The sequence below is a fragment of the Duganella sp. BJB476 genome, from assembly GCF_003416895.1.
GTDB lineage: Bacteria > Pseudomonadota > Gammaproteobacteria > Burkholderiales > Burkholderiaceae_D > Rugamonas.
The window spans coordinates 1778215-1835466 of the sequence record NZ_QVIO01000001.1; the positions used below are offsets into that span (position 1 = coordinate 1778215).

Annotated in this window: 52 protein-coding genes (2 of these 52 cut by a window edge); 27 read left to right on the forward strand and 25 right to left on the reverse strand. The window is 65.2% G+C overall.

The annotated features are described in order from the left end of the window. Positions 1-58, reverse strand: the 5' portion of a protein-coding gene (locus tag D0T21_RS07825; RefSeq protein ID WP_116990769.1) for a bifunctional diguanylate cyclase/phosphodiesterase. The gene continues 1706 nt to the left of window position 1, outside the view; 58 of the gene's 1764 nt are visible here — the first part of the coding sequence; it begins with the start codon at positions 56-58; the stop codon falls past the left edge of the window. A gap of 138 nt (positions 59-196) precedes the next feature. On the opposite strand from D0T21_RS07825, the gene D0T21_RS07830 reads away from it, so the two are divergent. Together D0T21_RS07830 and D0T21_RS07835 are read left to right on the forward strand one after the other, a co-directional pair. Further along, positions 197-916 (forward strand): Crp/Fnr family transcriptional regulator, encoded by a 720-nt coding sequence (locus D0T21_RS07830; RefSeq protein WP_116990770.1) that lies wholly within the window; start codon positions 197-199, stop codon positions 914-916. Continuing rightward, positions 913-1578 (forward strand): Crp/Fnr family transcriptional regulator, encoded by a 666-nt coding sequence (locus D0T21_RS07835; protein ID WP_116990771.1) that lies wholly within the window; start codon positions 913-915, stop codon positions 1576-1578. The genes D0T21_RS07830 and D0T21_RS07835 overlap by 4 nt, the downstream gene beginning before the upstream one ends. A gap of 7 nt (positions 1579-1585) precedes the next feature. On the opposite strand, the gene D0T21_RS07840 is transcribed toward D0T21_RS07835, so the two are convergent. Then, positions 1586-1798, reverse strand: coding sequence for a 2-hydroxymuconate tautomerase family protein (locus tag D0T21_RS07840; protein WP_116990772.1), 213 nt, complete (start codon positions 1796-1798; stop codon positions 1586-1588). Between the two features lie 132 nt (positions 1799-1930). Here D0T21_RS07840 and D0T21_RS07845 point away from each other — a divergent pair, with 132 nt between their 5' ends. Beyond that, on the forward strand, positions 1931-2845 hold the full coding sequence (locus D0T21_RS07845) for a LysR family transcriptional regulator (protein ID WP_116990773.1): 915 nt from the start codon (positions 1931-1933) through the stop codon (positions 2843-2845). Here D0T21_RS07845 and D0T21_RS07850 read toward each other — a convergent pair. After that, the gene (locus D0T21_RS07850; RefSeq protein WP_116990774.1) at positions 2842-3699 is read right to left on the reverse strand and encodes a LysR family transcriptional regulator; all 858 of its coding nucleotides are present in this window, start codon (positions 3697-3699) and stop codon (positions 2842-2844) included. The genes D0T21_RS07845 and D0T21_RS07850 overlap by 4 nt on opposite strands. A 78-nt stretch (positions 3700-3777) precedes the next feature. Between D0T21_RS07850 and D0T21_RS07855 the strand changes: the two genes are divergently transcribed. The 5 genes from D0T21_RS07855 to D0T21_RS07875 all read left to right on the forward strand — a co-directional run bounded on the left by D0T21_RS07855 (position 3778) and on the right by D0T21_RS07875 (position 11581). After that, the gene (locus D0T21_RS07855; RefSeq protein WP_116990775.1) at positions 3778-5190 is read left to right on the forward strand and encodes an MFS transporter; all 1413 of its coding nucleotides are present in this window, start codon (positions 3778-3780) and stop codon (positions 5188-5190) included. Positions 5191-5235: 45 nt separating this feature from the next. Then, on the forward strand, positions 5236-5571 hold the full coding sequence (locus D0T21_RS07860) for a PilZ domain-containing protein (protein WP_116990776.1): 336 nt from the start codon (positions 5236-5238) through the stop codon (positions 5569-5571). A 124-nt stretch (positions 5572-5695) separates the two neighbouring features. Next, positions 5696-8902, forward strand: coding sequence for an efflux RND transporter permease subunit (locus D0T21_RS07865; protein ID WP_116990777.1), 3207 nt, complete (start codon positions 5696-5698; stop codon positions 8900-8902). A gap of 1 nt (position 8903) precedes the next feature. Continuing rightward, on the forward strand, positions 8904-10151 hold the full coding sequence (locus tag D0T21_RS07870; protein WP_116990778.1) for an efflux RND transporter periplasmic adaptor subunit: 1248 nt from the start codon (positions 8904-8906) through the stop codon (positions 10149-10151). Then, positions 10148-11581, forward strand: a complete 1434-nt coding sequence (locus D0T21_RS07875) for an efflux transporter outer membrane subunit (protein ID WP_116990779.1) — start codon at positions 10148-10150, stop codon at positions 11579-11581. The genes D0T21_RS07870 and D0T21_RS07875 overlap by 4 nt, the downstream gene beginning before the upstream one ends. A 7-nt stretch (positions 11582-11588) precedes the next feature. Here the strand turns inward: D0T21_RS07875 and D0T21_RS07880 are convergent, their stop codons facing one another. The 8 genes from D0T21_RS07880 to D0T21_RS07900 all read right to left on the reverse strand — a co-directional run bounded on the left by D0T21_RS07880 (position 11589) and on the right by D0T21_RS07900 (position 16823). Continuing rightward, complete coding sequence (locus tag D0T21_RS07880) at positions 11589-13001, reverse strand: PA domain-containing protein (protein WP_116990780.1); 1413 nt, start codon at positions 12999-13001, stop codon at positions 11589-11591. Next, the gene (locus tag D0T21_RS07885; protein ID WP_158567980.1) at positions 12998-14056 is read right to left on the reverse strand and encodes a choice-of-anchor J family PEP-CTERM protein; all 1059 of its coding nucleotides are present in this window, start codon (positions 14054-14056) and stop codon (positions 12998-13000) included. The genes D0T21_RS07880 and D0T21_RS07885 overlap by 4 nt, the downstream gene beginning before the upstream one ends. Positions 14057-14120: 64 nt before the next feature. Continuing rightward, entirely contained in the window at positions 14121-14381 is a 261-nt protein-coding gene (locus D0T21_RS07890; RefSeq protein WP_116990782.1) for a hypothetical protein, read from the reverse strand. Positions 14382-14394: 13 nt separating this feature from the next. Next, positions 14395-14586, reverse strand: a complete 192-nt coding sequence (locus D0T21_RS31580; protein WP_147328047.1) for a hypothetical protein — start codon at positions 14584-14586, stop codon at positions 14395-14397. Positions 14587-14672: 86 nt separating this feature from the next. Next, complete coding sequence (locus tag D0T21_RS31585) at positions 14673-15476, reverse strand: hypothetical protein (RefSeq protein ID WP_147328048.1); 804 nt, start codon at positions 15474-15476, stop codon at positions 14673-14675. Position 15477: 1 nt separating this feature from the next. Next, positions 15478-15732, reverse strand: coding sequence for a hypothetical protein (locus D0T21_RS31590; protein WP_147328049.1), 255 nt, complete (start codon positions 15730-15732; stop codon positions 15478-15480). A 395-nt stretch (positions 15733-16127) separates the two neighbouring features. Next, the gene (locus D0T21_RS07895) at positions 16128-16373 is read right to left on the reverse strand and encodes a transposase domain-containing protein (protein WP_116990783.1); all 246 of its coding nucleotides are present in this window, start codon (positions 16371-16373) and stop codon (positions 16128-16130) included. A gap of 60 nt (positions 16374-16433) precedes the next feature. Beyond that, the gene (locus D0T21_RS07900; RefSeq protein ID WP_116990784.1) at positions 16434-16823 is read right to left on the reverse strand and encodes an OsmC family protein; all 390 of its coding nucleotides are present in this window, start codon (positions 16821-16823) and stop codon (positions 16434-16436) included. 153 nt (positions 16824-16976) lie between these two features. On the opposite strand from D0T21_RS07900, the gene D0T21_RS07905 reads away from it, so the two are divergent. Beyond that, positions 16977-19223, forward strand: coding sequence for a TonB-dependent receptor domain-containing protein (locus D0T21_RS07905; protein WP_116990785.1), 2247 nt, complete (start codon positions 16977-16979; stop codon positions 19221-19223). Positions 19224-19320: 97 nt separating this feature from the next. On the opposite strand, the gene D0T21_RS07910 is transcribed toward D0T21_RS07905, so the two are convergent. Next, positions 19321-20475, reverse strand: a complete 1155-nt coding sequence (locus D0T21_RS07910; RefSeq protein ID WP_116990786.1) for a branched-chain amino acid ABC transporter substrate-binding protein — start codon at positions 20473-20475, stop codon at positions 19321-19323. A 134-nt stretch (positions 20476-20609) separates the two neighbouring features. On the opposite strand from D0T21_RS07910, the gene D0T21_RS07915 reads away from it, so the two are divergent. Both D0T21_RS07915 and D0T21_RS07920 read left to right on the forward strand, forming a co-directional pair. Then, positions 20610-21761 carry a pyridoxal phosphate-dependent aminotransferase gene (locus D0T21_RS07915; protein ID WP_116990787.1) on the forward strand — a complete coding sequence of 384 codons (1152 nt, stop codon included), beginning with the start codon at positions 20610-20612 and terminating at the stop codon, positions 21759-21761. 9 nt (positions 21762-21770) lie between these two features. Beyond that, positions 21771-23993, forward strand: a complete 2223-nt coding sequence (locus D0T21_RS07920; RefSeq protein WP_116990788.1) for an ATP-binding protein — start codon at positions 21771-21773, stop codon at positions 23991-23993. Here D0T21_RS07920 and D0T21_RS07925 read toward each other — a convergent pair. The 3 genes from D0T21_RS07925 to D0T21_RS07935 form a co-directional block, all read right to left on the reverse strand. After that, entirely contained in the window at positions 23977-24717 is a 741-nt protein-coding gene (locus tag D0T21_RS07925) for an ABC transporter substrate-binding protein (protein ID WP_116990789.1), read from the reverse strand. The genes D0T21_RS07920 and D0T21_RS07925 overlap by 17 nt on opposite strands. Positions 24718-24818: 101 nt before the next feature. Then, on the reverse strand, positions 24819-25907 hold the full coding sequence (locus tag D0T21_RS07930; protein WP_147328050.1) for a metallophosphoesterase: 1089 nt from the start codon (positions 25905-25907) through the stop codon (positions 24819-24821). A 10-nt stretch (positions 25908-25917) separates the two neighbouring features. Beyond that, on the reverse strand, positions 25918-28134 hold the full coding sequence (locus D0T21_RS07935) for a TonB-dependent receptor (protein ID WP_116990791.1): 2217 nt from the start codon (positions 28132-28134) through the stop codon (positions 25918-25920). A gap of 262 nt (positions 28135-28396) precedes the next feature. Here D0T21_RS07935 and D0T21_RS07940 point away from each other — a divergent pair, with 262 nt between their 5' ends. The 7 genes from D0T21_RS07940 (at position 28397) to D0T21_RS07970 (ending at position 37035) form a co-directional block, all read left to right on the forward strand. Then, complete coding sequence (locus D0T21_RS07940) at positions 28397-29512, forward strand: efflux RND transporter periplasmic adaptor subunit (protein ID WP_158567981.1); 1116 nt, start codon at positions 28397-28399, stop codon at positions 29510-29512. Continuing rightward, entirely contained in the window at positions 29509-32583 is a 3075-nt protein-coding gene (locus D0T21_RS07945) for an efflux RND transporter permease subunit (protein WP_116990793.1), read from the forward strand. Before D0T21_RS07940 ends, D0T21_RS07945 begins: the two co-directional genes overlap by 4 nt. An 89-nt stretch (positions 32584-32672) precedes the next feature. After that, positions 32673-33887, forward strand: coding sequence for a cytochrome-c peroxidase (locus tag D0T21_RS07950; protein WP_116990794.1), 1215 nt, complete (start codon positions 32673-32675; stop codon positions 33885-33887). 16 nt (positions 33888-33903) lie between these two features. Next, a complete protein-coding gene (locus D0T21_RS07955; protein ID WP_116990795.1) occupies positions 33904-35220 on the forward strand; it encodes a hypothetical protein in 1317 nt (438 codons plus the stop codon). Between the two features lies 1 nt (position 35221). After that, complete coding sequence (locus tag D0T21_RS07960; protein WP_116990796.1) at positions 35222-35758, forward strand: FMN-binding protein; 537 nt, start codon at positions 35222-35224, stop codon at positions 35756-35758. Beyond that, positions 35755-36567 carry an FAD:protein FMN transferase gene (locus D0T21_RS07965; RefSeq protein WP_116994320.1) on the forward strand — a complete coding sequence of 271 codons (813 nt, stop codon included), beginning with the start codon at positions 35755-35757 and terminating at the stop codon, positions 36565-36567. The genes D0T21_RS07960 and D0T21_RS07965 overlap by 4 nt, the downstream gene beginning before the upstream one ends. Positions 36568-36570: 3 nt before the next feature. Then, entirely contained in the window at positions 36571-37035 is a 465-nt protein-coding gene (locus D0T21_RS07970; RefSeq protein ID WP_116990798.1) for a DUF4405 domain-containing protein, read from the forward strand. Between the two features lie 8 nt (positions 37036-37043). Here the strand turns inward: D0T21_RS07970 and D0T21_RS07975 are convergent, their stop codons facing one another. From D0T21_RS07975 to D0T21_RS07995, 5 genes are all read right to left on the reverse strand, one after another. After that, on the reverse strand, positions 37044-37448 hold the full coding sequence (locus D0T21_RS07975) for a bacteriohemerythrin (protein WP_116990799.1): 405 nt from the start codon (positions 37446-37448) through the stop codon (positions 37044-37046). An 87-nt stretch (positions 37449-37535) separates the two neighbouring features. Then, on the reverse strand, positions 37536-39755 hold the full coding sequence (locus D0T21_RS07980; RefSeq protein WP_116990800.1) for a bifunctional diguanylate cyclase/phosphodiesterase: 2220 nt from the start codon (positions 39753-39755) through the stop codon (positions 37536-37538). Between the two features lie 99 nt (positions 39756-39854). Next, positions 39855-40412: a tetratricopeptide repeat protein gene (locus D0T21_RS07985; RefSeq protein ID WP_116990801.1), complete on the reverse strand. Its 558-nt coding sequence runs from the start codon at positions 40410-40412 to the stop codon at positions 39855-39857. 57 nt (positions 40413-40469) lie between these two features. Beyond that, complete coding sequence (locus tag D0T21_RS07990; protein ID WP_116990802.1) at positions 40470-40856, reverse strand: VOC family protein; 387 nt, start codon at positions 40854-40856, stop codon at positions 40470-40472. Positions 40857-40994: 138 nt separating this feature from the next. Further along, on the reverse strand, positions 40995-41849 hold the full coding sequence (locus D0T21_RS07995; RefSeq protein ID WP_116990803.1) for an aldo/keto reductase family oxidoreductase: 855 nt from the start codon (positions 41847-41849) through the stop codon (positions 40995-40997). Positions 41850-41955: 106 nt separating this feature from the next. Between D0T21_RS07995 and D0T21_RS08000 the strand changes: the two genes are divergently transcribed. The 9 genes from D0T21_RS08000 (at position 41956) to D0T21_RS08040 (ending at position 52947) form a co-directional block, all read left to right on the forward strand. Beyond that, the gene (locus D0T21_RS08000; RefSeq protein ID WP_116990804.1) at positions 41956-42855 is read left to right on the forward strand and encodes a LysR family transcriptional regulator; all 900 of its coding nucleotides are present in this window, start codon (positions 41956-41958) and stop codon (positions 42853-42855) included. A gap of 479 nt (positions 42856-43334) precedes the next feature. After that, positions 43335-44468, forward strand: coding sequence for a CaiB/BaiF CoA-transferase family protein (locus tag D0T21_RS08005; RefSeq protein ID WP_116990805.1), 1134 nt, complete (start codon positions 43335-43337; stop codon positions 44466-44468). A 114-nt stretch (positions 44469-44582) separates the two neighbouring features. Next, on the forward strand, positions 44583-45740 hold the full coding sequence (locus tag D0T21_RS08010; protein WP_116990806.1) for an acyl-CoA dehydrogenase family protein: 1158 nt from the start codon (positions 44583-44585) through the stop codon (positions 45738-45740). A 32-nt stretch (positions 45741-45772) separates the two neighbouring features. Continuing rightward, positions 45773-46450, forward strand: coding sequence for a glutathione S-transferase family protein (locus D0T21_RS08015; RefSeq protein WP_116990807.1), 678 nt, complete (start codon positions 45773-45775; stop codon positions 46448-46450). Between the two features lie 28 nt (positions 46451-46478). After that, positions 46479-47261: an enoyl-CoA hydratase/isomerase family protein gene (locus D0T21_RS08020; RefSeq protein ID WP_116990808.1), complete on the forward strand. Its 783-nt coding sequence runs from the start codon at positions 46479-46481 to the stop codon at positions 47259-47261. Between the two features lie 16 nt (positions 47262-47277). Then, positions 47278-48519, forward strand: coding sequence for a thiolase family protein (locus D0T21_RS08025; RefSeq protein WP_116990809.1), 1242 nt, complete (start codon positions 47278-47280; stop codon positions 48517-48519). A gap of 20 nt (positions 48520-48539) precedes the next feature. Further along, positions 48540-49316, forward strand: coding sequence for an SDR family NAD(P)-dependent oxidoreductase (locus D0T21_RS08030; protein WP_116990810.1), 777 nt, complete (start codon positions 48540-48542; stop codon positions 49314-49316). Positions 49317-49349: 33 nt separating this feature from the next. Beyond that, positions 49350-50927 (forward strand): class I adenylate-forming enzyme family protein, encoded by a 1578-nt coding sequence (locus D0T21_RS08035; protein WP_116990811.1) that lies wholly within the window; start codon positions 49350-49352, stop codon positions 50925-50927. A 22-nt stretch (positions 50928-50949) separates the two neighbouring features. Continuing rightward, positions 50950-52947, forward strand: a complete 1998-nt coding sequence (locus tag D0T21_RS08040) for an alkyl/aryl-sulfatase (protein ID WP_116990812.1) — start codon at positions 50950-50952, stop codon at positions 52945-52947. A gap of 12 nt (positions 52948-52959) precedes the next feature. Here the strand turns inward: D0T21_RS08040 and D0T21_RS08045 are convergent, their stop codons facing one another. The 5 genes from D0T21_RS08045 to D0T21_RS08060 form a co-directional block, all read right to left on the reverse strand. Further along, complete coding sequence (locus tag D0T21_RS08045; RefSeq protein ID WP_116990813.1) at positions 52960-54000, reverse strand: AraC family transcriptional regulator; 1041 nt, start codon at positions 53998-54000, stop codon at positions 52960-52962. Between the two features lie 79 nt (positions 54001-54079). Beyond that, positions 54080-54217 carry a hypothetical protein gene (locus tag D0T21_RS32025; RefSeq protein WP_158567982.1) on the reverse strand — a complete coding sequence of 46 codons (138 nt, stop codon included), beginning with the start codon at positions 54215-54217 and terminating at the stop codon, positions 54080-54082. Then, positions 54207-54416 carry a recombinase family protein gene (locus D0T21_RS08050; protein WP_116990814.1) on the reverse strand — a complete coding sequence of 70 codons (210 nt, stop codon included), beginning with the start codon at positions 54414-54416 and terminating at the stop codon, positions 54207-54209. The genes D0T21_RS32025 and D0T21_RS08050 overlap by 11 nt, the downstream gene beginning before the upstream one ends. Before the next feature lie 14 nt (positions 54417-54430). Then, complete coding sequence (locus tag D0T21_RS08055) at positions 54431-56809, reverse strand: RND family transporter (protein ID WP_229211378.1); 2379 nt, start codon at positions 56807-56809, stop codon at positions 54431-54433. Between the two features lie 73 nt (positions 56810-56882). Further along, positions 56883-57252: the 3' end of a YCF48-related protein gene (locus tag D0T21_RS08060; RefSeq protein WP_116990815.1), read on the reverse strand. Its footprint extends 692 nt past the window's final position; the window shows 370 of its 1062 coding nt (coding positions 693-1062); its start codon lies off the right edge, out of view; its stop codon occupies positions 56883-56885.

A 57252-nucleotide genomic window follows, 5' to 3' on the forward strand; every position in this document is an offset into this window, starting at 1 on the left:
CACAGGGATTGTGGACGGCAACATGGGTCGGTGCACACGCGCTCAAGGATGGTGACATGAAGAACCTTAGTTACAGACAATGAAGTAAGCGAAGGTTACTGATCCTCATCAAGAAAATAATTGATCTGGATCAAAGAAATTGCAGTTGCAGGTCACTACCATGAACTAATCATCCAAAAAAGAAGAGCAGGAAATCATGATAGCCTCCATTGAACGCAACAATTGCGCCGAGTGCGAGCATCGCATGACGTGCGTCGGCGCTGCCGCCGGCAACCGGGACGCCAGCCAGCGCATACGCATCGCCCGCCACGCCGCCCTGTACCAGGCCGGCGATGCCGTCAGCGATCACATTTTCAACATCCGTTCCGGCAGCTTCAAGGTCTTGCGCGCCGCCTCCCAGCAGCCGGCGCACATCATCGGCTTCGCGCTGGCGCCCGATTTCCTCGGCCTCGATGCGCTGGATCGCGAGCGGCACGCCAACACCGTCATCGCATTGGAAGACAGCGAGGTATGCAGCATCAACTGGAACCGCCACGCCTTCGAGGGTTGGCGGCGGCCGGTGATGCGCGCCAGCCTGCACGCCCTGCTCAGCCGCGAGATCCGCCGCGAACAGCGCGCCGCCCTCATGCTGCGCAATACCCAGGCCGAACAACGCATGGCCGACCTGCTGCTGTCGCTGTCGCAGCGCCGCGCCGAATACGGCCATGTGGCGGAGCAGTTCCGGCTGCCGATGTCGCGCTGCGATATCGCCAGCTACCTGGGCGTGACCGCCGAATGCGTCAGCCGCCTGCTGCTGCTGTTCCGGCAGCGTGCCCTGTTCGAACTGCGGCGCAGGGACATCAAGCTGCTGGACCTGTCGGCGCTGCGCCGCATGGCGATCGGCAGCGCTCCGGAACCGGCAATGGTGGCGTCATGACCGGATTCGAACTGGCCCAATGCCAGCTTGGCAGCCAGGTACAACTGGCGCGCGGCGAGCACCTGTTCCACATGGGCGGCGAGGCCGGCGGCGAACTGTATTTTGTCCGCAGCGGCCACTTGAAGATATACCAGCGCTGCGGCGACGGCCTGCAGCGCATCATCGACTTCACGCGTCCGGGAGACTGGCTGGGTATCGATACGATAGGCGAAGAATTCCGGCACGCGTCCGCCCAGGCATTGACCGACTGCCTGGTGGACGTGGTGCAGTACCGGCAGCTGGCCGAGTTGATGGACGAGGAACCGTACAGCTGCGACCTGTTCAGCGCGATGCTGAGCCGCGAGATCGACCGCCAGCAACTGGCCGCCGCCATCCTGCGCAGCGCCGGCGCCTGCCAGCGCATCGTGATGTTCCTGCTGCAGCGCGCCGGGCCGGCGCCGCAAGCGCCGATGCTGGAGACCCACTCGCCGCTGCCGATGTCGCGCCAGGACATCAGCGACTACCTGGGCCTGACCCCGGCCACCGTCAGCCGCACCCTCAGCTCCCTCAAGCGCAACGGCTGGATATCGCTGGGTCAGCGCGGCTTCGTGGTGCAGTCCCGCCCCGCGCTGGAACGGTTGGCGGCCGGGGCGCCTCTGGCCATCGCGCCCCACGCCGCCTGACCCGGCGTCACACCGCCGACTTGGGCCGACGCCTGCGGGTGGTGATGCTCTCGCGGTTCAGGCCCCAGTTGTCGGTCTCCACTTCGTCGATGATGACGAAGGTGGTCGCCGGGTCCTTGTCCAGCACGCGGACCAGCAGGTCGGTGACGCCTTCGATCAGCTCCAGCTTCTGGGCCGCCGTTACGCCTTCCTTGGTCACGCGGATGTTCACATATGGCATGGTGATGCTCCTTTGGTTTTCTGGTTGCGGCGTTCAACGACGCCATGCGGATCACTGTACTGACGACACGTCCGTTGATAAATGAGGCGCAATGCAAGATAATTGATACACAATGTAATCAATGAGGCGGACATGAAGCGCAATTTCGACGACATCCTGCTAGGCAGCATAGAGCTGTTCTGCTTTGCGGCGGAACTGGGCAGCTTTACCGCGGCCGCCACTGCGGCCAGCGTAACGCCGGCCGCCGTCAGCCGCTCCATCGCCAGGCTGGAGGAGCGGCTGGGCGTGCGCCTGTTCGTGCGCACCACGCGCCAGATCCGATTGACGGACGGCGGCCGCACCTATTTCGAACAATGCCGGCAGGCGCTGTCGCTGCTGACGGACGCCGAGCGCCAGGTCACGGGCGGCCAGGCCAAGCCGGCCGGCGCGCTGCGCATCAGCGCACCGACGCCGTATGCGCATTACCGTCTGCTGCCTTTGCTGGGGGAGTTCCGCCGGAAGTATCCGGAAGTGACGCTGGATATCCACGTCAGCAACCGCAATATCGACTTCGCCGACGAAGGCTACGACCTGGCGATACGCGGCCGCGCGCCGGCCGACTCCAACCTCATCGCGCGCAAGCTGGAAGATGCGGAGCTGGTGCTGGTCGCCTCGCCCGCCTACCTGAAACGCCACGGCAAGCCGCGCAAGCTGGAAGACCTGCACCAGCACGAATGCATACAGTTCGAGCTCCCCAGCACCGGCAAGCGCATTCCGTGGCAGTTCATGCAGGACGGCGTGGCGGTCGACATGCCGACCAGCGGCGGCTTATGCTGCTCGGAGGACGTGCTGGGCATCGTCACGCTGGCGCGCGCGGGCGCGGGGCTGGTGCAGACCTACCGCTACATCATCGAGCAAGACCTGGCGCGCGGCGACCTGGTCGAACTGCTGCCGCAGCATGGCGGCACGTCGCGACCCTTTATCCTGCTGTATCCGCACGCGCGCCACCTGTCGCTGCGGGTGCGCACCTTTGTCGACTTCCTGGTGGCCAAGCTTCCGGGGCACTAGGCCAGGCTGTCCGCGAAGGCGCTGCGGGCGGGATGATGCAACACGTCCTTGCGCCAGACCAGCAGGGTTTCGACCTGAGCGACGTGCGGCGGCAGCGTGTGCTGGCGTATGGTCTTGGCCAGCTTGCGCTGGCTCAGCACCTCTTTCGGCATCAGCGCCACGCCCATGCCGGCGGCCACGCAGCCGATGATCGCCTCGAACGTGCCGAATTCAGACACCCGCGCCGGCGCCACCCCACCCTCGGCAAACCAGGCTTCCAGCCGGCGGCGGTAGCTGCAGCCGGTGCGGAACACCAGCAGGTTGCGCCGCGCCAGCTCCTGCGGCGACGTCACCGGCGGATGGCCGTGGCAGGTGATCAGCACCAGCTCTTCTTCAAACACCGGCAGCTGCTCAAGCTCCGCGTGCTGCACCGGGCCGGCGACCAGGGCCACGTCCAGCCTGTGCTTGAGGACTCCGTCCAGCAGCTGATCGGTGGGCGCGGTGTCCAGTATCAGGTCGACATGCGGATACTTGCGGCTGAAAGCAGCCAGCACTTGCGGCAGGCGCGCCGCCGCCGTGGTCTCCATCGAACCGATGCGCAGCTGGCCGGACGGTTTCTGATCCGGCTGCATGGCGGCCTGCGCCTCCTCCGCCAATTGCAGCAGGCGATCGGCATAGGCCAGCAGGCGCGAGCCTTCGACGGTGATCTGCAGCTTGCGGCCGGAGCGATGGAACAGCGACACGCCCAGCGACTCCTCCAACTGCGTCAACCGCGCCGACACGTTGGACTGGACGCGGTTCAGCCGCGAGGCGGCCAGCGTGACGCTGCCCTCTTCGGCGACCGCTTTAAAGATGCGCAAGGCGGAGAGTTCCATGGTCGATTCTTAAAATGAGATAGGTGACTTCATTATTATTCATTTTTTGAAATAGTCAAACCATCCTATAGTGCAGTCATGAAAACCGACCGCGCCCCCTCCCTGGCCATCCTGCTTGCATGCAGCTTCGCCTTTATCATCGTCCAGCTGGACGTCACCATCGTCAACGTCGCCCTGCCGCAGATAGGCCGTGAGCTGGGCGCGGACGTGACCGACCTGCAGTGGGTGGTGGATGCCTACACGCTGGGTTTCGCCGTGTTCCTGCTGTCGGCCGGCGCGCTGGGCGACAAGTTCGGCTCGCGCCGCACCTTCCTGACCGGCTTCGCACTGTTCACGGCGGCCTCGCTGGCCTGCGCGATGGCGCCCAGCGCCACCGCCCTCAATATCGCCCGCGCGCTGCAAGGCGCCGGCGCCGCGCTGCTGGTGCCCAGTTCATTGGCCATCCTCAACGCCACCTACGCCGACGACAAAGCCATGCTGGCCAAGGCCATCGCCTGGTGGACCGCCTCCGGCGGCATGTCGATCGCGGCCGGGCCGGTGCTGGGCGGCCTGCTGCTGTCGGTGGCGGGCTGGCGCAGCATCTTCTGGGTCAATATCCCGATCTGTGTCATCGGTTTCTGGCTGACCTGCCGCGTGGTGCCTGCGCTGGCCGGCCGCGATCCGCACCGCTCGCTGGACCTGGCGGGTCAGCTGCTGGCCATCGTCGCGCTGACCGGCTTGATCGGCGCCGTCATCGAAGTCGAGTCCCTGGGCTGGTCGCACTGGATGGTGCGCGGCGGGCTGGCTGCGGCAGTCGTGGCGGGCGCGCTGTTCATCCGGGTCGAGTCGCGCAGCAAGTCGCCGATGCTGCCCCTGGCGCTGTTCCGCGGCGCGCCCTTTTCCGGTGCGGTGCTGTTCGGCGTATTGATGAATTTTTCCTACTACGGCGTGATCTTTGTGCTCAGCTTTTACCTGCAAAAAGTGCGAGGCTTCGGCGTGCTGCATGCGGGACTGGTGTTCCTGCCGCTGACGGCCACCTTCATCCTGTCCAACATCGTCAGCGGCTGGATGGCGCCGCGCACCGGGCTGCGCACGCCGATGATACTGGGCGCCGCGATTGGCGCCAGCGGTTACGCGCTGCTGGGCTGGTGGGGCATCTCGAACGACGCCACCTTCCTGCACATGCTGCCCGGACTGGCGCTGATCCCGGCCGGCATGGGCCTGGCCGTGCCGGCGATGACCACGTCCATCCTGTCCGGCGTGGAGCGGCGCCAGGCCGGCACCGCCTCGGCGGTGCTGAACACAGCGCGCCAGGTGGGCGGCGCGGTGGGCGTGGCGATCTTCGGCGCACTGGTGGCCGGCGGCGTCAACGCCCATATCCTGGGCGGCATCCAGCTGGCGATGGGGGTGTCGAGCGGCCTGCTGCTGTTGGCCGGGCTGCTGGCTTTTACGTGCATCCGTCCCGGCGCCTCGACCGATGTTCACCGCGCGCTACAGGTTCAGCCTCGGTAGGCGCACAAATCTGTCATACTGGCGTTTTTTCGCTGGCATGAATAGATGGACCCGAGACGAGAACATGTGCGCCGCTTGCTACAGGTGGACGCCCACATCAGCGACATGGATGGTCGAAACAACACCGTTACGCAAATCATCGACATTTCCCGCATGGGCGTAGCCTTCCTCAGCGACCATCCGCTGCCGACAGACACGAACTACGTGCTGACGTTCTGCTTTCCTGGCAGTTCCATACAAAACAAAGTCACGCTGACGGTGCTGCACAGCGCCCTGATCGGAAGCCACGGCCGCTATCGCAACGGCGCGCGCTTCCTGGCCATCCCCGACCAGGCGGCCGAACTGATATTCGATTATCTCACCAGCGCGCCCGAGGCTTGATGCGCTGAATGTATCGCACTGTATGGGTAAGTATCAGTTAATTTCCCGGGCCGCCTTTTAAGTCAGCTCACACGCTCGCCGTGCTATGATTTTCCGCTTGTGTCACCACGCGGAAAAGCTCAGGATGTGGATCGTTCAAATCGCCTTGCGGCGCCCTTACACCTTCATCGTAATGGCGCTGTTGATACTGTTGTCCACGCCGCTGGTGCTGACCAAGATGGCGACCGACATTTTCCCGGAAATTAATATCCCGGTCGTCAGCGTCATCTGGCAGTACGGCGGCCTGTCGGCGCAGGAGATGGGCCAGCGCGTCGCCAACTCGACGGAGCGCAGCCTGACCACCACGGTCAACGACATCGAGCATATCGAGTCGCAGTCGCTGGCCGGGTCGTCGGTCATCAAGATCTTCTTCCAGCCGGAAGCCAATATCCAGACCGCGATCGCGCAGGTGGTGGCGATCTCGCAGGCGCAGCTGCGCCAGCTGCCGCCGGGGATGCAGCCGCCGCTGATCATCAAGTACTCCGCCTCCAGCATCCCAGTCATCCAGCTGGGTCTCTCCAGCCCTTCGATGACCGAGCAGGCGATGTTCGACACCGCCGTCAACTTCCTGCGGCCGCAGCTGGTCACCATCCCCGGCGCGGCCGTGCCCTACCCTTATGGCGGCAAATCGCGCCTGGTGTCGGTGGACCTGGACACCAAGGCGCTGCAAGCCAAGGGACTGACGCCGACCGACGTGGTGGCCGCCGTCAACGCGCAGAACCTGATCCTGCCGTCCGGCACCGCCAAGATAGGCAGCACCGAATTCAACGTCAGCATGAACGGTTCGCCCGACACCATCGCGGGCCTGAACCAGCTGCCGGTGCTGAGCAAGAACGGCAGCATCACCTACCTGTCCGAAGTGGCGCGGGTACGCGACGGCTTTTCACCGCAGACCAACATCGTGCGCCAGAACGGCGAGCGCGGCGTGCTGCTGTCGGTGCTGAAGAACGGCGGCTCGTCGACGCTGGACATCGTCAACACCCTCAAGGGACTGCTGCCGAAGGCGATGCAGTCGCTGCCGGCGGAATTGAAGATCACACCACTGTTCGACCAGTCCTTGTTCGTCAAGGCCGCGATCAGTGGCGTGGTGCGCGAGGCCATCATCGCCGCCGCGCTGACCGCCGCCATGATCCTGCTGTTCCTCGGGAACTGGCGCAGCACCTGCATCATCGCCGTGTCGATCCCGCTGTCCATCCTGTCGTCCATCCTGGTGCTGTACATGCTGGGCGAGACCATCAACATCATGACGCTGGGCGGCCTGGCGCTGGCGGTCGGCATCCTGGTGGACGACGCCACCGTCACCATCGAGAACATCGAGCGCCACCTGCACCAGGGCTCGGACCTGCACAAGGCGATCATGGAAGGCGCCGGCGAAATCGCCGTGCCGGCGCTGGTGTCCACGCTATGCATCTGCATCGTGTTCGTGCCGATGTTCTTCCTGACCGGCGTGGCGCGCTACCTGTTCGTGCCGCTGGCCGAGGCGGTGGTGTTCGCGATGATCGCGTCCTACATCCTTTCGCGCACGCTGGTGCCGACCATGGTCATGCTGATGATGGACCATGCGCCGTCGCCAGCCGAAGCGAAACCGAACCTGCTGCAGCGGGTCTACCTGCGCTTCGACGCCGCGTTCGAGCGCTTCCGCGGCGGCTACATCATCATCCTCTCCTCGCTGCTGACGCATCGCAAGCGCTTCGGCGGCGCCTTCCTGCTGTTCTGCGTGCTGTCGCTCGGACTGGTGTTCGCCATCGGCCGCGACTTCTTCCCGAGCGTGGATTCGGGCCAGATCCGCCTGCACATGCGCATGCCGACCGGCACCCGCATCGAGGAAACCGCGCGCGTCACCGACGAAGTGGAGAAAGTCATCCGCGAGGTGATCCCGAAGGACGAGCTGCAAACCATCCTCGACAACCTCGGTACGCCGTACAGCAGCATCAATCTCTCGTACAGCAATGCCGGCACCATCGGCACGCTGGATGCGGAGATATTGATGTCGCTGCACGACGATCATCGCCCGTCGAAAATCTACATCGACAAGCTGCGGCGCGAGCTGCCCAGCCGCTTCCCCGGCGTGGAGTTCTTCTTCCAGCCGGCCGATATCGTCACGCAGATCCTCAACTTCGGCCAACCGGCGGCGGTCGACATCCAGATCGCCGGCAAGGACTTGGCCAACAACTACCAGGTCGCCGCGCAGCTGATGAAGCAGATCAAGCAGGTGCACGGCGCGGTCGATGTCCACATCCAGCAGCGCATGGACTTGCCGACGCTGGGCCTGAACATGGACCGCGGCCAGATGAAGCAACTGGGCCTGAATCCGATCGACGTGGCGCAGAACCTGCTGGTAACGCTGTCCGGCAGCTCGGTGACGCAGCCGGCGTTCTGGCTCAATCCAAGCAACGGCGTGGTGTACAGCGTGGCAGTGCAAACCCCGCAGTACCGCATCGACGACCTCGATGCGCTGCTGCGCACGCCGGTACGCGGCGCCGGCACGCCTGGCGCGGCGGGCGACGGCACCGGCGCCACCCAGCAGTTGAGCAGCCTGGTGACGGTGTCGCCGTCGACCCAGCCGGCCATCGTCTCGCACTACAACCTGACGCCGGTGATCGATATCTTCGTCAGCGTCGAAGGCCGCGACCTGGGCGCCACCTCGGCGGACATCCAGAAGCTGGTGGACCAGATGAGCGCCAAACTGCCACGCGGCAGCAAGATCGACCTGCGCGGCCAGGTCGAGACCATGCACTCGTCCTTCATCGGCCTGGGCGTCGGACTGCTGATGGCGATCGTGCTGGTGTACCTGCTGATCGTGGTGAACTTCCAGTCCTGGGTCGACCCGTTCATCATCATCACCGCGCTGCCGGCGGCGCTAGCGGGCATCGCCTGGATGCTGTTCCTGACCGGGACCACGCTCAGCGTGCCGGCGCTGACCGGAGCCATCATGACCATGGGCGTGGCCACCGCGAACTCGATCCTGATGGTGTCGTTCGCGCGCCAGCGCCTCAACGACGGCCTGCCGCCGCTGTCGGCCGCGCTGGAAGCCGGCGCCACGCGCATCCGGCCGGTGCTGATGACGGCGCTGGCCATGATCATCGGCATGGTGCCGATGGCGATCGGCATGGGCGAAGGCGCGGAACAGAACGCGCCGCTGGGCCGCGCCGTCATCGGCGGCCTGCTGTTCGCCACCGTCTCCACTTTGCTGTTTGTACCTATCGTCTTTGCGGGCGTCCACCGCTACCTGGAGCACCGCGCCGCGCGCCGGCTTCCGTCCACGCCTGCCGTCGCAGAAGGGAATACCTGACATGTCCGAAGACCGTCACGCCAAGCTTGGCATCCATCACACCCCGGAGGATGGCGCGCACCACCATCCGCATCGCGGGCCTATCCTCAGGCGCGCCAAGCTGGCCGGCCTGATTACCATCGTGTTGCTGCTGGCGGGCGGCGCCGCCACGCTGGTGCAGCGCGCCGTGCATGCCAACGCGCTCGCGACAGCCACCGCCGAATTGAACCAGCAGTATGTGCTCGTCACCAGCGCCAAGGCGGCGCCAGGCGGCGAGCCGCTGTCGCTACCCGGCACGCTGCAGGGCATCATCGAATCACCCATCTACGCGCGCAGCAGCGGCTATGTGCTGCGCTGGACCAGGGACATCGGCGCCCGCGTGAACAAGGGCGACGTGCTGGCGGAGATCGACACGCCGGAAGTGGACCAGCAACTGTCGCAAGCCGTGGCGGCGCGCCAGCAGGCGGCGGCCAGCCTGGAACTGGCGAAAAGCTCGGCCGAACGCTGGGAAGCCTTGCGCAAGAAGGACGCCGTCACGCAGCAGGAGCTCAATGAGCGCAACAGCGCCTTCACCCAGGCGCAGGCCAACCTGGCGGCGGCCGACGCCAATGTGCGCCGCTTGCAGAAGACCGAAGAGTTCAAGCGCGTCGTCGCGCCATTTTCCGGCGTGATCACCAGCCGCACCGTGGACGTCGGCGACTTGATCAACGGCGGCAACGGCGGCGCGGACCGGGCGCTGTTCCGGCTGGCGCAGGTGGATCCGCTGCGTGTGTACGTGTATGTCCCGCAGACTTACGCCCAGCGCATCAAGATCGGCGACCACGTCACCGTGACGCAGGCCGAGCTGACGGGCCAGACGTTCAGCGGAACGGTGGTGCGCACGGCGGGCGCCATCGACGCGGCCACGCGCACCATGCAGATCGAGATCAACCTGCCGAACAAGGACAATGCGCTGCTGGCCGGCTCCTATGTGCAGGTGGCCTTGCCGCTCAGCGGCAGCTCCAATGCGCTGCTGGTGCCGTCCAACGTGCTGCTGTTCCGGCCGGAGGGGCCGCGTGTGGCGGTGGTCGGCGGCGACGGCAAGGTCAAGCTGCAAGCCATCACGCTGGGGCACGACCTGGGCAACAAAATGGAAGTGCTGAGCGGGCTGACGACGGCCGAGCGGTTGGTGGTCAATCCGGCGGATTCGCTGGCTGATGGCGACGTGGTGTCGGTCAAGCAGGCCAAGGCCGATGCCGGCGCCGGCGCGGCCGGGAAAGCGTCGCAATGAGCATGCGCCGCACACCCGGAGCGCTCGGCATGATGGCCGCCGCGCTGCTATTGGCCGGCTGCGCCAGTGCGCCGGTCTACGAAAAACCGGCCATCGACCTGCCGGCGATGTGGCAATCGTCCGGCCCCTTCCGCGCCGGCGTTCCTGACGACGCCGGGTTGAAGGGCAACTGGTGGGAAGTATTCGGCGACGCGCAGCTGAACCAACTGGCGCAGCAGACACTGGCGCATAACCAAAGCCTGGCCGGCGCCGCGGCACGACTGGAGCAGGCGCGTTCTCAGGTGACGGTCAGCTCGGCGGGACTGTTCCCCCAGGCCGGCCTGCAAGCCGGCGCGGCGCGCCAGAAGACGTCGGCCAACCGTCCGCTGGCCGCGTACAACGCCACCAATCAGTCGGTGGTGCAGAATAATTACCAGCTGGGCTTTGCGGTCAACTACGAGGCCGATTTGTTCGGCCGCGTGCGCAGCGGCGTGCAAAGCGCGCGCGCTTCCGCCGAGCAGGCCGCTGCCGACTTCGAGAACGTGCGCCTGGTGCTGTGCTCCGAACTGGCCGCCGACTATTTCAACCTGCGCGAGCTGGATGCCGAAATCGATGTGCTCAACCAAGGCATCGTGTTGCAGCAGAAGGCCTACGATTTCATCCAGGCCCGGCATGAACTGGGCGCCGCCACCGGCCTCGATCTGGCGCAACAACAGTCGCTGCTGGACGCCAGCAAGACCCAGCTGGAACTGCTACAAAGCCAGCGCGCGCAATACGAGCACGCCATCGCCACGCTGACCGGCACGCCAGCGCCCTCCTTCAGGCTGCCGGCGGCCGTGGTGGCGTTGACGCCGCCGTCGCTGCCGGTCGGCCTGCCGTCGGATGTGCTGCAACGGCGGCCGGACGTGGCAGCCTCCGAGCGCGCGGTGGCCGCCGCCAACGCCAACATCGGCGTCGCCCGCGCCGCCTGGTTCCCGTCGGTGATGCTGCAATCGAGCGGCGGCTGGGACAGCAACCAGATGAGCAAGCTGCTGGACGCGCCTAGCCTGCTGTGGTCGCTCGGCGCGGCCGTCACGCAAAGCCTGTTCGACGCCGGCAAGAACGACGCCACCGTGGCCATCGCGCAAGCAGGCTACACGGGCGCGGTCGCCAACTACCGGCAGAGCGTGCTGGTGGCGATGCAGGAGGTGGAGGACGGCATGTCCGGCCTGGCCGCGCTGGGCCGCGCCCATGCACTGTCCGACGCCAGCGTGCGCAGCTCGCAGCGCGTGCTGGAGCTGGCCAACGACCGCTACACCGGCGGCGTCGAAACCTATTTCGATGTCATCACCGCCCAGCAGACGCTGCTCAACAACCAGCGCCTGGCCGTGCAGATACGCGGCAAGCAGATGGTCAGCTCGGTCTACCTGGTCAAGGCGCTGGGCGGCGGCTGGAAGGCACCGCCGCCCTGAGGCGCCGCTACCAGCCCAAGTCCCGTAGCAGCGGGAAGGTCAGGTCGCGCGGCGGCGCAACGTCATGCGTCAGGTCGCCGTTGATGGCCGGCTCCATCAGCAGGTTCGGGAACGCGCTGGTGTCATAGTGCGATACCGACGATCCCGGCTGGTTGGGATTGGGCGCGTACATCAACACACGGCCGGCCGCGTCGGCGCCGGCGCGTAGCGCCAGGTTCACGCCGAGGTTGGCAAAGACGCCCGAGTGCTTGCGCGAGCGCGTCGCCAGCGCCGCCTTGAGCCGGGCGCCGTCGTCCAGCGTGACGCGCACCGCCGGGATCACGATGCTCGGATCGGTGCCGCCCAGGCCGGGCGGCGGCGCGCCGGCCACGTTGTCGACGATGATGACGCCGATGGCGCCGGCGTCCTGCGCATTCTTGACCTTGATCACGAATGTGCAGCTGCCGCGGTCGATGACTGCGATCTTGCCGCCGACCGCGAGCGCATTGGCTGGCGATAAGGAATCGCAAGCCAGGCCGCGGTCGGGCGCGGTGTCGACCACCGGCATCACCTCGCCCGTCACGCCGGGGTTGGCCAGCGGCGGCCCGAAGCTGGCGGTGCCAACCTGGACGATACCGGCGATGCCAGCCGGCGTCAGCACCGTCAGCGCCGGCACGCCCTGTTGCAGCACCGTCTGCGCGGCCTGGTTGACGATGGCGCCATTCCACACCAGCTTGCCGGACTTGAGGGCCGACGCCACGCGCTCGGCGTTGCTCATGTCCTTCCACAGCTTGCCGGTGCTGGTGTCCAGCAGGAAGTGGTCCCAGATGCTGGGACGGCCGTCCAACTGTGCACCGGTGGCACTATCGGTATAGGTCTGGAAGCCGAGGCCGTGGCCGAACTCGTGTTCCAGCACCGTCACCAGATCGATTTGAGCGCCATGGCTGTCGTTCAGGCCAAGATAGAACGGCGTGCCGGTCAGGCAACCCGGCTGCCCCAAGTTGACGTTGAAGCGAGCGCGGATGTCCGGCGCGGCGGGATCGACGTCGGCGCCGAACAGTTTGTTCGCTTCGGCCTTGCTGAACCAGGCGTTCGCGCGCGGCGCGCCGGCGAAGTCCCGGAACACTTCGAGCGCCCCGGCGGAACCGAGCACCGCACCGCCGTCGTCGCACGGCAGCGCTTCCCATGTCGCCAGGATGCGGATGGGCACCGTGCTGGTCAACGTGGCGCCCCAGGTGTTGGCCGCCGCCTGGAAAGCATTGAGCCGTTGCACGCCCAGCGTGGTGCCGCTGTTGCCGCCGACCGGCAACACCGGCGTGGGATCGTTAAAGCCGACGCCGGCGGGGTCGCCATTGACGATGGTGATGGTTGCGGCGGCCCAGCTTGCCGACGAGACCAGCAGCGCCACCGCTGCAATGAAGGTGGGCAGGACACGCTTCATTTTTGTTCTCCTTGGGCGGCCGATTCTTTGCGCGTGGTCGCATATTGAATGGTTGACTCGTCGAGCACCATGCCAACGCCGCCACGCGGCAAGTAGATGGGCTTGTGCGGCGTGGCGCGCGATTTCGTGGCGATGCGGCCGGTGCTGATCGCGGCCTCCAGTTCGGCGACCTGCGCCGGGGTCGGGCTGGTCAGCTGGCCGGTCACGGGGTCTTTGTAGGCCTTGAACCCCGCATCCTGGGCCGCTGTTTGCGGCGGAACGGGCTGGGCAACGACAGTCACGTGCGGGAACGTCATCAGGCCGTTGTCCGGTGCGGTCTGGGCCGCCGCGACGGTGGCCACGGACAGGCTGGACAACGCCAACCACCGTCGCGGCCGGCGCAGGCGCAGCACGCCGCTCATCGCGCAGAAACCGAGCAGCGTCAACGCGATCGTGCCTGGTTCGGGAATGGCAGTCGCGTTCACGACCACCGTATCGATGCCGACAAAGTCGCCATTGAGGCTGGTGTCGTTGACCACGTAACGGAAGGCAAATCGCCCGCTGGCCGGCGACGTCAGGCCGCCGACGCTCAAGGAGTGCCCGACCCAGCCTGTGTCCGCTGAAGAACTAAATGTACCGAGCAGAGCGAAGTCGCCGGTGGATGTCGGGCTTGCGCCGACGTTGGCGCTGGCGCCGGCCGTGCTGAGATAGACTTCCACGGTATCCAGAAAGCCCTCGCCCAGCAGCCTCAGGTCGAAGTTGAGCGACTCGCCGTTGGACAAGGCCAGCTCCGGCGTCAGCAGCCAGTTGCTGACCGCGCCGCCGAAGGCCGCGTTATTGAGATTGGCCGCGATATAGGAATCGGCCGGACCGGCGGCGGCTGGGAACACCGCGGGCAGCCCCTGGAACCACGCCGTGCTGCCGGGCGGCGAACTGTTGTTCACCATCACCCAACCATTGGCGGGCAGCGCCGCGATGTTGTTGAAGCCTTCGCTCAACAACGGCGCGGCGGAGGTGGAGGCAGTAAAACCGGCGGCGACTGCAAGCAGCCCCGCCCAGCGTTTAATCAAGTCCATGTCTATCCTCATGATGAGAAGGTGGAATCGGATAACCTCTTTGGTACGGCTCAACTTGCCTTGGTTAGATCGATCCCACACTCAGCAGTTCCCGCGACACGAAAAAAAAATCCGGCGCGAGGCCGGATAGTTTGGGGAAATCTTTCCGCTCAGATGGTCGCGGCGTAGTGTCGGGTTTGGTACCCGAACGCTCGACAAACTTCGCAAGAAGCTCCTGAGCCGCTCCCGCAAGGTGGAGCGCCGAAGAATCTGAATCGCCCCGGAAGTACAGCTCGATCGAACGGTTCAAATGCTCGGTCGCGACAGTCAGTTTGCTTACCGCCATAATCAACGATCACCTACCCTAAGTCAGGTTTGCTCTGGCTGCTGTTGACGCAGTACCGCTCGATATCTTCTTCGGCTTCTTTTTGAGTTGCAAATGCATTTTGAGATGTAATGGTCTTCCTCTGTGTGCCATCCGGATTCAAATTGATAATGCGCCAAATCCACTGCCCGTCAGGTGCTTGCTCGATTTTATATCCGACGCTCATTCTTCTTTTCCTCCAATAGCTTATCGCTAAACACTGCTGGGCTCTACCGAGCTAGTGCCATGGGCGGCTGGGAGCCACCACCGCATTCAAGTTAGGGCGGTCATTGCGGTATGAACCGCATTCACTAACTTTGGAACTGCATCGGCAACTCCGGTAGCGAGCTTGATCATCTTTTCTCCACCTTCGGCTACTCCAAGGCCAGTCTTCCAGAAACCGGCCAACTTCTCACGAAGGTTTGCTGGTGCCGCCGTCGCAACGTCCTCATGGTCATGCAAGACATCAATACTGGCTTCTTTGACGGCGTCTCGTATTGATTGCCTTCCCCGTATTGGATACTCATGTATACCTTTAATCATCAAATCCAGCTGATGAAGAACAAATGCACGGACTGCTTCAGGCAAATCGTCGTCTTCCACGCTTGTTCTGAATTCGGCTATGGCATCAAGCAACCGCTGCAACTCAGCGTGTGAAAGGCCCACCTCGCTTTCTACAGCTTGCGAACACCATCGCAATGCCAGCATGTGTTCCGGAAGAATAAATCGTTTGAAATTCCCCCAAGGAGAAGTCAGGTTTGTTACTGACATTGCAGATACTAGGCCATCCAATGCTGGCTCATACAGGTCGGAAGTAAAACTAGTCTCGGCCATCTGCCTCCGTAACAAGGCAACTTCATCCCTCAGCTTCCGAATATGGCTAACCACGTCATGCGGATCTTGTTGAGCCGCATCTTGATCCATGCCGAAAGCAGTCGCCCAAACCTGAAGAGACTGGGCACCATCTGCCATTCGCAGGATGGGCTCAATGATCACGTGGAGCCGCTTTGCCGGATTGGTTATTTCGACTTTTTCGTTTTCGCGGTCTGAGGCACTGGTTGTTTGATCTTGTTCCATCTTATTTCCGCTGGCCGTTTTTCTTTATAAGGTCGATGAGCACGTCGCGCTCGATTGTCCAAACTTCTGTGCTTTCCGAACGTGGTCCAGAAAACTGGTTGCAAGAATCTACAAAGACTGTCATCTCAATTTTGGTACCGTGTCCCGGCGCGAGAGACACCACGCGGCTTTCGTCATAATGCCCGCTTGACGATTCGTGAAAATAGTCCTTTAGACTAAGCTGTCCGGAAGGGTTGGGGTCACGAGTGGTCGCCATGAGTTTCCTCTATCAAGCGTGATCGTTAAGGTGCTCAATCGCGACGCCGAAGCGTCGCGAGGTTCAACTTAATGCAAAAATTCCGTGAATAGCCCATACTTATCGGCCAAATCACGCACCGTTTTTTTTACATCGGCGGCATCAGCTTCCGTCTGGATGATCACTGATACGCCGCGCTCTGTCCGATCCGTCAATATGCGTGTTTCGTGTGCATAGTGCGCAATGGCGCTTTTCCCGAGATCGTCAACAAAGTCCTAGTGGGCCTGAGCTATCAGCTCTTGGCTGATAGGTGCGCGGTCCGCCTTGCCCTGCGTGCGGAACACATCGAACTTGTACTCGTCCATCCTGTCATTCCTTATTCTCGTTCAGCTTCCTAGAAGGTCGTCTGCCGTAAGTTAGCGCGGCATATTCCATGGTAGCAGCGATTCAACCTCATCGGCAGTCTTCAGCTTTGGCATCGTCGCGAAGACATACCGCAGATACGTAAACGGGTCTATGCCGTTGGCTTTCGCGGTTTGCACAAGACTATACATCACGGCGTTGGCATGCATGCCGGCCGGGCTATCCGAGAACAGCCAGTTTTTCCGGCCCATGACCACGATCTTTATATCGGGCTCTGCAATATTGTTATTGATGGCCACCTTTCGTTCATTATGTCGTGTGACGCCTTGGATCGGGCGTTGATACGCATCGCCTAATCGTCAACTGACCGTCGTGGCTATCACCATCCCCGCCTTCAATGTCAACGTCACCGGCGTCTTCTCGGCGATTTCGGCCATGCGGTTTTTTTGTTCGGCGTCCAGTGTGCCGATGAAGGACAGCGTGCGCTTGACCATCATCGCGCCGTCGTCGCCGTGGCTCAGGTGCAGGCCGACATCGACCGCGTCCAACGGCCACTGCTTGCGGTCTGCATACATGCGCAGCGTGATGGCGGTGCATGCGCCCAGGCCCGCCAGCACGAAATCGTAGGGCGCCGGACCGGTGTCGCGGCCGCCGTTGCGCTCCGGTTCATCGCCGACCAGCGTATGGCCGCTAACCTCGATGGTGGTTTGATAGCTGTCCTTGCCGATATGTGCGGTGCCGCGTGCCATGTGATCCTCCTATGTGAAGGCAGCTATTTTAGCGCGGAGCCCAAGGCCGAAGTAAAGTATTGTAAATAGCAATCATTCCTAGTTGAGTTCCAATTAAAATATCAACCTTTCAACGACGAACTAGACGGCGCCGATGCATCGGCCCGCCATACCATGCACAAGATATTCCTGACCGCCTGCCTCGCCGCGCCGCTGACCGCCCTCGCCCAAACCCAGCCTGCCACTGATAAGCCAGACGCCAAGCCGACCACCGCGGCCAAGCCCAAGGAAGCTGCGCCGGTGGTGCCGTCGGTTACGGTGGCCGGCGAGCGGCCGACCAACCGCATCGACCGCCAGGTGTACGACGTCAAGTCCGACATCAGCAGCACCAACGGCACCGCCGCCGATGCGTTGAACAATGTGCCGTCGGTGGCGGTCGATCCGGATGGCACCGTCACGCTGCGCGGCAGCACCAATGTGCAGATCCTGGTCGACGGCAAGCCGTCCGCCATGCTGCAAGGCGATAACCGCGGCCCGACGCTGCAGGCGATGAACGCCGACGATATCGAGTCCGTCGAAGTGATCAACAATCCCGGCGCGCAGTTCGGCAACGAAGCCGGTGGCGGCCCCATCCTCAACCTGGTGATGCGTCGTAACAAAAAGCCGGGCGGCTTTGCCAACGTCAACGCCAACGCCGGTTATGCCGGCCGTTACAACAGCGCCGCGTCGGGCAGCTACAACGAGGGACCGTGGGGCTTCCAGGGCGGCGTCAACGTGCGCCACGACGGCCGCAACTCCACCGCCGTGGTCAGCCGCGACCGCCTCGATCCGGTCACCGGCGCCTTCGTGCACAGCAGCCAGACCTCGTCCGGAGCCGGCCTGAACGACATGGGCGGCGTGAACGGCACCGCCAGCTACAACCTGGACCAGAACGACACGCTCACCGCCAGCGCCAACTACATGGGCCGCGGCAACGACCAGCGCGGCATCGACCACTACGTCAACGGCGCCACCGCCGGCTTCCCCGCCACCGACTACGTGCGCACCACCGCGCGCGAAGGCGACGCCAAGAACTTCAGCTGGGGCGGACGCTACGACCACAAGGGCCAGCTGCCGAACGAGACGCTGAAGATCGACCTGCGCGTCTCGGCCTCCGAGAACGACAGCAACAGCGCCTACGCCAACGACTACGCCATTGGCAACCTGCCGGACAGCCGCGCCCACCAGCGCAACGACAGCAGCACCCACATCGTCGACTTCACCGGGGACTACGAGCGTCCGCTGGCCGGCGGCAGCCTCAAGGCGGGCTACAAGGTCGCCACCAACAAGAACAACTTCGACACGCTGTACACCGACATCGATCCGCTGAGCTCGGTCGCCGTGGTCAACCCGGCGCGCAGCAACCGCTTCGACCTGGAGGAAACCGTGGTCGCGCTGTACGGTTCCTACCAGCTGAAGCTGAACGACCGCTGGGGCGTGCTGGGCGGCTTGCGCACCGAGTACACCGACATGGACATCCACCAGATCACCAGCGGCGTCGAGGCCAAGAACAACTACACCAACCTGATCCCGAGCTTCTTCGCCACCTACAAGGCGACCGAGACGGCCAATATGCGCTTCGCCTACGCGCGCCGCATCCGCCGCCCGAACGCCAACGACCTCAATCCCTACGTGGTGTATCGCGACGAGTTCAACGTCTCGTCCGGCAATCCGATGCTGAAGCCGACCAAGACCGACTCCTTCGAAGTGGGCTACGAAACCAAGTTCGGCGCGCTCGAAACCAATCTGCGCGGCTACTACCGCAAGGACACCGACGCCATCGTCGACTTTCGCACCTTCATCGCCAACAACGTGCTGTTGACCACGCGCCAGAACGGCGAAGGCAGTCATGCAAGCGGATTGGAATTCACGGTCAGCGGCAAGCTGACGCCGTCGCTGACGCTGAACTCCAGCGGCAACCTGGCGCGCAGCCAACAGACCACGCAGGACGACAGCGGCGCGCTGGTCACCCGCACCGCCAACTCGCTGAGCGGCCGCGTGCGCCTGAACTATGCTTACAGCGCCGCGACGCAAGTACAGATGGCCTTGCAGATGCAGGGCAAGACGCTGTCCGGCCAGGGCTACCGCTCGCCGAACAGCACCTTCAACCTGAGCGTGCGCCAGGCCGTGACGCCGCGCCTGAGCCTGGTGGGCACGGTCACCGACCTGTTCAGCACCAACAAGATGGAGACCGTCATCAACAGCGCCACGCTGCGCGAGACCAGCACCCGCCGCTTCGACGGCCGGGTGTTTTACCTGGGGCTGTCCTACCGGCTGGGCGGCGCCGCCACCGCAGCCGACTCGAACAACGAGCCGCGCTTCGGCCCGCCGCCGGGCGGCCCAGGCCCAGGCGGCCCCGGCCGCGGCCCATCGGAAGGCTAAACGTCGGGGTCAAGTCTGACATTCGGACACGAGCTCTGCCGTAGTGGCATTTACGGCAGAGTTCGTGTCCGAATGTCAGACTTGACCCCGGGGTGGGTTATTTCATCACCGCCACTTTTTCGCGCCGGGCGTTGCGGAAGCTGTAAATCGTCAGCACGCCGTCTTTGACGTCGCCGCGCGCATCGAAGGTGATGTTGCCGGTCACGCCTTTGTGGGTGATGCCGGCCAGCGCCGGCAGATACTTGGCCGGCTCCGGCGAACCGGCCTTCTGCATCGCCTCGACCATCGTCATCAGCGCGTCGTAGGCGTACGGCGCGTAGGTCTCCACATCGATGCCGAATTTCTTCCTGTAGGCCACGCGGAAATCGGCCATGCCTTTTTCCTGCGACGGCTCGACCCCGCCCGCCTCGGCGCAGATCACCTGGCCATCGCTCATGGCGTCGCCCGCCAGGCGCGGCACCGAATCCGAACACATGCCGTCGCCACCCATGAACTTGATCGGGATCGCCAGCGCCTTCATCTGGCGCAGCATCGGCCCGGCCACGGCGTCCATGCCGCCGAAGAACACCATATCCGGCTTGGTCGCCTTGATGGCGGTAAGGATGGCGCTGAAGTCGGTCGACTTGTCGGTAGTGAACTGGGTCGACACCACGGTGGTGCCCGACGCGCCGCCGGTGCGCTTGACGTTCTTGACAAATTCATCGACCAGGCCCTTGCCGTAGGCAGTGCGGTCGTCGATCACGGCGATGCGCTTGGCCTTGACGTTCTGCATCGCATAGCGGGCCAGCGCGGCGCCCAGCTGCTCGTCGTTAGCGATGTTGCGGAACGCGGTCTCGTAACGCTGGCGCGTGTATTGCGGATTGGTGGCCGATGGCGAGATCTGCGGTATGCCGGCGTCGTGGTAGATGCGCGAAGCCGGAATGGTCGTGCCCGACGTCTCGTGGCCGATCACGCCGTTGACCCTGGCGTCCACCAACTTTTGCGCGGCAGTGGTGCCCTGCTTGGGATCGGCTGCATCGTCTTCCGCCTGCAACACGATCTTGTACTTCTTCCCGCCGATGACCACGCCCTTGGCGTTGAGCTCGTCGACCGCCATGCGGGCGCCGTTTTCATTGTCCTTGCCCAGATGGGCGATCGGCCCCGAAGTCGCCGCCACATGGCCGATCGTGATGATCGCTTCCGCCTGCGCGGCGCCGGTGGCAACGAAGGCCAGCGCAAGCGCCCGGCCGCATGTTTTTATTGTTAATCGCATAAGATTAGTGAGCCATCCTCATTGGTTAAGCGAACAAGGATACCACCAGGCAAATATGTGTGCAGACGTGCGTACTGACTTCCTTATCTGAAGTAGAATAACAAATCGAAACATTTGCCACAGAGACACTTTGCATGGAAACATCACAACGCATCGCCCGCTCCAAGCCGCTGGCGACCACCGCAATGCACGGCCGGGTCGACGCCATGAAGGCGCGCGGCGAGGACGTGATTGACTTTTCCATCGCAATCTCGCATTTCCAGGCGCCGGAAAGCGTGCTGCAAGCGGTGCGCGACGGCTTGCAACAACCCTCCCTGCCCTACACCACGGTCGGCGGCGACGCCGGCATCCGCGCCCGCCTGGCCGCCAAGGTCAGCAGCGAAAACGGCATCGCCGCCAGCGCCGGCGAAATCATCGTCACCAACGGCGCCAAGCAGGCCTTGTATCAGGCGCTGTATGTGATGGCCGATCCTGGCGACGCCGTCATCATCTTCAAGCCGCACTGGCCAGCCTACGTCACCACCTGCAAGCTGCTGGGACTGGAGCCGGTGCTGGTCGATCTGCCGGCCACCGTCAGCGCCGAATTCCTCGACAGCCTGCCACCGGCCAAAATCCTGATCATCAACAATCCGCACAACCCCACCGGCGGCGTGCTGCGGGCCGACGAAATCGAACGCATCGCCGGCTGGCTCAAACGCACCGGCACCCGCGCCATCGTCGACGAGAGCTACGAAAAGCTGATCTTCGAAGGCGTCCATACCAGCCTGGCCGCGCGGCCGGACTGGCAGCAGATCGGCATCGTCACGCTGTATTCCGCCTCGCAGAGCTACGCGATGATGGGTTGGCGCGCCGGCTTCGCGGTGGCGCCGCCCCACATCGTCACCGCGATGGAGACGCTGCAAGGCCCGATCACCGCCGCCGCGCCCATGCTGATCCAGCTGGCGCTGGCCTCCGCCTTCGAGTCCGGCGAACCGACGGCGATGCTGGAAGAATACCGCCAGCGCCGCGACCTGGTGCTGGACATGGTGCACGGCCTGCCTTGGATGCGCATGCACTGCCCGGCCTCCGGCCCCTATCTGTGGGGCGACGTCTCGGCGCTGACCATGGACACCAAACAGTTCGCCGAGGAGTTGCTGAACCAGTACTCGGTGGCGCTGATGCCGGGCGACGCCTTGGGTGCGCCGGGCTTTATCCGCATCGGTTATATTTCGGACGACATCGCCACGCTGCGGCGCGGCGTCCAGGCGATTATCCGCTACGGCAACGCACGTTATCGGGCCCGTTAAGCACCCAGCATGGCCTTTCTTCTCTTCCAACTCAATAGCTTGCGCAGCCGCCTGATCCTGCTGGTGGCGCTGGCGATCGCGCCGATCGCGGTGATGACGCTGGTCAGCGGCGTGCGCGAACGCCAGCACGCGGTGCAGGTGGCGGAAGAGAATCTGCAACGCCTGACCAACCTGGCCGCCGCCAACGAAGCGCAATCGATCGAGGGCGCGCGCCAGATCCTGCGCGACCTGGCCAGCATTCCCGACCTGACCGGCGACCAGCAACATTGCAGCCGCCTGCTGGCCAATATCCAGCAACAGAATCCCGACTACGCCAACCTTGGCCTGATCCAGCTGAACGGCGATGTCACCTGCAGCGCCATCCCCTCGTCCACGCCGGTCAACCTGTCGGACCGCTCGCACTTCCGCCGCGCCGTGCACCTGCGCCGCTTCGTGGCCGGCGGCTATGTGTTCGGCCGCGTGATCCAGAAACACACCGTCAACCTCACCTACCCGCTGCTGGGCGAAGGCGACAAGGTCAAGGCCGTGGTGTTCGCCGCGCTCGACCTGACCAAGCTGGATCGCTTCGTGGCCGACATCAAGCTGCCGCCCGGATCGCTGCTGCTGACGTCCGACTCGGACGGCAGGATCATTTCGCGCAAGCCCAATCCGGACCAGTGGTTCGGCCAGATGGTATGGCCGGAAATGCGGGCCGCCATGGCCGGCGAACCGGGCAAGCCGGTGCTGCTGACCGGACCCGATGGCATCGAACGCCTGCACCGTTTTGCCCGCGTCGGCAACAACGGCTTGTCCGACTACACCGTCACCATCGGCATTCCGGCAGACGACATCACCGCCTCCGCCCGCCACGACCAGATGCTGGACATGTCGGCACTGGCCGTCACGGTGGCGCTGGCGCTGCTGGCGGCCTGGTTTGTCGGCGACGTGCTGGTGCTGCGCCGGGTCAAGCGCCTGGCCACCACCGCCAACAGCATCGCCTCCGGCACGCTGGGCGCGCGCAGCGGCATCGTCTACGGCAACGAGGAAATCAGCGAACTGGCGCGGGCGCTGGACGCGATGGCCGAGGCCTTGCAGCAAAAGGAACTCCAGCACATGAAGGCGGAAAGCCAGCTGCGCCTGGCCGACCAGCGCAAGGATGAATTCCTGGCGATGCTGGCGCATGAACTGCGCAATCCGCTGGCGCCGATCAGCGCCGGCGCGCAGTTGCTGCAAAGCGGCCACGCCACCGCCGCGGCGGTCGAACGCACGGCCAGCATCATCGTCCGCCAGGTGCACCACATGACGCGCCTGGTTGACGACCTGCTCGACGTTTCGCGCGTGACTCGCGGGCTGGTGACGGTGACGCGCGTACCGCTCAACATGGCCGACGTGGTGGCCGACGCCGTCGAACAGGCGGAGCCGCTATTCAGGAACAAGCATCAGCATTTCGAACTGTCGCTGCCCGAGGTGCCGCAGCAAGTCAACGGCGACCACAAACGACTGGTGCAGGTGCTGGTCAATGTGCTCAACAACGCCGCCAAATACACGCCGGTCGACGGCGTCATCAAGTTGTCGGTACATGGCGGGGACGGCGTGGTGCGGCTGGTGGTCAGCGATTCCGGCATCGGCATGGCGCCGGAACTGCGCGCCCGCGTGTTCGAATTGTTCGCCCAGGCCGACCGCAATCCCGACCGTTCGCAAGGAGGGCTGGGACTGGGCCTGGCGCTGGTCAAATCGCTGGTGGAACTGCATGGCGGCAGCGTCGCCGCCGATAGTCCGGGCGAGCAGCAAGGCAGCACCTTCACCATCTCGCTGCCTGGCGGTCCAGGCCAGAACGCAACGCCAGCGTCCGGGCGGTCCGCGGCCGGCAGCGCCAGGCTGCGCGTGCTGGTGGTGGACGACAACATCGACGCCGCGCAAACGCTGCAACTGCTGCTCGATGCATCCGGCCACGAGGTATTAGTGGCGCATACCGCGCTGGAGGCGCTGGAGATCGCCCAGCGCCTGGCGCCGGAACTGTGCCTGCTCGATATCGGCCTGCCCGACATCAGCGGCAACGAGCTGGCGCGCGGCCTGCGCGAGCTGCCGCAAACCGCCAACGCCACGCTGGTGGCGGTGACCGGCTACGGCCGCAGCGAGGACCGCGACCTGGCCAGCGCGGCTGGCTTCGACCACTACTTCGTCAAGCCGGTCGATGTCGAAGCGCTGCTGGCATTGATCGCCAGGCTGTCGCCGGCTACTCCCACGACTTAGCGATACGTTCCAGTTCTCCGCTTTTTTCCAGCGTCTGCAAGGCCGCCCGCAGGCGCTCGACCACCGCCGGATCGACCTGTTTGCCGACGACGAAATACAGCGGGCTGATAGCCATGACGGTCGGCAGGATCTTGAATTTGGCGGCCATGCCTGAGCGGTCCAGCACCGCCTGCAAACCCGGCGTCCGATGGAAGAAGAAGCGGCCCCGGTGGGCCAGCAGCTTTTGCAAGTTGAGCTTGGGGTCCGCGGCGCCGGCGTCGATCTGCGACAGGCCGGCCGATTCCAGCACCGTCACGCCGGCGAAGCCACGATTGGCCAGCACCACATTGTCCGGCGCCAGCTTGCGCAGGTCGTCCCAATTGGCGATCACCGCCGCGTCGTCGCCGCGCGCGACCAGGTAGTAGCGGATGGAGAACAGCGGCGGACCGACAAACAGGTATTTTTTGTCCCGTTCCGGCGAATGCGAGAGTCCGCAGGAAGCATCCTGCACGCTGCGGTCCATGGCGGAGTAAATGCGCGGCAAGGGCTGCCAGACCTGGTCGCCGGTGAATTTCAGGCCGGGATCCAGCTTTTCGACGGCGCGCATGATATCGACGCAGATGCCGACCACGCGCCCACCGGTCGCGCCGGCGCTCTGGAATTTGGGCTCGGTGCCCTGCTGGGCTGCCGTGCGGATTTCGGTCGCGGCGACACTGGTCCCGGCCGTCGATAGCAAGGACAGCATCGCACTCAGTACAACAACCCTGGTCGGCACACGTAGCATCAGCCCATTGTAGCGCGAGCTTACCGCGTCGTCACCAATTGGCGACAACGCGGAGGCCTGGCTCAGAACTGGATGGTTTTCAGTCGTTTGGTTTTGCCGTAGTGTTCATCGAAGCCGTACACCTCGATGCGCACCTTGCCGCTGGCGTGCACTTTGACCAGCGCCCAGGCGTAGGCCCGGTCCTGCGGATTGCGGCTGTCCCCGGCCTTGGCGCTGAACGGCGAACCGCCCGAGCCCACCATCACCTGCCACGCCTTGCCGCCGTCGGCGAGCGCCGGCTGCTGGGCGTTGAAGATGTGCTGGTGGCCGCAGAAATAGGCGCCGCCGTATTCTTCCATCACCTGCCAGAAGGCCTTGGCGTTGTCCGGATAGATGTCCATGCCGTCCTCCTCCACGCCGTCCTTGAAGTAGTAGGTGTAGGCCGGCTTGTGGCCGAACACGAAGAAGCGCTTGGCGCCGCGCGCCTTGGCCTGGCGGAAGTCCTCCGCCAGCCAGTGCGCCGGACCGTGGCCGTCGTTGCCGACCGGGTCGGTGTCGATCACGGCGAAGTGGCTGCCGCCGGCGTCGAAGGAGAACGTCAATTGCGACTGGCTGGTCCGGTTGCCATCCGGCCCGCCCACCGGCGGCGCGTTGCCGGCGTCGAAGGCGCTGGCCTCGATGCCGGTGACGGCCTTCCAACGGGCGGTATCCAGTATCAGGTCGCCCATGCTTTCGCGCCACAGCTCTTCGTTTTCAAGACGCGCTATCTTGGTGGTCTTGCCGGCGGCGTCCTTGTCCTTGAACTGCATTTCATGGTTGCCGGTCACCGGCACCACGTAGGTGCCGTTTTCCATCAAGCCCGCCGTCATGCCGCGCCAGTAGGCATACTGGCGGGCGATCGCGCTCTTGTCGGCGGTATAGCCCATGATCATGTCGCCGTTGAAGAACAAGGCCTTCGGCCTGGCCGCCTGGATCTCGCGCAGGATGCGCGACAAGGCGCGGGTGTTTTGCAGGTAGACCTTGTCCTGCGCCGTCTCGGCACTGGCCGGATCGGCGCGCGAGTCGCCCACGGTGGCGAACGACATCACCACCGGATCGGACGCCGCCATCGCGGCGCCTTCCCCGGTCGCCAGCACCAGCGCCGCGCAACACAGCATTGTGGATATACGCATGCGAGCTACCTTAGAAATCGGCATTGAGCGACACGGTCCAGCTACGCTCAGGCACAAAGGTGTACTGGTCGAACGCCGCGCCCTTGCTGTTCGCGCTGATCGACGTCGCATCCTGCTTGTTGAAGACGTTGTTGACACCAACCTGCACCTTGAGCATCTTGACGACGCCGCCCACGCGCCAGCGGTAGCCGGCGGTGAAGTCGGTCACCGTGTAGGCACCGATCTGGTAGGCGGCCGGTTCGCCGTCCTTGGCGTACTGGCTGCCGTTGGTCTTGGCGATCAGCGAGCCATACAGGCCATGGTCCTTGTACAGCAGGCCCAGTGCGGCGGTCGATTTCGGCACCTTGGCGATTTGCAGGCCGGTGTCCTTGGCCTCGGCCTTGTTGACCGAACCGTTGGCGTGCAGCGAGAAGCCGCTGCCGACATAATACGTCGCCGCGCCTTCGATGCCCTTGTAGATCACGCCGCCCTGGTTGTAGTACACCAGGTCATTGCCGGTGCCGGTCGAGGCGATCTTGTTGTTGAAGTCGATGTAGTAGACGTCCGCATCGAAGGTCAGGTTGCCCGACTGGTGCACGGTGCCCAGCTGGTAGTTGGTGGAGGTCTGCGGCTTCGGCGTGCTCAGGTTCGGGTTATTCACGTAGAACATCGACAGGTCCGGCACCAGGAAACCGCGCGCAGTCTGCGCGTAGGCCGACCATTCCTTGTTGATCGCGTAGTTCGCGGTCAGGAACGGCAAGGTGGTGTCGTAGGTCTGGTCAGCCTTGGTCGGGATGCGCGTACCCTGGTTGACCACCGCGTCCAGCGAGCGCTTGAAGTTCACATATTTGAGACCCGGCGTCACGGTCCATTGCGGCGCCACGGCCCATTCGAATTCGACGAAGGGCTGATACTGCTTCCACGACGAGTTCTGGTTGTAGGAGACGTCTTTCGGCGCGGTCGCTTCCTTCGGGTTCGGCGCGTTCAGCGTCCAATCCAGGTCGTAGGTATGGCGTTCGGTGTCGGAGTTCTCCAGCCAGACGCCCGCGCGCAGCAGGCCTGCTTGCAGCTGCTTGGTCAGTTTGAAGATGTCGCCGTTGACGCGGTAGGAATTGAGCTTGTTGTAGCCTGGGACGTTCTTGTTGCCGGCCGGGCCGGACTTGGTGCCGTTGGCGGTGGCGCCGCTGGCGTCCTGGCCGGAGAAGGTGTTGTTGTCGTAGGCATAGGTGTACAGCGTGTTGTCGATCGCCCAGCCGCCGTCCAGCTGCGATTGCAGGCGGATATATTCGAAGTCGGTGCGCTTGTCGTTGTAGTTGTAGCCGAAGTAGTTCTGGCTGGTCTTGTCGTTGTTGAGCGAGTAGTTTTTACCGTACAGCGCGACCTGGGCCAGCGTAACGCCGGCCTTGTCCGGCACGTAGCTGTGGATCTTGTTATAGGTCGAGAACACCGTCAGCATGGTGTCCTTGCCCAGCGGTTTCTGGAACTTGAACTGATAATTGTCTTCCTTGACGCCGCTGTAGGTCTGGTAGCCGTCGCTGGTCAGGCGCGAGGCGTTGAACATCATGCGGGCATCGCCGAACTGCTCCAGCTGGCCGGAATCGATCTCCGCGCCGAGGATCTTGGTGTTCCAGGAACCGTAGGTGGCGTAAGGCGAAAAGCGGAATTCGGTGGCCAGCTCTTTCGAGAACAGGTTGATCGAACCGCCGAAGGTGGCTTGTCCCAGGTTGCTGGCGTTGCCGGGACCGCGCTCGATCACCATGCCGCCGATGATACGGGCCGGGAAGTAGGAGGTCGAGTGGTGGGTAGGATTGTTGGTGTCGCCGAACGGGATGCCGTCGTAGGTGACGTTGTACTCGCCGTCCTGGAAGCCGCGCAGCGTGACCTTCGATTCGCCCAGGCCAGGACCGTTGGACGACAGGCCGGAGCCCACGCTCGGCGCGATGCGCGCCACGGCGTTGAAGTCCGCCAGCGGCGTAACCGCCTGCTCGATGAAGGTCGCGGTGATGACGGACTGCGGCTGGGTCGCCTTCAACGAAGCCTGCACCGGCGCGCGGTTGGCGGCGTTGGAGCCGGTGATCACCACGCGGCTTTTGATCGCTTCCGAATCCAGCGCGGTGTTCGATACCGGCACATCCTCCATGGTCGGCGCTGCGGTTTGCGCGTGGGCGGCGCCGGACATCAGGGCCAGGGCGGCCAGAACGTGGGCCGACATCGTCGACAGGATCAACTGCTGCTTCGGATTCTTCATATGACTTTCCAGTTTGCGGGGTGTGAAAACCCGAAAGTCTAAGAACCAAATATGACAACATCATGAATCGTTTTGATAATCTTGCGATGCCATACAACAGTGCAAGCAGCGCCACCTGAGGGCCAAATAACACGCCGGCGGCGATTTTATCAGAGCGACTATTAACCCAGAATTAAACCTCAAACATGAATGGTTTTAATGTTCGGTTAATGCACGGCCTCCTAACATCGGCACCATGCACCTCAAGAAAAAACTCCTCCTGATGCCCGCCGCCCTGCTTCTGGCTGCAGGTATCGCGCTGGCCTACAGCCTGCGCACTCAAAGCCCGGCGGCAGCGCCGGCCAAGAAAATCCCTCTGGTCGCCGTGACCGCCGCGCGCCAGCAGGAACTTCCGCTGGAGCTGAGCGCGCAGGGTCACCTGGTGGCGCTCAATATCGTCGAAGTCCGGCCGCAACTGACCGCCACCATCGTCGCCATCCATTTCAAGGAAGGCGACGAGGTCAAGGCCGGCCAGTTGCTGTTCACGCTCGACAGCGCGGACGCCAACGCCCAATTGCAGCGCAGCGAAGCGCAAGCTGCGCAGATCCTGGCCCAACTGGCCGACGCCAGCCGCGACTTCGGCCGCTCGTCGGAACTGGTCAAGTCGCACTTCATCACGTCCAGCGCGGTCGACACGGCTGCCAGCAAGGTCGACGCACTCAAGGCCCAGCTGAAGGCGGCGCGTGCCGACATCGACAGCGCGCGGCTGCTGGTGGCGCATACACGTATCGTCGCGCCCATCGCGGCGCGCACCGGCGCGGTCGCGGTCCATCCCGGCAGCCTGGCGCAAACCAGCGCCGCCGCGCCCCTGGTCACGCTCGCCCAGTTCTCGCCCATCGGCGTGGAGTTCAATTTGCCGGAGCAGGACCTGACCGCCATCCTGCGCGCGCGCGGCGCGGGGTCGGTGCGTGTCACCATCGACGGCGCCGACGGCGAGACTGTGACCGGCGAACTCTCTTTCATCAACAACACCGTCAATACCGACAGCGGCACCATCAGCCTGAAAGCCACCATGCCTAACCCGCGCGCCACGCTGTGGCCCGGTGCCTACGCCAGGGTCACGGTCTTGGCCGGCATCGACAGGAACGCCGTCGTGCTGCCGCCGCAGGCGGTACTGGAAGGTCCGGCTGGCCGCTTCGTCTTCGTCGCCGGCGCCGACGGCAAGGCCACGCGACAGCCAGTCACGCTATTGCGCGTGCAAAGCGGGATGGCCGTGGTGGAAGGCGTCGCCAACGGCACCCGCGTGGTGCTGGAAGGCGGCGGCAACCTGCGCTCCGGCGACGCGATACGCATCGCCGACGCGCGCCCCGCTTCGGCCGTCGCCAAGGCGGCGCCATGAAGATCGCCGAGTTTTGCCTGAAGCGGCCGATCGCCACGCTGCTGGCGTGGCTGACCGTGATCATCGGAGGCCTGGCCTGCTGGCTGCAACTGCCGCTGTCGGCACTGCCCAACTACGATACGCCAACCATCCAAGTGTCGGCCCGCCTGTCCGGCGGCAGCCCGGAAACCATGTCCACCTCCATCGCCACGCCGCTCGAAAAGCAGTTCACGGCGATACCGGGGCTGCTGTCCACCACTTCCAGCAGCATCCAGGGCGAAACCCAGATCACGCTGGAGTTCGACCCGAGCCGCAATATCGACGCCGCCGCCGGCGATGTGCAGGCCGCGCTATACCGCGCCACCCGCTCGCTGCCGGCGGAGATGACAACGCCGCCGTCCTACCGCAAGGTCAATCCGGCCGATGCGCCGGTGCTGCTGATCGGCCTCGATTCGCCGTCGCTGAAGCTGGCGGACCTGAACGGCTACTCGGACAACCTGGTCGTGCCGGCGCTGTCGACGCTGAGCGGCGTGGCGCAGGTGACGGTGTCCGGCCAGAAGCGCTATGCGGTGCGCATCGAGGTCGATCCCGACCGACTGGCCGCGCTGGACCTGACGCTGGACGACGTCAGCACCGCGCTCAAGGCCGCCAACTCCAACGCGCCGCTGGGCCAGTTGGACAGCCCGCGCCAGATGATGACGCTGCAGATGCCGCCCGGCCTGATGAAGGCGGCCGACTTCGGCGCGCTGATCGTCGCTCATCGCAACGGCCGCAACGTGCGCCTGGCCGACTTCGCGACGGTGCTGGACAGCATAGAGAACACCCAGAACACCAGCACCATCAACGGCCGCGACGCCGTCCTGCTGCAAGTGCAGCGCCAGCCCGGCGCAAACACCGTCGCCACCATCGCCGCCATCCGCGCATTGATGCCGCGCCTGGCCAGCCAGTTGCCCGGCTCCGTCCATATCCAGCTGCTGAACGACCGCTCGATCTCGATCCGCAACGCGATCCACGACGTCAACCTGACCATGCTGCTGACCATCGCGCTGGTGGTGCTGGTGATCCTGCTGTTCCTGCGCCAGCTGGCCGCCACGCTGATACCAGCCATCAGCCTGCCGGTGTCGCTGCTGGGGACTTTCGGCCTGATGTTCGCGCTCAATCTCAGCCTCGATAACATCTCGCTGATGGGATTGACCATCGCCGTCGGCCTGGTGGTGGACGACGCCATCGTCGTCCTGGAAAACATCATGCGCCACATCGAGCAAGGCATGGAACCGATGGCCGCGACGATACGTGGCACCGGCGAGGTGGCGTTCACCGTGGTATCGATTTCGGTCTCGCTGATAGCGGTGTTCATTCCCATCTTCTTCATGCCCGGCACCATCGGCCTGCTGTTCCACGAGTTTGCCATCGTGGTGGCGCTGGCGATTTTGGTGTCGGCGGCGGCCTCGCTGACGCTAATCCCGGTGCTGGTCCCCAAATTCATCAAGACCGCGCAACTGCACGCGCCGGCGCCGGCGTGGAGCCGCGCCTTCGAGGCGGGCTTCGGACGGCTGCTGGCCGGCTACGAGCGCCTGCTGGACCGCGCCATCGCCCACCGCGCGCCGGTGCTGCTGGCGGCGCTGGCGACCTTCGGCCTGACGGCGTGGCTGTACACCAGCGCGCCCAAGGGTTTCTTCCCGCAGGAGGATACCGGCCAGATCTCCGCCAACGTCGACGCGCCGCAGGACATGTCGTATGAAGGCCGGCTGGCGGTGCTCAGGCAGCTGCAGCAAGTCATCATGGCCGATGCCGCCGTCAGCGACGTCGCCGCCAAGGTCGATCACGACACCACCTCGTTCTACATCACGCTCAAGGAAGCGGCCATGCGCCCCGCCATGCAGCAGGTGCTGGCGCGGCTGCGCAAGGAGACCAGCTTCCTGCCCGACATCAAGGTGTTTTTCAGCCCGGTGCAAAACCTCAAGGTCGGCGGCCGCTCGTCCAAGAGCACCTATCAGTACACGCTGCAATCGGTCAGCCCCGGCGACCTGAATCTGTGGACCAACAAACTGATGGACGAGCTGCGGCACGGCGACGTGCTGGTCGGCCTGTCGAGCGACGCCCAGTACGACGGCCTCGATGCGCGGCTGACGGTGGATCGCGACCAGGCGGCGACGCTGGGCGTGGACATGGCCAGCGTGCGCAACACGCTGTATGCGGCCTACGGCACACGGCAGGTGTCCACCATCTACGCGCCGGAGGACAGCTACCAGGTCATCATGGAACTGGCCGACCAGTTCCGCCGCGACGAGAGCAGCCTGTCGCGCATCCAGGTGCGCAACGCTGGCGGCGCGCTGGTGCCGTTCAGCGCCTTCAGCCGCATCAACCGCCAGCGCGGCACGATGGCGGTCAACCACCAGGGCCAGCTGCCTGCGGTGACGATCTCGTTCGACCTGGCCGCCGGCAAATCGCTGTCCGACGCCACGGACGAGATCACGGCGGCGCAGCAGCGCATCGGCCTGCCCTCGTCGATCTTCGGCAGCTACGCCGGCGCGGCGGCGCTGTTCCAGCAATCGCAAAGCAGCCAGCTTTGGCTGATCGCGATCGCCATCGCCGTCATCTACGTCATCCTCGGCATGCTGTACGAAAGCTGGCTGCACCCGGTGACCATCCTGCTCGGCGTGCCGTCGGCGGCGGTGGGCGCGCTGCTGGCGCTGCGCATGGCGGGGCTGGAGCTGAGCTTCATCGCCATGATCGGCATCCTGCTGCTGGTCGGCGTGGTCAAGAAGAACGCCATCATGATCATCGACTTCGCGCTGGACGCGCAGCGCAGCGAAGGCCTGGCGCCGGCCGAGGCGGTGCGCAAGGCCTGCCTGCTGCGCTTCCGACCGATCATGATGACGACGCTGTGCGCCATCATGGGCGCGCTGCCGATCGCACTGGGACTGGGCGCCGGCGCCGAACTGCGGCAGCCGCTGGGCATCGCCATCGTCGGCGGCCTGCTGTTCTCGCAGCTGATCACGCTATTTATCACGCCGGTGCTGTACCTGTGGTTCGACCGCCTGTCGCAGGGGAAGGCGGCGGCAACGGCCTATGCGCCGGCGGGCGGATAAACCACAAATGCTTGCGGAGGCATTGGCAAAACACCAACGCATAGGCGATAATGCGAATTGTTGTCATTCCCATTTACCATCAAAACCGCATGCTTACACAATATTCCCGCGCCGCCCTCCTTCCGGCCGCGCTGCTGCTGGCCAGCCTGGCCGCGTGCAGCGGCGGCGGAGGCTCCACCGCTCCGGCACCGACGCCGCCCGTCGTTGAAGCAGGCCTCAGCCAGGCCGCCCAGCTGGGCGAGCTGATTTTCAAGGACCAGTCGCTGTCCGCCTCCGGCAAACAGTCGTGCGCCACCTGCCACAGCCCGGACAACGCCCACGGCCCGACCAACAACCTCTCCGCCCAGCTGGGCGGCGCCAACGGCGATGTGCAGGGCTTCCGCGCCGCGCCGTCGCTGCGCTACCTGAACCAGAACCCGGCCTTCTTCTTCGCCAAGGACGGCACGCCGACCGGCGGCATCGACCGCGACGGCCGTGCGCAAAGCCTGGCGGAACAGGCCGAACGCCCCTTCCTGGCGCCGCACGAAATGGCCAACGCCAGCAAGCAGGACGTGATCGACAAACTGAAGAAAGCCCCGTACGTCGAACAGTTCCGCGCCCAATTCGGCGCCGCGATACTGGACAACGCCGAACAGGCCTTCGGCCGCATGACCTTCGCGCTGCAAAAATATCAGTTGGAGGACGGAGAGTTCCACCCCTTCGATTCCAAGTACGACCAATTCCTGGCAGGTAAAGTGAAGCTGTCCGACCAGGAGCTGCGCGGCCTGGCGCTGTTCAACGATCCGGCCAAAGGCAATTGCATCGGCTGCCATACCAGCGCGCGCGGGGCCGACGGCGCACCGCCGCTGTTCACCGACTTCACCTTCGACAACCTGGGCGTGCCGCGCAACAAAAAGCTGGCGGCAACCGCCGATCCGGCTTACTTCGACCTAGGCCTGTGCGGCCCTGACCGCACCGACCTGGCCGCGCGCACCGACTTGTGCGGCGCCTTCAAAGTGCCGACGCTGCGCAACGTCGCCACGCGCCAGGCCTTCTTCCACAACGGCGCCTTCGACAACCTGAAGGACGTCGTGGCCTTCTACGTGCGGCGCGACACCAACCCGGAAGAGTGGTACCCGACCGGCGCCGACGGCGTGGTGCAGAAGTTTAACGACCTGCCGCCGCAGTACCGCAAGAACGTCAACACCACCGAAGTGCCCTACAACCGCCAGCCCGGCATGGCGCCGGCGCTGTCGCCCGGCGAGATCGACGATGTCGTCAAATTCCTCGGCACGCTGACCGACGGCTACAAAACCAACCCTTAATCGCAGAGACCTGAACATGAACAAGCACCTGATCGCCACCGCCCTCGCCGCCGCCTTCCTCAGCGCGCCTTTCGCCGCCACCGCAGGCGAGGCCGAACTGCTGGCCCGCATCGACAAGATGGCCGCCGAACTGGAACAGCTGAAGGCCGAGCTGAAAGCCAGCGTCAAGAAGACCGAAGCAGTCGAACAACGCCAGCAGGCGCTGGCCTCCGCGCCGCCGCCGGCTGCCGCACCTGCTACCGCGCCGGTCTCGTTGGCCGCAGTCGAAGTGCAGTCGGCGCCAGCCACCATCTTCGGCGCCTACGGTGAAGTCAACTACAACCGTCCAAGCAAGAACGCCAGCGGTGCGCAGGCCGACGTGCGCCGCGCCGTGATCGGCATCGAGCACCGCTTCGACCAGAAGACCAAGATGGTCGCCGAATTCGAATGGGAACACGCCGTCGTCTCCGCCTCCGACAAGGGCGAGAGCGAAGTCGAACAGCTGTATGTCGAACGCGAATTCGGCAACGGCTTGCGCAGCAAGGTCGGCCTGTACCTGATTCCCATGGGCCTGCTGAACACCAACCACGAGCCGACCGCCTACTACGGCGTCGAGCGCAACTTCGTCGAGACGGCGATCATCCCGTCGACCTGGCGCGAAGTGGGCGTGAGCCTGTCCGGCGACACCGCCTACGGCCTGACCTGGGACACCGGCATCACCACCGGCTTCGACCTGGGCAAATGGGACGCCGCCGGCAGCGACGGCCGCGAATCGCCGCTGGGCTCCATCCACCAGGAAGGCCAGCAGGCCAAGTCGCGCGACTTGAGCGTGCATGCGGCGTTGAACTGGCGCGGCGTACCGGGCCTGCTGGTGGGCGGCTCCATCTTCACCGGCAAGGCCGGCCACAAGACCGACGGCTTCACCGCCAACGACGCCCGCATCACCATGGTCGACCTGCACACCCGCTACACGCCGGGCCGCTGGGACCTGTCGGCGCTGTACGCGCGCGGCCAGATCAGCAATACCGAAGCGCTCAACGAAACGCTGGTCGGCAATCCAACGCCGGTGCCGAAGAGCTTTGCCGGCTGGTACACCCAGGCCGCCTACCGCCTGATGCAAGTGGGCGACTACACGCTGAGTCCTTTCGCGCGCTACGAGCAGTTCAACACCGCCAAGAGCTACGCCGCCGTGCCGCAGGGCCTGGGCGTGGCCGCGTCGCCTGACGAAAAAGTCACCACCGTCGGCGCCAACCTGAAGGTCGGCGAAGGCGTGGTGCTGAAGGCCGATTACCAGTGGTTCAAGGAAGACAAGTCGCGCGACCGCCTGAACCTGGGCATGGGCTTCTCGTACTGATATGCGCTACCAGCACTGGATACCACTGGCGGCATGCGCCGCCGGCGCGCCGGCCTTCGCGGCGCAGTACCTGAACGCGGAACAGGCGCAGAAGCTCATGTTCCCGGAAGCGACCGCGTTCCGCGAGCAGGACCTGGCGCTGTCGCTGCCGCAGATGCAGCAGGTGGAAAAGCTGGCGGGCCTGGCGGCGCGCTCGGTCAACTGGCGCGTGGTCGGCGCCTACAGCGGCGACAAGCTGCTGGGCTACATGGTACTCGACGACGTGATCGGCAAGTTCGAGCTGATCTCGTATGCGGTCGGCCTCAATCCCGACGCCACCGTGCGCCAGGTCGAGATCCTGACCTACCGCGAAAGCCACGGCGGCGAAATCCGCCTGCCGGCCTGGCGCCGCCAGTTCACCGGCAAGTCCGCGCAAACGGGCGGCCTGGCGGTGGGCGACGGCATCGCCAACATCAGCGGTGCCACCCTCTCCTGCACCCACCTGACCGACGGCGTGCGGCGCATTGCCGCCGTCGCCCAGGTGGCGCTGAAAAAATGATACGGCGCGCCCAGCCCTGGTTGGGCACCCTGGTCGACATCACTGCGGACGGCGCTCAGCAGGCAGTGTCGCTGGCGTTCGCCGAGGTCGCGCTGGTGCATCGGCTGATGAGTTTTCATGACGCCGCCAGTGATATCTCGCGCCTGAACCGCGCCGCGCCGGACGACGTGCTGGAGGTGCATCCGCACACCTGGCAGGTGCTGCAATTGGCGGCGCAGATGGCCGAGCTGTCGCAAGGCCTGTTCAACATCGCCTGCGCGCCACGGCTGGTGGATTGGCTTTGCCTGCCGCCCCCGAACGACGCCGGGATCCCTGCGTATCAACCGTCGCTGGCCGTCTACCATTGCGAGCAGGGGCCGCTGGTGCGCAAGCTGGCGCATGGCTGGGTGGATGTGGGCGGCATCGCCAAAGGCTACGCGGTCGATCTGGCGGTGGAAGCCTTGCAGCGCGCCGGCGCCGCCAGCGGCTGCGTCAACGCGGGCGGCGACCTGCGCGGCTTCGGCGACCGCGACTGGCCGGTCGCCGTGCGCGATCCGATGGCGCCGGGGCGCGCTGCCGCGCAAGTGCTGCTGCGGGATGAAGCGCTGGCTACATCGGCCGCCTATTTCTCGGCGCGCCAGCACGACGGCCGCGCGGTCAGCGCGCTGGTCGACGGCCGCAGCGGCGAGCCGCTGGTGGACTCCATCAGCGTATCGGTGCGGGCGCCGCGCTGCGCCGTGGCCGACGCGCTGACCAAGGTGGTGCTGGCCAGCGGCGATGCGCAACACCCTGCGCTCGCCGCATCGCAAGCCTCAGCGTTTATAATCTGAGCGATGCATACACACCGTCACCGTCCCCACGTCAACCTGCGCGTCGAGCGCTGGCACCGCCGCTGCATCTACGCCAGCTTCGCCGCCCTGCTGCTCAGCGGCGCCGCCTGGCTGCTGGCGCGCTATTTCTTCCGCCCCATCGGGCAATTCGGCGAAACCATCAACCCGCTTGAACCGTGGTCGATGAAACTGCACGGCGCGGCCGCGATGGTGATGCTGTTCTTCGTCGGCAGCTTGATGAACGCGCATATCCGCCGCGCGATCAAGGCCGCCCGCAATCTGCGCACCGGCTGGAGCATGATCGCCGCCATGCTGGCGTTGACCGCCACCGGCTTCGGCCTGTACTACCTGGCCGGCGAGAGCGACCGGCCCGCGTGGTCGTCGGTGCATTGGGTTGTCGGCCTTGCCACCGCCGTGCTGTTCGTGCTGCACGTGCTGCTCGGCCGCCGCGCCGTGCAGCACCCATAGGCGCGGCGCTAGCCGACCTTGGCCGCCTCGTCGAGATCGAGGCCGCTCATTTGCAGCGCGATGGCGAGCGCCGTGTCGGCTGTGGCCAGGTGGGCGTGGAACCACGGCAGCACCAGGCCGACAGCCTCCCTGCCGCTGTCGATCTTCCCCGCTTCCAGCTGATGCAAAGTGGCCAGCACGCGGGCGTGCTGCTCACGATGGCTGCGCAGGGCCGGGTAGTCGATCGCCTCCATCAGCGCTTCCTCGTGGCGGAAATCATCCTCCAGGCATTCGATCAGTTGCGCCAGGCCGGCACCGAAGTCCTCATCCTTGCAGTGTGACAGCAGCTTGATTTGTTCCGCCAGCGCCTCGTGCGCTTCGTCGAACAGCGGTATGCCCAGCGCCATGTCCGGGGTCCAACCGATATTGTCCATAATGTCCTCGTGGTCGATCGGGCCGGCGCACGATGCGCCGCCAACAAGGACTATGGGCGCGCGGTGCGACTAAATCCATGATCCAGATCAAAGAATACCGAGCGGCGGCTGGCGGGCGGCCAGCCATTGCTGCAACTGCCCGGCCGGCACAGGTTGGCTGAACAAAAAACCCTGGTAGCGATGGCAGCCCAACTGCTCCAGCAAGCGGCGCTGCTCGAGGCTTTCCACGCCTTCCGCAATCACGTCCAGGCCCAGGCTGCGCGACATGGCGATGATGGTCGTCACGATGGCCTGGTCGTTGCTGTTGCTGGCCAGTTCGTTGACGAAGGAGCGGTCGATCTTCAGCTGGCTTAGCGGCAAGCGCCGCAAATATTGCAGCGAAGAGTAGCCGGTGCCGAAATCGTCCAGCGAGAAGTGCACGCCGATCTTGCGCAGCCGCTCCATGGTGACTATGGTCTGCTCGATATTCTCCAGCAGCAGGCCCTCGGTCAGTTCCAGCTTCAGGCGCGCCGGGTCGACGCCGTGGCGCCGGATCAGCTCTTGCACCTGCTCGAAAAAATCCCGTTGATGGATCTGCGCCGCGCTGACATTCACCGCCATCACCAGCTGCGCCATGTGCGGCTGGTCTTGCCACTGCCGCAGCTGGGCGCAGGCCGTTTCCATCACCCACTGGCCGATCGGCAGGATCAGGCTGGCTTCTTCCGCCACCGGAATGAAGCGGGCCGGCGACATGAAGCCGCCGTCCGGCTGCGGCCAGCGTATCAGCGCTTCCGCGCCGACCGCCTGTCCCTGCGCGTCGACCTGGGGCTGGTAGTACAGTTCGAAGCGCTGCTCAGCGATCGCCCGCCGCAACGCTTCCTCCAGCCGGGCCCGGGTGCTGATCTTGTCCTGCATTTTCTGGTCGAAGAAGCGCATGCCGTTGCGGCCCGCCTGCTTGGCCTGGTACATGGCGATGTCGGCCTGCATCAGCAATTCCTCCGGATGGGCCGGCCAGCCGCCATGGAACAAGGTCGCGCCCATGCTCGGCGTGCTGTGGCACAGATGGCTGCCCAGCATGTACGGACGATTCAGCCCGGCCAGGATCTTGGTCCCGAGCTGCTCGGCCTGGGCCGCTGCCGTCGGTTCGTTGCAGCCCAGGCCCTCCAGCAGCACGACGAATTCATCGCCGCCCAGCCGGGCCACGGTGTCGCCTTGCCGCAGGCATTCCTGCAAGCGCTCGGCGACCTGTTGCAGCAGCAGGTCGCCGACGCTGTGGCCGAGTGTATCGTTGAGCGTCTTGAAGTTGTCGAGGTCGATGAACATCAGCGCGCCGTAACGTTCATGCAGCTTGCTGGCATCGAGCACCTGGCGCAAGCGCTCGAGCAGCATGCGGCGGTTGGGCAGGCGGGTGAGCGGATCGTAGAACGCCAGGCTGCGGATCTCGTCGCTGGCCGCCTTGCTCAAGGTGACGTCGGTCAGCGCCGCGACGTAGTTGCAGATGCTGCCACTGCCGTCGCGCACCGAGGTAATGCTCAGATATTCGGGATAGACTTCGCCGTTCTTGCGGCGGTTCCAGATTTCGCCGGACCAGCTGCCGCGCTCACCGATTTCGCTCCACATCGCCCGGTAGAATTCGGCGTCGTGGCGGCCGGAGCTGAGCATGCTCGGCGTGCGCCCCACCGCCTCGTCCATCGGATAGCCGGTGATGCGGGTGAAGGCCTGGTTGACCTTGAGGATGACCCCGTGGCTGTCGGTGACCATCATGCCCTCGTTCGATTCGAAGGCGGTGGCGGCGATCCGCAGGTTGGCCTCGGCCAGGTGGCGCTCGGTGATGTCTTCATGCGCCACCGCCGCCCCCTGCCAGCCGTAGCTCATCGGCGACACCGTCATGCGGAACCAGCGCCGCGCGGTCGGGGTATGGCAAGGATATTCCATCTGGAATCGGCTGCTTTGCCCGGCCAGCACCGCCCTGATGCCGGCCTCTGCCTCGGCTGCGCCTTCGGTTCCCCGCCCCACCGCGTCACGGCACAGCTCAAGGTAATTGCAGCCGATGTCGGTGTACAAGGCAGGCTGCCCCGGTTGGCGGCGCGTGGCGGCGGCCTGGCGCCAGGCCGTGTTGACGGCCAGGATGGTGCCGTCCGCCCCCACCACGGCCAGCTGTTCGCGCAAGGCGTCGAGCACGGCGCAGGCAAAGCTATGGCAAACCCCGGCGGCTGCGGCGCGCAGCGGTGGTGCTGGGCCTTGCTGGACGGTAGTCGCGGGGCAGGAAAAGTCGCACGACGCACCGCCGGCGGACGGCGAATACAGCAGTGGCAGATGGTTGGTCATGGCAGTGCCTCGCAGAGAGCTGATTTTCTACAAGGATACTGATTCAAATCAATAAAAAATTTGATTGAAATCAAGTTTCTACCAGTGTGCCGGCGCAGCCTATTGTTTCGGCGAATTCGCCGGTTCCGCCGACGGGTTATCCAGTTCGAACTGCGCGCCGGCATTACCCAGCTTGGCTGCCAGGCGGAAGTACCTGAGCGCGGCTGCATGATCGACTGCCACGCCGCGCCCCTCTTCGTACGCCAATCCCAGGCTGTAGCATGCGGCGGCATTGTATTGTCCGGCCGCCTCGCGATAGAAACCGGCCGCCTTCTCCAGATTCTGAGGCAGGCCACGGCCCTCGGCATACATGTCGCCCAATCTGTTCTGCGCCAGGTCGTCGCCGCGCGAGGCCGCCCGGCTCAACCACTCCACCGCCAGGGCATAGTTCTGCGGTGTGCCTTGGCCGTCCGCGTACATCTTGCCCAGCAAGCCCTGGGCGTAGGCCTCGCCCTTGCGAGCTTGCTTGCTCAAGCCCTTGAACGCGGCCGGATAATCTCCCCGCTGGTATAGCTCTACGAATTCTTCCAACTCCGAGGTCATGCGGATTTCCGCACCGGCGTGCGCTGCACCAGCCACGACCAACAGGCCGGTCAATAAAATTTGTTTGAATCGCATGAACTTTCTCACAAGCGCGATGACAAGGAAAAGCTTCCCCCCTACCCCGGTGGAGGATCACTTGCCTTCCGGCGGCTCCCACAATTCGACCTTGTTGCCGTCGGGGTCCACAACCCAGCCGAACTTGCCGTACTCCGATTCATCGACCTTGTCCAGGACCTGGCAGCCTTCGGCCCGCAGCGCGGCCAACAGGCCATGCAGGTCGGCTACCCGATAATTGATCATGAAACTGGATGTGCTGGGAGCGAAGTAATCGGTGTCGGCCTTGAAAGCATTCCACGCAGTGGTGCCGGTGCCGCTCGGATTATCCGGGCCGGACCAGCGGAATGCCACGCCGCCCCACTGGCTAACCTCCAGACCGAGATGGACCCGATACCACTCGGTCAGCGCCTTCGGATCTGGAGACTTGAAGAACACACCGCCTATGCCTGTGACACGTTTCATTTAAGGCTCCTGGGATAATGGACATGCAGCTATTGTCTCTATCATATCACTCGCACAGAGCCCAGCCTACGATAGCCCTTCTTGGAATATCTACTTGCAGCGGAATCCATCGGGTCAACTTCTTGTGGGCGTCAGCATTTATGCCGACGTGATGATGCCGTCCAGCTTACGGACGGCTTCCGGCGGCAGTGTCAAATCGGCAGCGGCGGCATTTTGACGCAAATGGGCGACGGATGAGGTGCCGGGAATCAGCAGGATATTCTGCGAACGTTGCAGCAGCCAGGCCAGCGCTGTCTGCATGGGCGTGGCGTCCAGTTGCGCGGCGACATCGGACAGGATAGCCGATTGCAGCGGCGAGAAGCCACCAAGCGGGAAGAACGGCACGTAGGCGATACCGTCTTTTGCCAGCTCGTCGATCAGTGCGTCGTCGTGGCGGTGGACCAGGTTGTATTGATTCTGCACACAGACTATGGGGGTGATGCTGCGCGCCTGCCTCACCTGCTGCGCGGTCGCATTGCTCAAGCCAATGTGACGTATCAGGCCGCGTTGCCGCAGTTCCGCCAGTGCGATGATGTGGGCTTCAATGTCGCCTTCCGCCGGACCCATGATGTCAAACATGAGACGCATGTTCACCACATCCAGTCGTTCCAGGCCGAGGTTGCGCAGGTTGTCATGCACTGCCGCTTCCAGCGCCTTCGGCGACTGGGCCGGCAGCCAGGAAGCGTCGGCGCCGCGCGAAGCGCCGATCTTGGTGACGATCACCAGATCGTCCGCGTACGGATGTAGCGCTTCGCGGATCAGCTGGTTGGTGACATGGGGCCCGTAGAAATCGCTGGTATCGATGTGATTGATGCCCAGCGCAACAAGCTCCCGCAGCACTGCCAGCGCTTCCTCGCGGTTCTTGGGTGGGCCAAAGACGTGCGGGCCCGCAAGCTGCATGGCGCCATAGCCCATGCGGTTGACAGCCAGATCGCCAAGTTGGAAGGTGTTCAAAATATGCTCCTTAAGGATGGGTTGGTGAACAGAGTCTAGGCGCGAAAACTTTGTGCGACAATACCTCGCAATGGCACAACTTGTGCCGAATACAGGACAATGACCGATGGCTGAACTGCAGGATATCGGCGCCTTCGTCGCGGTCGCCAAACACGGCGGCTTTCGCGGCGCCGCGCGCATGACGGGCAATAGCGCGTCACAACTGAGCGAGGCGGTGCGACGGCTGGAGGCAGGCCTTGGCATGCGCCTGCTGAACCGCACCACTCGCAGCGTGGCCACCACTGACGCCGGCCAACGCTTGTTGGAGCAACTGATGCCGGCGCTTGACGCGGTCGAATCCGCGCTGGATGTGGTGAACGGTTTTCGCGACCGCCCGGCAGGCAGACTGCGGCTCAACGTGCCGCTCAGCGTATCGAAACTGATCCTGCCGCGCATCATTCCGCCGTTTATGGCAGCGTATCCGGACATCTGCCTGGAGATCATCGTCGATGACAGCTTTATCGATCTGCAACACTCCGGCTGCGATGCCGGCGTCCGCTACGAAGAGCACATGGAGCTGGATATGGTGGCGATTCCGATTGGACCGCGCCGGCAACGTTTTGCGCTGGCAGCGTCGCCCGACTATCTGCGACAGCACGGCATGCCCAAGCGCCCAGAAGACCTGCTGCGACATACCTGCCTGCGCGGGCGTTTTTCCAGCGGCGCCATGCCGGATTGGGAATTCGAGCACAAAGGCAAGAAAGTCGTCATCAAACCGGCCGGTCCCTTGATTGTCGGCCTGGGCGCTGGCGCCGACTTGAAGGTGGATGCGGCGTTGGCCGGCGGCGGCCTGGTGTACCTGTTTGAAGACTGGCTGAAACCCTACATGGAGCGCGGTGAACTGGAGCCGGTACTGGAGCGCTGGTGGCCAGCCTTTAACGGTCCCTCGCTGTACTATCCCGGCCGGCGTTACCTGCCGGCGCCGCTGCGCGCGTTTGCGGATTTTATTCCGACCATGCGCTGGTAGCGCCCAAAACAACAAAGGCCTACATCTACACGATGTAAGCCTTTGATTTAAAACGAATTCTTGGTGGGAAGTGCAAGTTTCGAACTTGCGACCCCTGCAGTGTGAAAGCCCAGATACGAGACGATGGGAGTTTTCGGAAGCCAGCTTACATAGGTAACGCCGGCAATTGATGGCTCCCGGTGACTCCCGACAAATCCCGCCGTACTCCGTACTGACTCCGTACTACCCACCGAATTTTCATTGGCGCGGCGTTTGACATGCAGGATTGGCCTGAATGCCACTGGTTTCGCCGATCGGCGCCATGTTCTTCAACAACGGCGGCGCCCACGTTATAGCAGCTCACCCGTTCCATTTGGACGCGCCCACAATTTGCGCGGACCGCCTATTTGTCCGTCAAGACCGGCGGCGTCGCTTCCTCCATGAAAAACTCCCCATCAATCTGCAAGCGCACCGCTTGCCTTATCTTAAGGGAAAACAACATGGGCGTACTGGAAGGACTGCGTGTCATCGAAATCGCGGCAATCGGACCCGCACCTTTTTGCGGCATGCTGCTGGCCGACATGGGGGCGCAGGTGACGCTGGTCGAGCGCGCCGGCGGCAAGGCGGGCGATCCGCTCGACCTCGGCAAGAACGCCATCGTCAACCGCGGCAAACTTTCGCTGGCGCTGGACCTGAAAGATCCGGCGGCGATCGAGGCCGTGCTGCGCCTGATCGAACAGGCCGACGTCGTGATCGAGGGCATGCGCCCCGGGGTCATGGAGCGGCTGGGACTGGGGCCCGACGTCTGCCTGGCGCGCAATCCGGCGCTGGTCTACGGCCGCATGACCGGCTGGGGCCAGCACGGCCCGCTGGCGCAGGCGGCCGGCCACGACATCAACTACATCGCCCTGTCGGGCGCGCTGTGGTACTCGGGCACGCCGGGCAGCGCGCCGATGGCGCCGCCGACCTTGGTCGGCGACCTGGGCGGCGGCGCCCTGTATCTGGCGATGGGCATCCTGGCCGCCGTGCTGCATGCGCGCGCGCACGGCGTCGGCCAGGTGATCGACGCCGCCATCGTCGACGGCAGCGCCAACCTGATGAACCTGCTGCTGTCGGCCCACGCGGCCGGCCAGCAGCCGATGGAGCGCGGCTGCGGCCTGCTCGACGGACCGCACTGGTACGGCAGCTATGCCTGCGCCGACGGCCTGTTCATCAGCATCGGCGCGCTGGAACCGCAATTCAGCGCGCTATTGTTCCGGCAGCTCGGGCTGGCGGACGATCCGCAATTCCAGCATCCCTACGATCCGCGCCACTGGAGCGCCCTGCGCACCCGACTGGCCGGCATCTTCGCCAGCCAGCCGCGCCAGCACTGGGTCGACCTGATGGAAGGCAGCGATGCCTGCTTCTCGCCGGTGCTGACGCCGGCCGAGGCCGCACGCCACCCGCATATGGCGGCGCGCAACGTGTACTTCAAGCGCGACGGCGTCCTGCAGGCGCGGCCGGCGCCACGCTTTTCCGGCAGCCCCGACCCACTGCCCGGCCCGGTGCCGCGGCGCGGCGAGCACGGCGCCGAGATCCTGCGCGCGGCCGGCCTCGACGAGGCGGCCATCGCCCGCCTGCTGCACCAGGACTGACGCGGGCGGACCACGGTCAGCCCTGTGGCGATTGGCCGGACCGCGCCTTTCGCTGCAATGACCTGCGCCCGCCCCGCCCCATTTCTACTATCAATCATTCACTAAGGAGACATCATGGGTCACGTATTCAGAACCGAAGAGCAACAAGGCGCAGTCGATGGACTGAAGCGCTACCTGGCGGACGAAGTCAACGACGTCTTCCACAAGCAATACCGCGACCAGTTCGTGCCGCGCGAGAAAATGGCCGAGCTGATGGGCAAACTTACCCAGTTCGGCCTGGTGTCGGGCACCATCAGCGAAGAGCACGGCGGCATGGGCATCGACTGGCTGACCATGATCCAGCTGTTCGAGGAAGTGGCCGCGACGTCGATCGACATGTCGGTGCCGGTGCTGATCAACTCCTTCGGCGCGCTGATGCTGTCCAAGCTGGCGCCGCAGCACCTGCGCGAGCGCTACCTGCCCGGCCTGCTGGACGGCTCGGCCTTCGTCAGCGTCGGCATCTCGGAACCGGATGTCGGCTCCAATGTGCTGGAGATCAAGACCCGCGCCCGCCGCGATGGCGACCACTACATCATCAGCGGCGAGAAGACCTGGATCAGCAACGGCGCCTATTCCGACTTCCTGATCTGCACTTGCCGCACCGGCGACGATCCGCGCAAGGGCCTGACCCACTTCCTGCTCGACCGCAAAGAGCATCCGTATGAGGTGCGCAACATCCACAAGCTGGCCTGGAACAGCCAGTCGACCGCGCAGATCTTCCTCGACGACGTACGCGTGCCGGCCACCAATATGATCGGCAACGAAGGCGAGGCGCTGAAGAACACGCTGTCCTTCTTCGAGCGTTCGCGCGTGTTCGTCGCCGGCCAGGGCCTGGGCATCGCCCGCCGCGCGCTGGAGGAAGCGGTCAAGTACGCCAAGGAGCGCAAGCAGCACGGCAAGGTCATCGCCGGCCACCAGCTGATCTCCGGCATGCTGGCCGACATGGCCACCAAGGTCGACGCCGCCCGCCTGCTGACCTACCGCGCCGCCGAGATGATACAGAACGGCATACCGGCCGAAATGGAGGCGGCGATGGCCAAGTACTTCGCCTGCGAAATCGGCGTCACCGTCGCGCGCCAGGCGGTGCAAATCCACGGCGGCAACGGCCTGACCACCGAATTCCTGGTCGAGAAGCTGGCGCGCGAAGCCATCGTCACGCCTATTCCGGAAGGCACGTCGCAGATGCAGCAGTTGATCATCGGCCGCGCCCTGACCGGCGTCAACGCGTTCTGAACCCGCCGCCAGGCGAGCACGAGGTGGCAAGCATGGAGATCGTTTTACATCAATGGGAGATCTCGCCCTACTGCGGCAAGGTCAGGCGCATCCTGCGCCACAAGCGGCTGGCCTTCCAGACCTGCGACTACAACGGCCTGCGCGCGCTGCGCGTGCGCCGGCTGACGCCGCCGGGCAAGCTGCCGGTGCTGGACTATGGCGGCACGCGCATCGCCGACAGCTCGCGCATCGCCGCCTTCATCGAGCAGCGCCACCCCGACTATCCGCTGCTTCCCGCCGATCCGGCGCAGCGCGCGACGGCCCTGATGTGGGAAGACTGGGCCGACGAATCGCTGTTCTGGTTCGAGGTGTATTTCCGCGTCCACGACGCCGCCGCGCTGCAGGCGTCGGCGGCGTCGATCTGCGCCGGCCGCCCGCCATGGGAACGCTACCTGATCGTGCCGCTGCTGCGCCTCGACTACCGCGCCCGCTTGCGTGCGCAGGGCCTGGGGCGGCTGACGGAGGCCGAGGTCGACCGCCTGTTCACACAACACCTGGACAGCCTGGACGCGCTGCTGGCACACAGCCCGCGCCTGGTCGGCGACCACACCACCATCGCCGACATCGCCGTGGCCGCCATGCTCGATGAAATCATCCGCACCAGCCACCGGCGGGCCGCCATCCACGCCCGTCCGCACCTGTGCAACTGGCTGGCGGCCATGAGCGCCTAGGTGCATCACACAACACAAGGAGAACCATATGGACGACGTAGTACATTTTGAAATCCTGGGTCCGGTCGCACGCCTGACCCTGAACCGCCCCAAGGCCATGAACGCCATGAACCTGGCCATGCTGGCGCGCCTGGACCAGCTGCTGGGCCAGATCGCGGCCGATCCGGCGCTGCGGGTGCTGGTCGTCACCGGCGCCGGCCCCGCCTTCTGCGCCGGCGCCGACCTCAAGGAAGCGCTGGCCAGCGGCGCGCTGCCGCCGGGCGAGGCCGACTTCCTCGACCGCGCACGCAGCGTGCTCGATACGCTGCGCAACTTCGGCAAGCCGGTGATCGCCGCGCTGAACGGCGTGACCATGGCCGGCGGCCTTGAAATCGCCATGTGCGCCGACATCATCGTCGCCGCCGACAGCGCCACCATCGGCGACGCCCACGCCAACTTCGGCGTCTATCCCGGCGCCGGCGGCGCCGCCATCCTGCCGCGCCTGATCCCGCTGAACCAGGCCATGTACCTGCTATTGACCGGCAAATCCCTGAGCGCCGCCGACATGAAGGCCTGCGGCCTGGTGGCCGAAGTCCATCCGGCCGCCGAACTGGCCGACGCCACGCTCAAGCTGGCCGCGCGCATCGCCCAGAACAGCCCGATCGTCATGCAGCGCATGAAGCAGGTGGCGCGCGCCTCGGCCGACAAGAGCAGCGCAGACGCGCTGCTGCATGAACAGGTGATGCTGCGCCAGCACCTGCGTTCCTACGACCTGAGCGAAGGCCTGCAAGCCTTCTCCGAAAAACGCGCGCCGCAGTTCCAGGGCCGATAAACAACAAGGACATCACATGAGCGAAATCTATATCGTCGGCGTCGGCATGACGCCGTTCGGCCGCCACCTCGAACGCAGCCTGTACGACCTGATCGGCGAAGCGGTCGGCCTGGCGCTGGACGATGCCGGCTGCGACAAGGCGCAGCTGGGCGCGGCCTACTACGGCACCCTGACCAACGGCCAGTTCCAGGGCCAGACCGCGATCCCCGGCCCGATCGCCATGCGCCGCCTGGGCATCCAGGGCATTCCCGTGTTCACGGTGGAAAACGCCTGCGCCTCCGGCTCGTCGGCCTTCAACCTGGCCACCGTGGCGCTGCAGGCGGGCAGCTGCGACATCGCGCTGGCGGTCGGCGCGGAAAAAATGAATATCGCCGATAAGGCCAAGATGTTTTCCGCCTTCGACGGCGGCTGGGACGTCAGCACCGTCGAGCAGAACAAGGCCACCTTGCTGGCCATGGGCGACGGCGTGACGCCGCCGCCGGGCTCGATGTCGGAGCGCCCGTACAGCGTGTTCATGGACGTCTACGCCGCCATCTGCCGCAACCACATGCAGCGCTACGGCACCACCCAGCGCCAGATCGCCGCGGTCGCCGCCAAGAACCACGCGCACTCGGTGCACAACCCGCTGGCGCAGTTCCAGAAGGCCTTCAGCATCGAGGAAGTGCTGGCCTCGCCGCCTATCGCCTACCCGCTGACCACCCTGATGTGCTCGCCGATCAGCGACGGCGCCGCCGCCGTGGTGCTGTGCAACGCCGCCGGGCTGAAGCGCCTGAACGGCGCCGCCGGCCGTGCCGTGCGCGTGCTGGCCAGCGTGATCCAGACCGGCAGCGACCGCGGCCTGGAGGAACCACAGAAAATCGTCGCCCACCTGGCGGCCAAGAAGGCCTACGAAATCGCCGGCGTCTCGCCGGCCGAGGTCGACGTCGCCGAGGTGCACGACGCTTCGGCCATCGGCGAAATCCTCAACGCCGAATCGCTGATGCTGGTGCCGTTCGGCGAAGGCGGCCCGGCCGCCGAGCGCGGCGACTTCAGCATCGGCGGCCGCATGCCGATCAATCCGTCCGGCGGCCTGGAATCGAAGGGCCATCCGATCGGCGCCACCGGCCTGGGCCAGCTGCACGAGCTGGTCACGCAATTGCGCGGCGAGGCCGGCCAGCGCCAGGTGGTCGGCGCCCGCATCGCGGCGCACGAAAACGGCGGCGGCCTGTTCGGCATCGAAGAAGCCGTGGTCGCCGTCACCCTGCTGGCCAAACACTAATCCAACCAAGGAAATCCATCATGCGTATTCAAGACAAAGTCGTCGTCATCACCGGCGGCGCCTCCGGCCTGGGCCTGGCCACCGCCAACTATCTGCTGACCGAAAAAGGCGCCCGGATCGCCATCTTCGACCAGGACGTCGAAGCCGGCGAGCGCGCCGTCAAGGCGCTGGGCGGGGAGCGCGCGATGTTCGTCGCCACCGACGTCGCCGACGAAGCATCGGTGCATGCCGCCACCGAGGCCGTCATGGTGCGCTTCGGCGCCATCCACGTCTGCATCAACGGCGCGGCCATCGCCAGCGGCTTCAAGGTGCTCGACCGCGACGGCAACGCCGCGCCGCTGGCCAAGTTCGCCAAGACCACCGCCGTCAACCTGAACGGCGTGTTCAACGTCATGTCCAAGTGCGCCGCCAAGATGGCAAAGAACGAGGCCGAAGGCGGCGAGGAGCGCGGCGTGGTGATCAACATCTCGTCCGGCGCGGCCTACGAGGGCCAGATCGGCCAGTCGGCCTACGGCGCCACCAAGGCCGGCGTGATCGGCATGAACATCCCGGCCGCGCGCGAGCTGGCGTCGGTGGGCGTGCGCGTCAACGCCATCGCGCCGGGCCTGTTCCTGACCGCGATGGTGGCGGCGCTGGATGAAAAGGTACTGAACGCGCTGAAGGACGCGATGGAGGCGCCCAAGCGCCTCGGCGATCCGCGCGAGTTCGCCCATACTTGCGCCTACATCATCGAAAACGCCTACGTCAACGGCGAGACCATCCGCCTGGACGGCGCCGCACGCCTGCGCGCGCGCTGATCCATTCATAGCATCGCCGCCACGGAGCCGCCCATGAAGATGAATTTTTGCCGCGTGATGCGCCTGATGGCGCAGCGCTTCGGCGAGCAGGAAGCGATCGTCAACGTCGAACGCCAGCGCCGCTACAGCTATCGCCAGTATCACCTGCTGACCAACCGCATCGCCAACGCGCTGCGCGGCCCGTTGGCGCTGGGCCGGGGCGACCGTTTCCTGCTGATCCTCGATAACGACAACCTCAGCCTGATGATGTTCCCCACCGTGCTCAAGCAGGAGGCCACGGTGGCCATGACCAACCTGCGCGATCCGCTGGAGGAGCATGCGCGCCAGGTGCGCCAGGTCGCGCCCAAGGTGGTGTTCATCGAGACCCGCCTGCTCGACAGCTATTACGACACCTTGCGCGGCCTCGGCTGCGAGATCGTCGTGATGGATGGTCCGGCCGAGCGCAAGCCGGGCGTGCACGCGTTCTGGGACCTGGTGGACGCCGAGTCCGACGCCGACAACGACGTCGAGCTCGATACCGCCGAACACATCTTCATGCTGCGCTTCACCGGCGGCACCACCGGCAAGAGCAAGTGCGCGATGTACGCGCCGGACAACATCCTGGCCTCGCGCGACGGCGGCTTCATCAACACCGACTTCGCCTTCAACGCCGGCACCCGGCTGCTGCACGTGGCGCCGCTGTCGCACGGCACCCTGATCACCTTCTTCCCCACCTTTTTCGCCGGCGGCGCCAGCATCACCATGAACCAGCTCGACCTGGAACAATGGCGCCGCATCGCCGAGGCCGAGCGCGTCACGCACTCCTTCCTGGTGCCGACCGTGCTGTACCGGCTGCTGGAGCTGCAGCGCGCCGCGCCGCGCGACCTCAGCTCGCTGACCACGCTGATCTACGGCGCCGCGCCGATGAGCCCGACCAAGCTGGGTGAACTGGTCGGCTGTTTCGGCCAGATCTTCGCCCAGGGCTACGCCGCCACCGAGGTGCCGATGTTCGTCTCGGTGCTGGACAAGGCCGAGCACCGGCCCGGCGATGCCGCCGCGCTGGAGCGCCTGGGTTCAGCCGGCCGCATCACGCCCGGCGTCGAGCTGATCATCACCGACGAGCTGGGCAAGGAAGTGGCGCCCGGCGCCATCGGCGAAATCCGCATCCGCAGCCAGGCCATCATCAAGGGCTACTACAACGATCCGGAGGCCACCGCCGCCGAGTTCGAGAACGGCGCCTGGCGCTCCGGCGACCTGGGCCGGCTGGACGCCGACGGCTACCTGCACATCGTCGACCGCATCAAGGACATGATCATCAGCGGCGGCTTCAACGTCTACGCGGTCGAGGTCGAGGCGGCGCTGGCCTCGCATCCGGCGGTGATGATGGCCGCCGTGATCGGCGTGCCGCACGCCGAATGGGGCGAAGCGGTGCATGCCGAGGTGGTGCTGCGCGCCGGCGCAGTGATCGCGCCGGCCGCGCTGATCGAGCACGCCAAAGCCATCCTGGGCGGCTACAAGACACCCAAGACGCTGGTGCTGGTCGATACGCTGCCGACCTCGGTGGTCGGCAAGGTGTTGCGGCGCGAAGTGCGCGAGAAATACTGGCAAGGCATGGACCGCAAGGTCGGCTGATCCCTCACTACTAGGAAAACCCATGAAGACCACTCCACTGCTGGCCAGCCTGATGGCCGGCATGCTGCACCAGGGCGCGCTGGCGCAGACGCCAACCCAGCCCAAGCCGGCCACGCCGGCCACCATCGCGGCGCAGGCGGCGTTCGCGCGCAGCCTGCCGGCCGACGACCCGGCCATCGCCGCCGACATCGCCCACGGCTACCTGGGCAGCCTGCCGGACGCCGAGACGCGCGCCGCCGACGGCAAGCTGGTCTACGGCCTCAAGGGCTATGAATTCCTGCAAACGGCCTCCGCACCGGCCACCGTCAACCCCGGCCTGTGGGTGCAGGCGCGCAAGGGCATGAGCAACGGCCTGTACCAGGTCACCGACGGCATGTACCAGGTGCGCGGGCTGGACCTGACCAATATGACCATCGTCGAAGGCAAGACCGGCCTGATCGTCATCGACCCGATGCTGTCGGCCGAAACCGCGCGCAGCGCGCTGGAGCTGTACTACCGGCACCGGCCGCGCAAGCCGGTGCTGGCCGTGATCTTCAACCACAGCCACATCGACCACTACGGCGGCGTCAAGGGCATCGTCAGCGAGGCCGACGTCGCCGCCGGCAAGGTGCAGATCATCGCGCCGGCCGGCTTCATGGAGCACGCCGTGGTCGAGAACGTCATGGCCGGCAACGCCATGAGCCGGCGCGCCGAGTACCAGTTCGGCACCACGCTGCCGCGCAGCGCCCAGGGCCAGATCGACCTGGGTGGCGCCAAGGCGCTGTCGAACGGCACCATCACCTTGATACGCCCGACCCGCGAAATCACGCAGCCGCTCGAGACCATCGTCATCGACGGCGTCGAGATCGTCAACCTGCTGACGCCGGGCACCGAGGCGCCGGCCGAGATGATCCACTACTTCCCGCAGCACAAGGTGCTCGACACCGGCGAACTGGCGCTGCAAACCCAGCACCAGCTACTGACCTTGCGCGGCGCCGAGATCCGCGACGGCCTGGCCTGGTCCAAATACCTGAACGGCGCCTTGCAGCGCTTCGGCGCCGGCACCGAGGTGCTGATCAGCCAGCACACCTGGCCGGTGTTCGGCCACCAGCGCGTGGTCAGCTACCTGTCCAAGCAGCGCGACCTGTACGCATGGCTGCACGACCAGTCGCTGCGGCTGATGAACCATGGCTACAAGCCGGTCGAGATCGCCGAGACGCTGCGCGCCACGGTGCCGGCCAGCCTGGCGTCCGAGTGGTACACGCGCGGCTACTACGGCTCGGTCCAGCGCAACGCCAAGGCGGTCTACCAGCAATACATGGGCTGGTACGACGGCAATCCGGCACATATCGACGCGCTCGGCGAAGCGGATTATGGCCGCAAATTCGTCGCCTACGGCGGCGGCGCGACGGCGGTGCTGGAGCACGCACGCAGTGACTACGGCAACGGCGAGTACCGCTGGGTGGCGCAGGCGATGGGCCATCTGGTGCAGGCCGAGCCGGGCAACGCGGCTGCGCGCGAACTGGGCGCGGACGCGATGGAGCAACTGGGTTACCAGGCCGAATCGGCGGTCGAACGCAACGCCTACCTGACCGGCGCGATGGAATTGCGCAGCGGCGGCAAGACCGTGCCGCCGCCATTGCGTACCGCCAGCCCGGACACCATCCGCGCGCTGTCGATCGAGAACATCTTCGATTTCATGGGCGTGCGCCTGAACGCGCCCAAGGCGGAAGGCCTGCACATCGTGTTGAACTGGCACTTCACCGAAGCGGGCAAGGCCGACCAGCGCTATGTGCTGAACCTGGAAAACTCGGCGCTGACCTGGCAGGCCGGGCGCGACGCCGCCGACGCCCAAGCCACGCTGACGCTGAGCCGGTCCACGCTGGACCGCATCCTGGCGCAGCAACTGGCGCCGAAGGAGGCGCTGCAAACGGGGCTGATCAAGGTCGATGGCGATCCGCAGGCGCTGGGCCACTTGCTGTCGCTGCAGGACAGCTTCCCGGCCGACTTTGAAATCGTGCTGCCGCTGAAGAAGAAGTAAAACCCCGCGCGTTCAGGGCTGCTGGCGAAACTCGGTGGGCGAGACGCCGGTCCAGCGCTTGAACGCGCGCGTGAAATTGCTGGTGTCGGCAAAGCCCAGCAGGAAAGTCACTTCCGTCACCGAACGTCCGCCCTGGCGCAGATAGCTGCACGCCATGTCCTTGCGGGTGTCGTCCAGCAGCTGCTGGAAATTGCTGCCGCGCTGGGCCAGCCTGGCCTGCAAGGTAGTCGGACTCATGCACAACGCCGCGGCCACCTTGTCGCGGCCGCACTCGCCGTCCGGCAGGAATTCGATAATCTTCTGGATCACACCGGTGACCACGTCGTTCTTGTCCAGCTTGGCCAAGTAACTGATGGTGATGTTGTCGTTGACCTGCGCCAGCTCGGGGCAGGATCCCGGCAAGGTCTTCTTCAAGTCCTCGCGGTCGAACACCAGCACGCCCTCGACGTTGGAAAAGCTGACCGGCGCGCGGAACAGCGTCTCATACGGCCCCGCCCCTTCCAACGGCAACGCGCGGCGGAACGCCACCCGCACCGGATTAAAGCCGGGCCGGTACAACTGGCGCATGGTCATCACCAGGAAGGCGAAGAAGCAATCCTCGGTCTCGCCGCTCACCGCCACCAGATGCTTGAAGCACAAGCGCACCTCGTCGCCCTCCTCTTCCAGAACGACGTCCGCCACCTGCGACACCAGCCGCATGTAGCGCTCCAGGCGCACGCAGAAATCCATCAGCGTGGTGCTGGCGGCCAGCGCATAGCCGAGCGCGTGCAGGTTCGACACATGGATATGGCGCGCCACCTGCAAGCCGAAATACGGATTGTTGGTGACGTCGACGCAGGCCCGGTACAGGCGCGTCATGGTGGCCGCCGGCAGGCGGTTCATCGGATCGTTGGACAGCTCGCCGTCGATGCCGATAGCGCGGAAGATACGGCTGCTGTCGATGCCGGCCGCCTCCAGTGTGCGGGCGATCGCCATGCCGTAGCTGCCGATGGTGGTGTAGCTTTGCCGGTCGTCGGCGCCGTTGTCCGGCGCCCCGGTGTTCGGTACTGTCATGTGGCTGCCCGGGCAAGAAGACAAGACCAAGTTTTACCCCAGCGGCCCGGCACTGTCAATCTACTCATCAACGCCCGTCTCACGCAAACGCGCCCTTGAACATCAGCGCCTTGGCGATCCACAGCGCGGCGCCGGCCACCACCAGAATGGCCAGCACACAAATGCAACAATCGGCCAGCTGGTGCTTGATGAAATCAGAATATTTCTTACGTAGCATGTTTATCTCCCGGAATGGAATAATTGCCGCCGGCCCGCACTACACGGAACACCGTGGAGCCGTACCAGCGTCCGCCGCCGACGCCCTTCAGGCCGCGCCGGTTGAGGGCGACGGCGATGGCGTCGTAGGAATGGCCCTGGGCGCGCAGGGCGAGGATGTCGCGCCGCGCCGCCGGGCACAGATTGGCCAGGGCCGTCATGGCGGTGGCGGGCCTCAGGCCTTGCGCAGCAGGAAGTGCGACAACGCCGGCACCAGCACCAGCGCGCCCAGCATGTTCAGCGTGAACATGAAGGTCAGCAAGATGCCCATGTCGGCCTGGAACTTGATCGGCGACCAGGCCCAGCACACCACGCCGGCCGCCAAGGTCACGCCGACCAGCGCCACCACCTTGCCGGTGAACTGCAAGGCGTGGCGATAGGCGTCCGCCAGCGTGGCGCCGGCGCGTTGCTGCGCCAGCTGTACGCTGAGCAGGTAGAGCGCGTAGTCGACACCGATGCCGACGCCGAGCGCGATCACCGGCAAGGTGGCGACCTTGACGCCCATGCCCAGCATCACCATCAGCGCCTCGCACAGGATGGAGGTCAGCGCCAGCGGCAGCACCGCCACCAGCACCGCGCGCCAGCTGCGGAAAGTGACCCAGCACAGCACGATCACGGCCGCATACACGTACAGCAGCATCTTGTGGTTGGCTTCGCGCACCACGATGTTGGTGGCGGCCTCGATGCCGGCGCTGCCCGCCGCCAGCAGGAACTGGCGATCCGGCGTGCTGTGCGCGGCGGCGAAGCCGGCGGCGGCGGCGGTCACGCGTTCCAGGGTCTCCGCCTTGTGGTCGCTCAGGTAGGCGATCACCGGCATCAGCGAGCAGTCGCTGTTGAACAGGTCGGGATTGCTGGTCGACGCTTGTTGGGCGCCGTAATTCAGCACGTCCTGGTTGCGCGAGATGGTCAGCCATTTCGGGCTGCCCTCCGAGGTGCCGGCGGTGATCTGGCGCACCGCGTCGGCCAGCGACACGGCGGTCTGCACGCCGGGAATCTGCTGCAAGGTCCAGGCCAGGCGGTCGGCCTCGATCAGGGTTTCGTATTTGAGACAGCCCTCCTTCGGCGTCTTGACCATCACCGCAAACTGGTCGGACGACAGCGAATAGTGGGCCGTGATGTAGGCGTTGTCGCGGTTGTAGCGCGAGTCGGCGCGCAGCTCGGGCGCGCCGGGATCGAGGTCGCCGATCTTCAAATGGGTGCTGACGGCGAAGCCGCCCGCCGCCAGCATCACCGCCACGGCGATCGCGCCCAGCGCCCAGCGCCGCTGCGTGAAGCGCTCCAGCAGGCGCCAGACGCCGCCCGATGCGCCGGCGCTTTCCTCGCGCAGGCAGCGCCGCGCCGCCGCCGGCGACACGCCGACATACGACAGCAGCACCGGCAGCAACAGCAGGTTGGTGAAGATCAGCACCGCCACGCCGATGCTGGCGGTCATCGCCAGGTCCTGGATGACAGGGATGTCGATCATCATCAGCACCGCGAAGCCGACCGCGTCGGCCAGCAGCGCCGTCAGGCCGGCCAGGAACAGGCGGCGGAAGGTGTAGCGCGCCGCCACCAGCAGATGCGTGCCGCGGCCGACGTCCTGCATGATGCCGTTCATCTTCTGCGCGCCGTGCGAGACGCCGATGGCGAACACCAGGAACGGCACCAGGATGGAGAACGGATCAAGCGCGTAACCCAGCGCGGCCACCAGCCCCAGCTGCCACACCACGGCGACGATGGAGCACGCCACCACCAGCGTGGTGCTGCGCACGCAGCGCGTGTAGCCGAAGATCACCAGCGCGGCGATGGCGGCGGCGGCGCCGAAGTACAGCATGACCTGGCGCATGCCGGCCAGCAGGTCGCCGATCAGCTTGGCGAAGCCCACCGCGTGCACCTTCACGCCGGCCGGTCCGTGCGACTGCAAGCGCTCCAGCGCCTGCGCGAAGGCCGCGTAGTCGATGCTCTTGCCGCCGACCGGATCGCGGTCCAGCAGCGGCACGAAGATCATGGTGGACTTGAAGTCGTTGGCCACCAGGCTGCCGACGATGCCGGAGCGGGCGATGTTGATCTTCAGCTGCTCCACCGAGCGGGACGAGCCGTCGTAGGCATCCGGCATCACCGGGCCGCCCTGGAAGCCCTGCTCCGTCACTTCGTTCCAGCGCACGGTCGGGGTCCACATCGATTTCATCCAGGCGCGGTCCACGCCCGGGGTCAGGAACAGTTCGTCGTTGACCTGCTTGAGCGCCTCCAGGTATTGCGGCGAGAAGATGTCGCCGCTAGGGTTTTCCACCACCACCCGCACCGCGTTGCCCAGGCCGCGCAGCGAGGCCTTGTTGGCCAGGTAGTTCTGGATGTAGGGCTGGCTCTGCGGCATCATCTTTTCAAAGCTGGCGCTCAGGCCCAGGCGCGTCGCGCCCAGCCAGGCCAGCGCCAGCGTCATGACGGCGCAGGCCAGCACCACCAGCAGCCGGTGGTTGAACACCATGCGTTCCAGCAGGTTGCCGGAACGACGGTCGAAGTGGGCCAGCTCGCGCACGACCGGCATGGCGTCGGCCTGGGTAGTTCTCATGTCCATGTTCTCTCTCTCGTTGTGGCCGGGTCCTGCGCACCATGCGCGGCCCGGCTCTGCTTATGTGGTTTGGTGTGGATCAGCGCAGCGGCTGGCGGCGCAGGCCGCGCAGGCCGCCGAGCACGATGGCGCCGTCGTCGGCCGCCGCCACCGCCGACACCGGCCCCGGCGAGGCCGGGCGCAGCGGCTGGAAGCTGGCGCCGCCGTCGGCGCTCAACAGCACCTGGCCGGCCTGGCTCACCAGCGCCAGCCGGCCGTCGCGCAGCGTGGTGGCCGCCGTCAGGCCGACTTGCAGGCCGGTGTCGATCTTGTTCCAGCTCAGGCCGTGATCGGTGCTGCGGTAGGCGTGGCCGCGCAGGCCGTAGGCCAGCAGCGTGCCGGGACCGCCGGCCAGGCCGAAGTAGCTGCCCTGGTAAGGGCTGGCGATGGCGTCGAAGCGCGCCGCGCCG

Bases quoted from the DNA above. Each gene is read 5' to 3' on its own strand.
- D0T21_RS07900 (WP_116990784.1), bottom strand. From the start codon at position 16,823: ATGGCACGCGGCACCGCACATATCGGCAAGGACAGCTATCAAACCACC.
- D0T21_RS31580 (WP_147328047.1), bottom strand. From the start codon at position 14,586: ATGAGCGTCGGATATAAAATCGAGCAAGCACCTGACGGGCAGTGGATT.
- D0T21_RS31590 (WP_147328049.1), bottom strand. From the start codon at position 15,732: ATGGCGACCACTCGTGACCCCAACCCTTCCGGACAGCTTAGTCTAAAG.
- D0T21_RS08050 (WP_116990814.1), bottom strand. From the start codon at position 54,416: ATGACGGCCCTGGCCAATCTGTGCCCGGCGGCGCGGCGCGACATCCTC.
- D0T21_RS08045 (WP_116990813.1), bottom strand. From the start codon at position 54,000: ATGACAGTACCGAACACCGGGGCGCCGGACAACGGCGCCGACGACCGG.
- D0T21_RS07950 (WP_116990794.1), top strand. From the start codon at position 32,673: ATGCTTACACAATATTCCCGCGCCGCCCTCCTTCCGGCCGCGCTGCTG.
- D0T21_RS07960 (WP_116990796.1), top strand. From the start codon at position 35,222: ATGCGCTACCAGCACTGGATACCACTGGCGGCATGCGCCGCCGGCGCG.
- D0T21_RS31585 (WP_147328048.1), bottom strand. From the start codon at position 15,476: ATGGAACAAGATCAAACAACCAGTGCCTCAGACCGCGAAAACGAAAAA.
- D0T21_RS07880 (WP_116990780.1), bottom strand. From the start codon at position 13,001: ATGAAGCGTGTCCTGCCCACCTTCATTGCAGCGGTGGCGCTGCTGGTC.
- D0T21_RS07830 (WP_116990770.1), top strand. From the start codon at position 197: ATGATAGCCTCCATTGAACGCAACAATTGCGCCGAGTGCGAGCATCGC.
- D0T21_RS07905 (WP_116990785.1), top strand. From the start codon at position 16,977: ATGCACAAGATATTCCTGACCGCCTGCCTCGCCGCGCCGCTGACCGCC.
- D0T21_RS07875 (WP_116990779.1), top strand. From the start codon at position 10,148: ATGAGCATGCGCCGCACACCCGGAGCGCTCGGCATGATGGCCGCCGCG.
- D0T21_RS07970 (WP_116990798.1), top strand. From the start codon at position 36,571: ATGCATACACACCGTCACCGTCCCCACGTCAACCTGCGCGTCGAGCGC.
- D0T21_RS07965 (WP_116994320.1), top strand. From the start codon at position 35,755: ATGATACGGCGCGCCCAGCCCTGGTTGGGCACCCTGGTCGACATCACT.
- D0T21_RS08040 (WP_116990812.1), top strand. From the start codon at position 50,950: ATGAAGACCACTCCACTGCTGGCCAGCCTGATGGCCGGCATGCTGCAC.
- D0T21_RS07845 (WP_116990773.1), top strand. From the start codon at position 1,931: ATGAAGCGCAATTTCGACGACATCCTGCTAGGCAGCATAGAGCTGTTC.
- D0T21_RS08005 (WP_116990805.1), top strand. From the start codon at position 43,335: ATGGGCGTACTGGAAGGACTGCGTGTCATCGAAATCGCGGCAATCGGA.
- D0T21_RS08055 (WP_229211378.1), bottom strand. From the start codon at position 56,809: ATGGACATGAGAACTACCCAGGCCGACGCCATGCCGGTCGTGCGCGAG.
- D0T21_RS07925 (WP_116990789.1), bottom strand. From the start codon at position 24,717: ATGCTGTCCTTGCTATCGACGGCCGGGACCAGTGTCGCCGCGACCGAA.
- D0T21_RS08020 (WP_116990808.1), top strand. From the start codon at position 46,479: ATGGACGACGTAGTACATTTTGAAATCCTGGGTCCGGTCGCACGCCTG.
- D0T21_RS07975 (WP_116990799.1), bottom strand. From the start codon at position 37,448: ATGGACAATATCGGTTGGACCCCGGACATGGCGCTGGGCATACCGCTG.
- D0T21_RS07990 (WP_116990802.1), bottom strand. From the start codon at position 40,856: ATGAAACGTGTCACAGGCATAGGCGGTGTGTTCTTCAAGTCTCCAGAT.
- D0T21_RS32025 (WP_158567982.1), bottom strand. From the start codon at position 54,217: ATGCTACGTAAGAAATATTCTGATTTCATCAAGCACCAGCTGGCCGAT.
- D0T21_RS07870 (WP_116990778.1), top strand. From the start codon at position 8,904: ATGTCCGAAGACCGTCACGCCAAGCTTGGCATCCATCACACCCCGGAG.
- D0T21_RS07865 (WP_116990777.1), top strand. From the start codon at position 5,696: ATGTGGATCGTTCAAATCGCCTTGCGGCGCCCTTACACCTTCATCGTA.
- D0T21_RS07850 (WP_116990774.1), bottom strand. From the start codon at position 3,699: ATGGAACTCTCCGCCTTGCGCATCTTTAAAGCGGTCGCCGAAGAGGGC.
- D0T21_RS08030 (WP_116990810.1), top strand. From the start codon at position 48,540: ATGCGTATTCAAGACAAAGTCGTCGTCATCACCGGCGGCGCCTCCGGC.
- D0T21_RS08000 (WP_116990804.1), top strand. From the start codon at position 41,956: ATGGCTGAACTGCAGGATATCGGCGCCTTCGTCGCGGTCGCCAAACAC.
- D0T21_RS07885 (WP_158567980.1), bottom strand. From the start codon at position 14,056: ATGGACTTGATTAAACGCTGGGCGGGGCTGCTTGCAGTCGCCGCCGGT.
- D0T21_RS07890 (WP_116990782.1), bottom strand. From the start codon at position 14,381: ATGGCGGTAAGCAAACTGACTGTCGCGACCGAGCATTTGAACCGTTCG.
- D0T21_RS07930 (WP_147328050.1), bottom strand. From the start codon at position 25,907: ATGCGTATATCCACAATGCTGTGTTGCGCGGCGCTGGTGCTGGCGACC.
- D0T21_RS07860 (WP_116990776.1), top strand. From the start codon at position 5,236: ATGGACCCGAGACGAGAACATGTGCGCCGCTTGCTACAGGTGGACGCC.
- D0T21_RS07855 (WP_116990775.1), top strand. From the start codon at position 3,778: ATGAAAACCGACCGCGCCCCCTCCCTGGCCATCCTGCTTGCATGCAGC.
- D0T21_RS07910 (WP_116990786.1), bottom strand. From the start codon at position 20,475: ATGCGATTAACAATAAAAACATGCGGCCGGGCGCTTGCGCTGGCCTTC.
- D0T21_RS07945 (WP_116990793.1), top strand. From the start codon at position 29,509: ATGAAGATCGCCGAGTTTTGCCTGAAGCGGCCGATCGCCACGCTGCTG.
- D0T21_RS07835 (WP_116990771.1), top strand. From the start codon at position 913: ATGACCGGATTCGAACTGGCCCAATGCCAGCTTGGCAGCCAGGTACAA.
- D0T21_RS08010 (WP_116990806.1), top strand. From the start codon at position 44,583: ATGGGTCACGTATTCAGAACCGAAGAGCAACAAGGCGCAGTCGATGGA.
- D0T21_RS07955 (WP_116990795.1), top strand. From the start codon at position 33,904: ATGAACAAGCACCTGATCGCCACCGCCCTCGCCGCCGCCTTCCTCAGC.
- D0T21_RS07985 (WP_116990801.1), bottom strand. From the start codon at position 40,412: ATGCGATTCAAACAAATTTTATTGACCGGCCTGTTGGTCGTGGCTGGT.
- D0T21_RS07980 (WP_116990800.1), bottom strand. From the start codon at position 39,755: ATGACCAACCATCTGCCACTGCTGTATTCGCCGTCCGCCGGCGGTGCG.
- D0T21_RS08025 (WP_116990809.1), top strand. From the start codon at position 47,278: ATGAGCGAAATCTATATCGTCGGCGTCGGCATGACGCCGTTCGGCCGC.
- D0T21_RS08035 (WP_116990811.1), top strand. From the start codon at position 49,350: ATGAAGATGAATTTTTGCCGCGTGATGCGCCTGATGGCGCAGCGCTTC.
- D0T21_RS07920 (WP_116990788.1), top strand. From the start codon at position 21,771: ATGGCCTTTCTTCTCTTCCAACTCAATAGCTTGCGCAGCCGCCTGATC.
- D0T21_RS07840 (WP_116990772.1), bottom strand. From the start codon at position 1,798: ATGCCATATGTGAACATCCGCGTGACCAAGGAAGGCGTAACGGCGGCC.
- D0T21_RS07935 (WP_116990791.1), bottom strand. From the start codon at position 28,134: ATGAAGAATCCGAAGCAGCAGTTGATCCTGTCGACGATGTCGGCCCAC.
- D0T21_RS07915 (WP_116990787.1), top strand. From the start codon at position 20,610: ATGGAAACATCACAACGCATCGCCCGCTCCAAGCCGCTGGCGACCACC.
- D0T21_RS07940 (WP_158567981.1), top strand. From the start codon at position 28,397: ATGCCCGCCGCCCTGCTTCTGGCTGCAGGTATCGCGCTGGCCTACAGC.
- D0T21_RS08015 (WP_116990807.1), top strand. From the start codon at position 45,773: ATGGAGATCGTTTTACATCAATGGGAGATCTCGCCCTACTGCGGCAAG.